This window comes from Rhizobium sp. TAL182 (assembly GCF_002117725.1).
GTDB classification, from domain to species: domain Bacteria; phylum Pseudomonadota; class Alphaproteobacteria; order Rhizobiales; family Rhizobiaceae; genus Rhizobium; species Rhizobium esperanzae.
In genome coordinates, this window is the sequence record NZ_CP021024.1 from 3,812,844 (window position 1) to 3,868,966 (window position 56,123).

Annotated in this window: 56 protein-coding genes and 1 pseudogene (2 of these 57 cut by a window edge); 33 read left to right on the forward strand and 24 right to left on the reverse strand. The window is 62.1% G+C overall.

The genetic code is table 11. The features are described 5' to 3' along the window. Nucleotides 1-270, forward strand: the 3' portion of a protein-coding gene (locus tag Tal182_RS19110) for a DUF1465 family protein (protein WP_004679442.1). Its footprint begins 246 nt before the window's first position; only the last 270 of its 516 coding nucleotides appear in the window; its start codon lies off the left edge, out of view; the stop codon is at nt 268-270. Nucleotides 271-401: 131 nt separating this feature from the next. On the opposite strand, the gene rpmE is transcribed toward Tal182_RS19110, so the two are convergent. Further along, nucleotides 402-623 carry a 50S ribosomal protein L31 gene (rpmE, locus tag Tal182_RS19115; protein WP_009990270.1) on the reverse strand — a complete coding sequence of 74 codons (222 nt, stop codon included), beginning with the start codon at nt 621-623 and terminating at the stop codon, nt 402-404. Between the two features lie 192 nt (nt 624-815). Between rpmE and Tal182_RS19120 the strand changes: the two genes are divergently transcribed. From Tal182_RS19120 to Tal182_RS19140, 5 genes are all read left to right on the forward strand, one after another. After that, the gene (locus tag Tal182_RS19120; RefSeq protein ID WP_085860414.1) at nt 816-2,615 is read left to right on the forward strand and encodes an ABC transporter transmembrane domain-containing protein; all 1,800 of its coding nucleotides are present in this window, start codon (nt 816-818) and stop codon (nt 2,613-2,615) included. 138 nt (nt 2,616-2,753) lie between these two features. Next, complete coding sequence (locus Tal182_RS19125; protein WP_085860415.1) at nt 2,754-3,746, forward strand: tripartite tricarboxylate transporter substrate binding protein; 993 nt, start codon at nt 2,754-2,756, stop codon at nt 3,744-3,746. A gap of 151 nt (nt 3,747-3,897) precedes the next feature. Beyond that, a complete protein-coding gene (locus Tal182_RS19130; protein ID WP_064804840.1) occupies nt 3,898-4,086 on the forward strand; it encodes a YegP family protein in 189 nt (62 codons plus the stop codon). 270 nt (nt 4,087-4,356) lie between these two features. Next, nucleotides 4,357-4,695, forward strand: a complete 339-nt coding sequence (locus tag Tal182_RS19135) for a YciI family protein (protein WP_085860416.1) — start codon at nt 4,357-4,359, stop codon at nt 4,693-4,695. Between the two features lie 7 nt (nt 4,696-4,702). Beyond that, nucleotides 4,703-5,974, forward strand: coding sequence for a DUF6596 domain-containing protein (locus tag Tal182_RS19140; protein ID WP_085860417.1), 1,272 nt, complete (start codon nt 4,703-4,705; stop codon nt 5,972-5,974). A gap of 80 nt (nt 5,975-6,054) precedes the next feature. Here Tal182_RS19140 and Tal182_RS19145 read toward each other — a convergent pair whose 3' ends face one another. The 13 genes from Tal182_RS19145 to Tal182_RS19200 all read right to left on the reverse strand — a co-directional run bounded on the left by Tal182_RS19145 (nt 6,055) and on the right by Tal182_RS19200 (nt 19,211). Then, nucleotides 6,055-7,086 (reverse strand): peptidoglycan -binding protein, encoded by a 1,032-nt coding sequence (locus Tal182_RS19145; RefSeq protein WP_064811295.1) that lies wholly within the window; start codon nt 7,084-7,086, stop codon nt 6,055-6,057. 3 nt (nt 7,087-7,089) lie between these two features. Beyond that, complete coding sequence (locus Tal182_RS19150; RefSeq protein WP_064804846.1) at nt 7,090-8,193, reverse strand: MotA/TolQ/ExbB proton channel family protein; 1,104 nt, start codon at nt 8,191-8,193, stop codon at nt 7,090-7,092. Nucleotides 8,194-8,305: 112 nt separating this feature from the next. Next, nucleotides 8,306-9,106: an inositol monophosphatase family protein gene (locus Tal182_RS19155; protein WP_085860418.1), complete on the reverse strand. Its 801-nt coding sequence runs from the start codon at nt 9,104-9,106 to the stop codon at nt 8,306-8,308. 198 nt (nt 9,107-9,304) lie between these two features. Beyond that, entirely contained in the window at nt 9,305-10,402 is a 1,098-nt protein-coding gene (locus Tal182_RS19160) for a chemotaxis response regulator protein-glutamate methylesterase (protein WP_085860419.1), read from the reverse strand. An 8-nt stretch (nt 10,403-10,410) separates the two neighbouring features. Then, nucleotides 10,411-11,268 carry a CheR family methyltransferase gene (locus Tal182_RS19165; RefSeq protein ID WP_085860420.1) on the reverse strand — a complete coding sequence of 286 codons (858 nt, stop codon included), beginning with the start codon at nt 11,266-11,268 and terminating at the stop codon, nt 10,411-10,413. 27 nt (nt 11,269-11,295) lie between these two features. Then, complete coding sequence (locus Tal182_RS19170; RefSeq protein ID WP_064804854.1) at nt 11,296-11,772, reverse strand: chemotaxis protein CheW; 477 nt, start codon at nt 11,770-11,772, stop codon at nt 11,296-11,298. A gap of 2 nt (nt 11,773-11,774) precedes the next feature. Beyond that, the gene (locus Tal182_RS19175; protein WP_085860421.1) at nt 11,775-13,583 is read right to left on the reverse strand and encodes a methyl-accepting chemotaxis protein; all 1,809 of its coding nucleotides are present in this window, start codon (nt 13,581-13,583) and stop codon (nt 11,775-11,777) included. Between the two features lie 219 nt (nt 13,584-13,802). Continuing rightward, complete coding sequence (locus tag Tal182_RS32340; RefSeq protein ID WP_164517748.1) at nt 13,803-13,961, reverse strand: hypothetical protein; 159 nt, start codon at nt 13,959-13,961, stop codon at nt 13,803-13,805. Nucleotides 13,962-14,227: 266 nt separating this feature from the next. Next, nucleotides 14,228-15,931, reverse strand: coding sequence for a methyl-accepting chemotaxis protein (locus Tal182_RS19180; protein ID WP_085860422.1), 1,704 nt, complete (start codon nt 15,929-15,931; stop codon nt 14,228-14,230). A 31-nt stretch (nt 15,932-15,962) separates the two neighbouring features. Further along, the gene (locus tag Tal182_RS19185) at nt 15,963-16,472 is read right to left on the reverse strand and encodes a chemotaxis protein CheW (protein ID WP_085860423.1); all 510 of its coding nucleotides are present in this window, start codon (nt 16,470-16,472) and stop codon (nt 15,963-15,965) included. Next, nucleotides 16,469-18,520, reverse strand: a complete 2,052-nt coding sequence (locus Tal182_RS19190) for a chemotaxis protein CheA (RefSeq protein WP_085860424.1) — start codon at nt 18,518-18,520, stop codon at nt 16,469-16,471. The genes Tal182_RS19185 and Tal182_RS19190 overlap by 4 nt, the downstream gene beginning before the upstream one ends. Further along, a complete protein-coding gene (locus Tal182_RS19195; protein WP_064804861.1) occupies nt 18,517-18,885 on the reverse strand; it encodes a response regulator in 369 nt (122 codons plus the stop codon). Before Tal182_RS19195 ends, Tal182_RS19190 begins: the two co-directional genes overlap by 4 nt. Then, entirely contained in the window at nt 18,882-19,211 is a 330-nt protein-coding gene (locus tag Tal182_RS19200) for an STAS domain-containing protein (protein WP_085860425.1), read from the reverse strand. Before Tal182_RS19200 ends, Tal182_RS19195 begins: the two co-directional genes overlap by 4 nt. A gap of 337 nt (nt 19,212-19,548) precedes the next feature. On the opposite strand from Tal182_RS19200, the gene Tal182_RS19205 reads away from it, so the two are divergent. Continuing rightward, entirely contained in the window at nt 19,549-21,291 is a 1,743-nt protein-coding gene (locus tag Tal182_RS19205; RefSeq protein ID WP_085860426.1) for a chemotaxis protein, read from the forward strand. A gap of 126 nt (nt 21,292-21,417) precedes the next feature. Here Tal182_RS19205 and Tal182_RS19210 read toward each other — a convergent pair whose 3' ends face one another. Then, complete coding sequence (locus Tal182_RS19210; protein ID WP_085860427.1) at nt 21,418-22,500, reverse strand: tetratricopeptide repeat protein; 1,083 nt, start codon at nt 22,498-22,500, stop codon at nt 21,418-21,420. Nucleotides 22,501-22,510: 10 nt separating this feature from the next. Further along, nucleotides 22,511-23,164 (reverse strand): thiamine phosphate synthase, encoded by a 654-nt coding sequence (locus tag Tal182_RS19215; RefSeq protein ID WP_085860428.1) that lies wholly within the window; start codon nt 23,162-23,164, stop codon nt 22,511-22,513. A 108-nt stretch (nt 23,165-23,272) separates the two neighbouring features. On the opposite strand from Tal182_RS19215, the gene Tal182_RS19220 reads away from it, so the two are divergent. Further along, nucleotides 23,273-24,034: a sulfite exporter TauE/SafE family protein gene (locus Tal182_RS19220; protein ID WP_085860991.1), complete on the forward strand. Its 762-nt coding sequence runs from the start codon at nt 23,273-23,275 to the stop codon at nt 24,032-24,034. 70 nt (nt 24,035-24,104) lie between these two features. Continuing rightward, nucleotides 24,105-24,365: a metalloregulator ArsR/SmtB family transcription factor gene (locus Tal182_RS19225; protein ID WP_003552646.1), complete on the forward strand. Its 261-nt coding sequence runs from the start codon at nt 24,105-24,107 to the stop codon at nt 24,363-24,365. Nucleotides 24,366-24,561: 196 nt separating this feature from the next. Here Tal182_RS19225 and Tal182_RS19230 read toward each other — a convergent pair whose 3' ends face one another. Further along, on the reverse strand, nt 24,562-24,735 hold the full coding sequence (locus Tal182_RS19230; protein ID WP_064804872.1) for a DUF465 domain-containing protein: 174 nt from the start codon (nt 24,733-24,735) through the stop codon (nt 24,562-24,564). 228 nt (nt 24,736-24,963) lie between these two features. Between Tal182_RS19230 and Tal182_RS19235 the strand changes: the two genes are divergently transcribed. The 8 genes from Tal182_RS19235 (at nt 24,964) to Tal182_RS19270 (ending at nt 31,887) form a co-directional block, all read left to right on the forward strand. Beyond that, nucleotides 24,964-25,167, forward strand: a complete 204-nt coding sequence (locus tag Tal182_RS19235) for a DUF465 domain-containing protein (protein ID WP_010028538.1) — start codon at nt 24,964-24,966, stop codon at nt 25,165-25,167. 16 nt (nt 25,168-25,183) lie between these two features. Continuing rightward, nucleotides 25,184-25,678, forward strand: coding sequence for a 5-(carboxyamino)imidazole ribonucleotide mutase (purE, locus tag Tal182_RS19240; protein ID WP_064811306.1), 495 nt, complete (start codon nt 25,184-25,186; stop codon nt 25,676-25,678). After that, nucleotides 25,675-26,751: a 5-(carboxyamino)imidazole ribonucleotide synthase gene (locus Tal182_RS19245; protein ID WP_085860429.1), complete on the forward strand. Its 1,077-nt coding sequence runs from the start codon at nt 25,675-25,677 to the stop codon at nt 26,749-26,751. Before purE ends, Tal182_RS19245 begins: the two co-directional genes overlap by 4 nt. A gap of 165 nt (nt 26,752-26,916) precedes the next feature. Beyond that, nucleotides 26,917-27,042, forward strand: coding sequence for a type B 50S ribosomal protein L36 (gene ykgO, locus Tal182_RS19250; RefSeq protein ID WP_003582204.1), 126 nt, complete (start codon nt 26,917-26,919; stop codon nt 27,040-27,042). A gap of 105 nt (nt 27,043-27,147) precedes the next feature. Further along, complete coding sequence (locus tag Tal182_RS19255) at nt 27,148-27,762, forward strand: hypothetical protein (RefSeq protein WP_085860430.1); 615 nt, start codon at nt 27,148-27,150, stop codon at nt 27,760-27,762. Nucleotides 27,763-27,873: 111 nt separating this feature from the next. Next, nucleotides 27,874-28,929 carry an alpha/beta hydrolase gene (locus Tal182_RS19260; protein WP_085860431.1) on the forward strand — a complete coding sequence of 352 codons (1,056 nt, stop codon included), beginning with the start codon at nt 27,874-27,876 and terminating at the stop codon, nt 28,927-28,929. A gap of 124 nt (nt 28,930-29,053) precedes the next feature. After that, nucleotides 29,054-30,790, forward strand: a complete 1,737-nt coding sequence (gene ggt / locus Tal182_RS19265; RefSeq protein WP_085860432.1) for a gamma-glutamyltransferase — start codon at nt 29,054-29,056, stop codon at nt 30,788-30,790. Nucleotides 30,791-30,912: 122 nt separating this feature from the next. Next, complete coding sequence (locus Tal182_RS19270; RefSeq protein WP_085860433.1) at nt 30,913-31,887, forward strand: threonine/serine dehydratase; 975 nt, start codon at nt 30,913-30,915, stop codon at nt 31,885-31,887. Between the two features lie 55 nt (nt 31,888-31,942). Here the strand turns inward: Tal182_RS19270 and Tal182_RS19275 are convergent, their stop codons facing one another. Continuing rightward, nucleotides 31,943-32,839 (reverse strand): LysR substrate-binding domain-containing protein, encoded by an 897-nt coding sequence (locus tag Tal182_RS19275; RefSeq protein ID WP_085860434.1) that lies wholly within the window; start codon nt 32,837-32,839, stop codon nt 31,943-31,945. Nucleotides 32,840-32,952: 113 nt separating this feature from the next. Here Tal182_RS19275 and Tal182_RS19280 point away from each other — a divergent pair, with 113 nt between their 5' ends. Further along, a complete protein-coding gene (locus tag Tal182_RS19280) occupies nt 32,953-33,372 on the forward strand; it encodes a tautomerase family protein (RefSeq protein ID WP_085860435.1) in 420 nt (139 codons plus the stop codon). After that, nucleotides 33,369-33,923 (forward strand): DUF4865 family protein, encoded by a 555-nt coding sequence (locus Tal182_RS19285; RefSeq protein ID WP_085860436.1) that lies wholly within the window; start codon nt 33,369-33,371, stop codon nt 33,921-33,923. The genes Tal182_RS19280 and Tal182_RS19285 overlap by 4 nt, the downstream gene beginning before the upstream one ends. Before the next feature lies 1 nt (nt 33,924). Here Tal182_RS19285 and Tal182_RS19290 read toward each other — a convergent pair whose 3' ends face one another. From Tal182_RS19290 to Tal182_RS19300, 3 genes are all read right to left on the reverse strand, one after another. Then, nucleotides 33,925-34,557, reverse strand: a complete 633-nt coding sequence (locus tag Tal182_RS19290; RefSeq protein ID WP_064804891.1) for a LysE family translocator — start codon at nt 34,555-34,557, stop codon at nt 33,925-33,927. Between the two features lie 127 nt (nt 34,558-34,684). After that, the gene (gene pyk / locus Tal182_RS19295) at nt 34,685-36,124 is read right to left on the reverse strand and encodes a pyruvate kinase (protein ID WP_085860437.1); all 1,440 of its coding nucleotides are present in this window, start codon (nt 36,122-36,124) and stop codon (nt 34,685-34,687) included. Then, complete coding sequence (locus tag Tal182_RS19300) at nt 36,124-36,609, reverse strand: DUF1036 domain-containing protein (protein ID WP_011426762.1); 486 nt, start codon at nt 36,607-36,609, stop codon at nt 36,124-36,126. The genes pyk and Tal182_RS19300 overlap by 1 nt, the downstream gene beginning before the upstream one ends. Before the next feature lie 200 nt (nt 36,610-36,809). Between Tal182_RS19300 and Tal182_RS19305 the strand changes: the two genes are divergently transcribed. The 3 genes from Tal182_RS19305 to Tal182_RS19315 all read left to right on the forward strand — a co-directional run bounded on the left by Tal182_RS19305 (nt 36,810) and on the right by Tal182_RS19315 (nt 38,285). Beyond that, a complete protein-coding gene (locus Tal182_RS19305; RefSeq protein ID WP_064804895.1) occupies nt 36,810-37,598 on the forward strand; it encodes an N-formylglutamate amidohydrolase in 789 nt (262 codons plus the stop codon). Nucleotides 37,599-37,624: 26 nt separating this feature from the next. Further along, nucleotides 37,625-37,930, forward strand: coding sequence for a DUF1244 domain-containing protein (locus Tal182_RS19310; protein ID WP_085860438.1), 306 nt, complete (start codon nt 37,625-37,627; stop codon nt 37,928-37,930). A gap of 91 nt (nt 37,931-38,021) precedes the next feature. Further along, nucleotides 38,022-38,285 carry a DUF2312 domain-containing protein gene (locus Tal182_RS19315; protein WP_008533181.1) on the forward strand — a complete coding sequence of 88 codons (264 nt, stop codon included), beginning with the start codon at nt 38,022-38,024 and terminating at the stop codon, nt 38,283-38,285. 163 nt (nt 38,286-38,448) lie between these two features. On the opposite strand, the gene Tal182_RS19320 is transcribed toward Tal182_RS19315, so the two are convergent. Both Tal182_RS19320 and Tal182_RS19325 read right to left on the reverse strand, forming a co-directional pair. Further along, nucleotides 38,449-40,305, reverse strand: coding sequence for a DUF882 domain-containing protein (locus Tal182_RS19320; protein WP_085860439.1), 1,857 nt, complete (start codon nt 40,303-40,305; stop codon nt 38,449-38,451). A gap of 178 nt (nt 40,306-40,483) precedes the next feature. Next, nucleotides 40,484-42,025 carry a sigma-54 dependent transcriptional regulator gene (locus Tal182_RS19325; RefSeq protein ID WP_064804901.1) on the reverse strand — a complete coding sequence of 514 codons (1,542 nt, stop codon included), beginning with the start codon at nt 42,023-42,025 and terminating at the stop codon, nt 40,484-40,486. 207 nt (nt 42,026-42,232) lie between these two features. Between Tal182_RS19325 and Tal182_RS19330 the strand changes: the two genes are divergently transcribed. The 10 genes and pseudogenes from Tal182_RS19330 to Tal182_RS19375 all read left to right on the forward strand — a co-directional run bounded on the left by Tal182_RS19330 (nt 42,233) and on the right by Tal182_RS19375 (nt 53,612). Continuing rightward, nucleotides 42,233-44,089 carry a M3 family oligoendopeptidase gene (locus Tal182_RS19330; RefSeq protein ID WP_085860440.1) on the forward strand — a complete coding sequence of 619 codons (1,857 nt, stop codon included), beginning with the start codon at nt 42,233-42,235 and terminating at the stop codon, nt 44,087-44,089. Between the two features lie 215 nt (nt 44,090-44,304). Continuing rightward, nucleotides 44,305-45,492, forward strand: coding sequence for an aminodeoxychorismate synthase component I (locus Tal182_RS19335; protein ID WP_085860441.1), 1,188 nt, complete (start codon nt 44,305-44,307; stop codon nt 45,490-45,492). Further along, a complete protein-coding gene (locus Tal182_RS19340) occupies nt 45,489-46,118 on the forward strand; it encodes an aminotransferase class IV family protein (RefSeq protein ID WP_085860992.1) in 630 nt (209 codons plus the stop codon). Before Tal182_RS19335 ends, Tal182_RS19340 begins: the two co-directional genes overlap by 4 nt. Nucleotides 46,119-46,120: 2 nt before the next feature. Beyond that, entirely contained in the window at nt 46,121-46,405 is a 285-nt protein-coding gene (locus tag Tal182_RS19345) for a YciI family protein (RefSeq protein ID WP_085860442.1), read from the forward strand. A gap of 189 nt (nt 46,406-46,594) precedes the next feature. Next, nucleotides 46,595-48,046, forward strand: a complete 1,452-nt coding sequence (locus Tal182_RS19350; protein ID WP_064804907.1) for a homospermidine synthase — start codon at nt 46,595-46,597, stop codon at nt 48,044-48,046. 174 nt (nt 48,047-48,220) lie between these two features. Then, nucleotides 48,221-48,595 (forward strand): hypothetical protein, encoded by a 375-nt coding sequence (locus tag Tal182_RS32790; protein ID WP_082240334.1) that lies wholly within the window; start codon nt 48,221-48,223, stop codon nt 48,593-48,595. 202 nt (nt 48,596-48,797) lie between these two features. Continuing rightward, nucleotides 48,798-50,803, forward strand: a pseudogene (locus Tal182_RS19360) (5'-nucleotidase C-terminal domain-containing protein). Nucleotides 50,804-50,925: 122 nt separating this feature from the next. Continuing rightward, nucleotides 50,926-51,960, forward strand: a complete 1,035-nt coding sequence (gene hemH, locus Tal182_RS19365) for a ferrochelatase (protein ID WP_085860443.1) — start codon at nt 50,926-50,928, stop codon at nt 51,958-51,960. Between the two features lie 161 nt (nt 51,961-52,121). Continuing rightward, the gene (locus tag Tal182_RS19370) at nt 52,122-53,153 is read left to right on the forward strand and encodes an SPFH domain-containing protein (protein ID WP_085860444.1); all 1,032 of its coding nucleotides are present in this window, start codon (nt 52,122-52,124) and stop codon (nt 53,151-53,153) included. Nucleotides 53,154-53,156: 3 nt separating this feature from the next. Beyond that, nucleotides 53,157-53,612, forward strand: a complete 456-nt coding sequence (locus tag Tal182_RS19375; RefSeq protein WP_064804913.1) for an NfeD family protein — start codon at nt 53,157-53,159, stop codon at nt 53,610-53,612. Here the strand turns inward: Tal182_RS19375 and Tal182_RS19380 are convergent, their stop codons facing one another. Further along, the gene (locus Tal182_RS19380) at nt 53,613-54,608 is read right to left on the reverse strand and encodes a KpsF/GutQ family sugar-phosphate isomerase (protein WP_085860445.1); all 996 of its coding nucleotides are present in this window, start codon (nt 54,606-54,608) and stop codon (nt 53,613-53,615) included. 140 nt (nt 54,609-54,748) lie between these two features. On the opposite strand from Tal182_RS19380, the gene Tal182_RS19385 reads away from it, so the two are divergent. Beyond that, nucleotides 54,749-56,123: the 5' portion of an outer membrane beta-barrel protein gene (locus tag Tal182_RS19385; protein ID WP_085860446.1), read on the forward strand. Its footprint extends 164 nt past the window's final position; 1,375 of the gene's 1,539 nt are visible here — the first part of the coding sequence; its start codon is at nt 54,749-54,751; the stop codon falls past the right edge of the window.

Consider the following 56,123-nt stretch of genomic DNA (forward strand, 5'->3'; position numbering starts at 1 on the left):
AACAATGGCGAGATGTCGCGCGACCAGGTGCTGGCCGAGAAGAACAAGGTCCGCCTCGACGGCTTCAACGTCGACCGTGCGGCACCCGGCTGGGGCGATCTGCCGGAATCCTTCCGTGACCTCGTCGAGCGCTCCCTGCGCCTGCAGAACCGCATCGCGCTGCTGGATCGCGAAATCTATCGTCCGGCCGAAGCCGTGATCGTTCATGACAATCAGAACAGCGTCCAGGCGCAGCTTTCCCTGCTGCAGACGGCCTTCGGCAACAACTGACCAGATCTGCTAAATCCATTTGGACCGGCTGCGCGGTGCGCGGCCGGTTTTTTGTTGCCGCTGCGCACCGTTCTGCCAACACAAAAAAGCCCGGCAGAACCGGGCTCCTTGCGAAATTTCGTCAAAAGCGATTAGAGACCGAGGCCGCCGAAACGCTTGTTGAACTTGGATACGCGGCCGCCGCGGTCCATGAGCTGCTGGTTGCCGCCCGTCCAGGCCGGATGCGACTTGGAATCGATTTCGAGGTTCATGACAGCACCTTCCGAACCCCAGGTCGAGCGGGTTTCGTATTCGGTGCCATCGGTCATGACTACCTTGATCGTGTGATAGTCGGGATGGATGCCTGCCTTCATAACAATCTTCCTGCGATACCGGAGTTCAATTTGCCGCATGCAGTTGCGACCAACGAACCGATTGAATAAATGAAGCCGCAGTCGCGATGGCTACGGCTTCCCATTAGGATGCGGTGCCTATACATGAAGGACGCCGGGATAACAAGAGCCAACAGGCCGCATTAGCGGGTCCTGCAGGCGATCGGAGACGATTTGGCAGAACAGGCACGGGCTGAGGAAAACAAGAGACGGTCGCTGCGGCCGCTTGGCAGGCTGGCGCCTTATGTCATGCGCTATCGCGGGCTGGTGGCTGGCGCGCTGATTTCACTGGCGCTTGCCGCCATCACCTCACTGGCCCTGCCGCTTGCCGTGCGCCGCATGATCGATCATGGCTTCACCCAGTCCGACGGCAGCTTCATCAACAGCTACTTCGCCATGCTGATGGTCATGGCCCTCGTGCTCGCGATCGCCAGCGCGCTGCGCTATTATTTCGTTATCACCATCGGCGAACGCATCGTCGCCGATCTTCGCCGCGACGTCTTTGCCCATGTGACGCGGCTGTCGCCCTCCTTCTTCGACGTCAACCAGTCCGGCGAAATTGTCTCGCGGCTGACCGCCGACACGACGCAGATCAAGTCCGCCGTCGGCGCCACCGCCTCGGTGGCGCTCAGGAACCTCATCCTCTGTCTCGGCGCCATGGGCATGATGGTCGTCACCTCGCCGAAGCTTTCGAGCCTCGTCATCGGGGCGATCCCGCTGATCGTCTTCCCGCTCGTCGCCTTCGGCCGCTCGGTGCGCAGGCGTTCCCGCGCCGCCCAGGATACGCTTGCCGAGGCGTCCGCCTTCGCCAACGAGACGATCGCCGCGACCCGCACAGTGCAGGCCTTCAATGGCGAGGATGCTGCAGCGGCGCGCTACGGTGGCGCCGTCGAATCTGCCTATGACGCCGCCCGCGCCGCCATCCGCTCGCGTGCCCTGCTGACTGGCATCGCTATCACCCTGATCTTCGGCAGCGTCGTCGCCGTGCTCTGGGTCGGCGCCCACAGCGTGCTGGCCGGCACGCTGTCTGCCGGCACGCTCGGTCAGTTCCTGCTCTACGCCGTGATCTCCGCGGGGTCGCTCGGCGCGCTGTCGGAGGTCTGGGGCGAACTTTCGCAGGCGGCCGGCGCCGCCGACCGGTTGACCGAACTTCTTGACGAGGTGTCGCCGATATCAGCCCCCGCCAACCCCGAGGCTCTCCCTTCGCCCAGCCGCGGCCGCGTCGAGTTTTCCGACGTGCATTTCGCCTATCCCTCGCGCCCCGGCAAATCGGCCTTGCATGGCTTGAGCTTCGCCGTTGCCCCGGGCGAAACGGTCGCCATTGTCGGCCCCTCCGGCGCCGGCAAGAGCACAGTCTTTTCGCTGCTCTTGCGCTTCTACGATCCGCAGCAGGGCAGCGTGGCGATCGACGGTGTCGATGCCCGACTGACCACACCTGACGAGTTGCGCCAGCGCATCGCCATCGTGCCGCAGGACGTCACCATCTTTGCCGCATCGATCCATGACAACATCGCGTTCGGCCGCCCCGGCGCCTCGCGTGACGAGGTCCGCGCCGCAGCCCTTGCCGCCCAGGCCGACGAGTTCATCGCCCGGCTGGAGAGGGGCTATGAGACCGAGGTCGGCGAACGCGGCGTCACCCTCTCCGGCGGCCAGCGCCAGCGCATCGCCATTGCTCGCGCCATCCTGAAGAACGCGTCCGTGCTGCTGCTCGACGAGGCGACCTCCGCGCTCGACGCCGAAAGCGAGACGCTGGTGCAGAAGGCGCTCGACGGCCTGGTGGACGGCCGTACGACGCTCGTCATCGCCCATCGGCTGGCAACCGTACTGAAGGCCGACCGCATCCTCGTCATGGATCAGGGCCGCGTCGTCGAGGAGGGCACGCATCAGAGCCTCATCCGCCACGGCGGCATCTATGCCCGCCTCGCCCGGCTGCAGTTCGATGCCGCCAACGAGGATGTGCTCGCAGCCAAATAGAAGGCAGGCGCCTCTGGTCGCCCGAGACTAAAGTCTGGTTCCGCTGCACCTCGCCGCGGTTGTCTTTCCCGCCTCCTGCCCTACCCTCTTCATGCCCCTGGGTGGGGATTGCCGTTGAAATCGTGGGAGGAGATAGGAATGGCGCTTTCCAACATGACGCGACGCACGAGCCTCGCGCTCGCTCTTGGTCTGACTGCAATGGTGGTGTTCGGCAGCTCTGCTGTGGCCGAGGATTTTCCCGATCGCGCGATCACCTTGGTCGTGCCCTTCGCGGCCGGCGGCTCGACCGATGTCGTCGCCCGCATCGTCGCGCAGAAGATGTCGGAATATCTCGGCCAGCAGGTGATCGTCCAGAACGTTGCCGGCGCTGGCGGCAATCTCGGCGCCGGCAACGTCGCGCGTGCCGAACCCGATGGCTACACCATTCTGATGGGCACCGTCGCGACCCACGCGCTCAATCCGCTGATCCTCAAATCGACTCCCTACGACCCGGAGAAGGATTTCGCGCCGGTCTCGCTGCTCGTGGTCGTGCCGAACGTGCTGGTCGTCAATCCGGAATTGCCGGCAAAAACCGTGCAGGAACTGGTCGCGCTGCTGAAAGCCGAGCCCGACAAATACAGTTACGCCTCGTCGGGCAACGGCACGCCGCTGCATCTCTCCGGCGAACTCTTCAAGTCCATGGCCGGCGTCAGCATGCAGCATATCCCCTATAAGGGCGCCGGTCCGGCACTGAACGATGTCATCGGCAACCAGGTGCCGATCATGTTCGACAACCTGCCCTCCTCCTCCAGCCACATCAAGGCGGGCACGCTGCGGGCGCTGGCGGTCACGACCGCCGAGCGCGCGCCCTCCTTCCCCGATGTGCCCACGATCGCCGAGTCGGGCATACCGGGCTACGAGACCTATACCTGGAACGCGCTTTTTGCCCCGGCCAACACGCCGAGCGAGGTGGTGACGCGCCTCAACGCCTCGGCGAACAAGGCACTCAAAGACCCGGCCGTTGCCGAACGCATGAAGGAATTTAGCGCCACCATCGTCGGCTCGACGCCGGAGGAACTCGCCGCCCATGTGAAAGCCGAGCTCGCCAAATGGGGACCGGTCGTCAAGGACGCAAACATCCAGATGGAGTGACGCCGGGTCTATGTAGCCGCTCGCCTCGCTTGCATCGATGGAAGCGGCGGCAAGTGTAATTCACTTCTAATTAAGGTGGTGGAAAAGCTCACCATTTTGGTCTAGCCTCCGCCATGCTGATGGTTGGAATTCAGCATTTTGGGAGACATCAATGTATAAATTCGAAGTCTACAAGGATAAATCAGGCGAGTTCCGTTTCCGATTCAAGGCATCGAACGGCGAAACCATGTTCAGTTCGGAAGGCTACAAGGCGAAGGCGTCCGCCCTGAACGCCATCGAATCCATCAAGAAGAACTCGCCCGGCGCCGACATCGTAGACCAGACCAAGGCCGAAGCCTGATCAAGGCGGCAGCAGCGGCTTGAACGCCGCTCTGCCTTTCCGCATTCGCGAGCAAAGCCGGCGCCTTCGAGCCCGGCCTGTTTGCTTGTGAGCTCATGCGCCGTTTCACTTTTTCGCATATTTTTTAAAACCCGTGTCGAAATGACCGTTGGCCGCGCCTCATTGTCTCGGAACGGCTGAGCCGCTCCGCCGGCGTCACGACTTTCGGGATATCCTTCTCCGACATCCGGACGCCTGGATTAACGCCAACAATGAGATCAGGAGTTTGCCATGCAATATGCCCTCATCATTCGCGAAGCCCCAGAAGATTTCGCCCGGCGCGGTGATCCCGTCTATCGTGACGGCTGGATGGCTTACATCAAGGCGATCGCCCAGGCAGGAATCGTGATCGCCGGCGCCGGGTTGACGAGCCCAGAGACCGGCACGATCGTGCGGCGCAAGGGCGAGGATCACGACGTTCAAGACGGCCCCTATCCGGAGGTCAAGGAACAGCTCGGCGGTTTTTACCTGATCGAGGTCCCCGATATCGACACCGCCCTCGAATGGGCGACGCGCGTCCCGATCTCCGACAAGGGTTCGGTCGAAGTGCGCCCGCGCCTGCAGATGTGAGGCTGCGATGCCGCTCGATACCGGACGCGCCGCCGAACAGGTGGCGCGTCAATCCTACGGCAAGCTGATCGCCTTTCTCGCCGCCCGCTCGCGCGACGTGCCGGCAGCGGAAGACGCGTTGTCGGAAGCGCTGGCTGCGGCCCTGCGCGTCTGGCCGGAACGCGGCGTCCCCAATAATCCTGAAGCCTGGCTGATGGTCGCCGCACGCCGCAACCTCATGCAGGCGGCCCGCCACCGCTCCGTCCAGGCCAACGCACAGGCGACGATATCGCTTGCCTTCGAGGAAGCGGAGGAACGCATGAACGAGGCCGGAAAATCCGTCTTTCCCGATGAGCGGCTGAAACTGCTTTTCGCCTGCACCCATCCCGCCATCGATAGGTCGGTGCATACTGCGCTGATGCTGCAGACGGTTCTCGGCATCGAGGCAAAAACCATCGCCCGGGCCTTCGTCGTGTCACCGGAAACGATGAGCCAGCGGCTGGTGCGGGCCAAGGTGAAGATCCGCGAAGCCGGCATTCCCTTCGCCATTCCCCCCGGCCCCGCTCTATCGGGACGCCTCGCCGCCGTTCTCTCAGCGATCTACGCCGCCTACGGCCTCGGCTGGGACGGCCTCGACGGTGAGGAGGAGCGCCATTCGCTCGCCGGCGAGGCCATCTGGCTCGGCCGCGCGCTTCTCACGGTATTGCCCGACGAGCCGGAAGCGATTGGTCTCCTTTCCCTCATGCTTCATTGCGAAGCCCGCCGCAGCGCGCGGCGCGACCGCAATGGCCGATACGTGCCGCTGGACGAGCAGGATACGGCGGTCTGGAATGCGACCATGACTGCGGAAGCGGATGCGCTGCTGCGCAGGGCCGGAGGTTTCGACCGTTTCGGTCCCTTCCAGTGCCAGGCAGCGATCCAATCCGTGCATGCAGCGCGGCGGTTTTCGGGAGCGACTGACTGGCAGGCGCTGACGACGCTCTACGCCGCACTCGTGACGATGAAGCCGATCCTCGGCGCACGCGTCGGCCAGGCCGCGGTGATCGCCAGGGCGGTCAGCGCGGCCGCCGGCCTGGAGCGGCTCGACACACTCGATCCCCGCGACGTCGCGGCCTATCAGCCCTACTGGGCCGTTCGCGCCTTTCTTCTGGCGCGCGCCGGCGACAATATCGCGGCGGCCGATGCCTATATGACGGCGATTGGTCTCAGCGACAGTCCCGCCGTGCGCGACTTCCTCGCCAGCCGGCTGGAAGCAATTCCAGGAAAAGTGCGAAGCGGTTTTCCGTCCGGAATTGCGTAAACAAAAGCTTAGAGCGGTTCAGCGCTTCCGTGAAAACCTGAACCGCTCTGGAGCAGGTGCGCCAAGCCTCGCCAGGTTGATCATTTCTCGGTCAGCTTCAGCTCGATGCGCCGGTTGGTGGCGCGCGCATCCGGCGTATCGCCCGGCGCGATCGGCTGGAACTCTCCGAAGCCGGCGGCAACCAGCCGGTCGGCCGGCACGCCCTGGCCGATCAGGAACTTGACGACCGAAATCGCGCGCTCTGAGGAGAGTTCCCAGTTGTCGCGATAGCGGCCGGTCCCGGCGAGCGGCACATTGTCGGTATGGCCGTCGACACGCAGCACCCAGTTGATCTCTGGGGGAATTTCCTTGGCGAGATCGAGAAGAGCGGCGGCGAGCTTCGCCATCTCCGTCTGCCCGTCCGGGTTGAGATCGGCGCCGCCCGAGGGAAACAGCACTTCCGACTGGAAGACGAACCGATCGCCGACGATGCGGATATTCTCGCGATCCGACAGGATTTCACGCAACCGGCCGAAGAAGTCGGACCGATAACGGTTCAGTTCCTGCACGCGAGCGGCCAGCGCCACGTTGAGGCGACTGCCGAGATCGGCGATCTTGGTCTGCGAGACCCGGTCCTTCTCCTCGGATGCCTGCAGCGCCGCCTCGACCGCGGCGATCTGGCTGCGGAGTGCGGCGATCTGCTGGTTCAAGAGTTCGACCTGGCTCAGCGCCCGTTCGCTCACCTGCTTCTGCTCGTCGAGCTCCTGCGTCATCGCACCGATCCGCTTCTGGGCCGCATCCTGGCCGCCCGAACCGGCGTTCAGCAGCGCCTGAAGCCGCGAGCGGTCGCCTTCGGCCGTCGCGAGCGAAGCCTGCAGATTGGCGACGGAATCCTGGAGATCCTGATTGCTGCCCTTTTCGAGCGCCAGAAGCTGCGTCAGCTCGTTGATCTGGCTATTGAGGCGATTGAGCACCTCGTCGCGTCCGGTGATTTCGCGGCTGAGGATAAACTGCCCGACGACGAAGACCGTCAGCAGGAACATGATCGAAATGAGCAGCGTCGACAACGCATCGACGAAGCCCGGCCAGTAATCCACCGTGCGTTCGCGGCGGCGGTTGCGGGCAAGTGCCATGGCTTACTTGCCCTCACTCTTTTCTGCATGGCTCGTGCGCTCGCGCAGGCGCTCGGCCCGCTCGCCGCCCCGCTCCTGCAGGCCGATGCGCTCGGCCAGCCGGTCGAGCGTGCGGCGCATGGCTTTCGCCTCGTCCTGCTGTGCCTCGATCCAGTCACGCAGCATCTGCTGCTCGTTGCGCATATTCTTGACCAGACCCTGAATACCTTCGGCAAGGCTTGCCATGGCGGCGACAGAGCGCTGGTTGCCGACACCGCCTTCTTCGGAGACTTTGCGCAGATACTCGGAGAGTGCGCGCATGTCGTCCGAAGAAGACCCGGCAACGGCGTCGAGCGCCGGCGCAAGATCGGAGCCGACGTCGGTAACCGAGGAGAGCCAGTTTTCCAGCTCCGTATAGAAGCGATTCTGCGCGCGACCGGCCTGCAGGTCGAGGAAGCCGAGAATGAGCGAACCGGAGAGGCCGAGCAGCGACGACGAGAAGGCCTGCCCCATGCCGGAAAGCGGCATGGAAAGTCCCTCCTTCAACGCCGAGAGCACGTCTCCCGTGCCGTTCGAGCCGGGATCGAGCGACTGGATGACGGCGCTGATCGAACCGATCGTGCCGATGAGACCCCAGAACGTGCCGAGCAGGCCGAGGAAGACCAGGAGGCCGATCAGGTAGCGCGAAACGTCACGCGATTCGTCGAGGCGGGTGGCGATCGAATCGAGAATCGAACGCAGCGCCGTCGTCGACAGCGCCACCGACGCCTTGCGGCTGCCGATCAGCGCCCGCATCGGCGCAAGCAGTCGCGGGTTACGGTTGACCTTATCCGCGCTGCCGGCAGCGCGGAAGGAATTGAACCAGCGCACTTCGGGGCGAAGCGCCAGCACGTGATTGAAAACAAGGACGATTCCGACTGCGAGAACGCCGAGGATCAGGCCGTTGAGGCCCGGGTTGTGCATGAAGGCGGTCTGCGTCTGCCGAAAGAGGATTGCGGCAATGAACCCGACAATGACGAGGAAAAGCAGCATCGTCCAGAGGAAGGGCATGGGGCTCGAGAGCCTGTAGGTATAACCGCCGGCCGTCTTTTCGGTGGAGCCGATCTCCGCCACATTCACATTTTCCATAGGTTCAGCAGCCTCCGAACTCATTGCTGGCGGAGACTAGAGCAACATTGTGCCGAATTGAAGTATGCCGGGGCGAAAACCGTGACTTTACAACAGCCGGTTTTTCATGCGCTCACTTGGCGGGGATCGGCCGCTTGATGACCTCGATCAGCGCCTTATGGATGTGTTCGTTGCCGGCGACGATCGCGCCGCCCTCCAGAATGGCCGTTCCGCCATCCCAATCGGTGGCGAAGCCGCCGGCTTCGCGGATGAGCAGGATACCGGCTGCCATGTCCCCGGGTGCAAGCTCCGCCTCCCAGAAGCCGTCGAAACGTCCGGCGGCGACATGGGCGAGATCGAGGGTCGGCGCACCCATGCGGCGGATGCCGGCCACTTCGCCCATCACGTGGCGCAGCTCGACCAGGAACTTGCCGTGATTGCGCTTGCCGAGCGCGGGCACACCGCAGCCGACGACGCAATCCGACAGCACGCGGCGCGCAGCGACGCGCAGGCGCCGGTCATTGAGGAAGGCGCCGCCGCCGCGCTCGGCAGTATAAAGTTCGTCGGTCGCCGGATTGAAGACCACGGCGGCAACGATCTCGCCATTGCGTTCGAGCGCGATCGAGACGGCGAAGGCCGGGATGCCGTGCAGGAAGTTCGTCGTGCCGTCGAGCGGGTCGACGATCCAGCGATGCGCGCCGTCCGTGCCCTTGATCTCTTCACTTTCCTCGCCGAGGAAGCCATAGGTCGGACGCGCCTTCATCAGCTCTTCCCGGACGATCTTCTCGGCCTTGCGGTCGGCGGCGGAAACGAAATCGCCCGGTCCCTTCACCGAAACCTGCAGGTTTTGCACTTCGCCGAAATCACGCCCCAGCGATTTCCCTGCCTTGAGAGCAGCCTGAACCATGACATTGAGAAGAGCTGAACGGGCCATCGGCGCATTTCCTTGGGACTGATACGGGACGCGCGCTGCCAGGGGCGGGAAATGTCCCTGAACATGCATGACAGGCAGCGCTGCAAAGATTGGCGGCCTCAAGACCACAAAATCGCGGAAATTTCAAGGGGAGGCACGCATGGCTGCCAGCAGGCTTGAAAAGCGCGGTCTTATTTGCCATCGGAACCGGAACCGGCCTCAGAACTTCTGCTGCGTTATCAGGACTTCGCGGGCGATCTGATCGAGCGGCAGAATGCGGCCGACCCCGCCTCTGGCAATCGCCTCCTTCGGCATGCCGAAGACAACGGAGCTCGCCTCGTCCTGCGCCACCGTGTAGGCGCCGGCTTCATGCATCTCCAGCATGCCGCGCGCACCGTCGTCGCCCATGCCCGTCATGATGATCCCCATGGCGTTCGAGCCGGCCGAACGCGCCGCCGAACGGAAGAGCACATCGACGGAAGGCCGGTGGCGGGAGACCAGCGGCCCGGTCTTCACACTGACATGATAGCGCGCACCCTGGCGTTCGAGCAGCATGTGCTTATCACCAGGCGCGATCAGCACATGGCCGCGCAGCACCGGATCGCCGTCGACGGCTTCCTTAACTTCGACCTCGCAGAGCCCGTTCAGGCGTTTGGCGAAGGCGGCAGTGAATTTCTCCGGCATATGCTGGACGATCACCATGCCGGGCGCATTGGCCGGCAGTTCCTCCAGGAATTCGCGCAGCGCCTCGGTGCCGCCGGTAGAGGCGCCGACGCAGACGACCATCTCCGTCGTCTTCGCCATCGCCTGCCCGGTCGGCGGCGGCAGCATGGCATCCGCCGTCAGCTTCCTGGCCGGCCCTTCGGCGGAAGCGGAACGAATGGTTCCCGCGGCGCGGCGCACGGTCGAAAGCCGCGCCTGCGAGGCGCTCTTGACGACTTCGCGAATGCGCATGGCGTCATCGGCAAGGCTGTCGGCGGCGCCGATCTTCGATTTCAGGATGACGTCGACGGCGCCCGCCTCCAACGCCTGAATCAGCGTTTCCGAACCCGCCTCCGTCAGCGACGAGCACATCACGACCGGGATTGGCCGCTGCGCCATCAGCTTGCGCAGGAAGGTGATGCCGTCCATGCGCGGCATCTCCACGTCGAGCGTGATGACGTCGGGGACCTCGTCCAGCAGCCTGCGCGCCGCCACGAAAGGATCGGACGCCACCGCCATGATCTCGATATCGGGATCCTGCTCCAGCACATGGGCCAGCGTCTGCCGGACGCTGGCAGAATCATCGATAATGAGAACGCGGATTTTCTTGCGCATAAACGCCTCTAGATACGCTGAAACACCGTGTTCGAAACCTGTTTCAGCGGCAGGTCGAAACCGGTGATGGACTCGGAGTGGCCGATGAACATGTAGCCGCCCTTCGCCAGGCAATTGCAGAGCCGGTTGAGCACGCCCGCCTGAGTCTGCTTGTCGAAGTAGATCAGCACGTTGCGGCAGAAGATGACGTTCATCAAGTCGCCAACCTGATATTTGTCGTCCATCAGGTTCATCCGTGCAAATCCCACCCTGCTGCGCAGCTTCGGGCTTATGCGCACCTCCTTGCGGCCCGGCTGCTTGGCGACCAGCACATATTTGCGCTGCAGGTCGCGCGGCACGGGCGCAATCAGGTCTTCCGGATAGATGCCGCGGCGCGCCGTCTGCAGCACGTCGGTGGAAAGATCGGTGGCCAGCACGCTATAGGAAAGATCATTGCGGCCTTCCGCGAATTCCGCCAGGACCATCGCCATCGTATAGGGTTCGGCCCCCGTAGAACAGGCCGAGCTCCAGGTGCGGATGGTGCGCACGCCGCTATTGGCGATCGCCGGCAACGCCACGGTCTGCATGTATTCGAAGTGCTTGGCTTCCCGGAAGAAGTCGGTCTTGTTGGTCGTCACCACGTCGATCAGGTAAACGGTTTCCTGGGCAAGCCCGTCGTGATCGAACAGGAACTCGCAATAATCGTCGAAGGTCGAATGATTGGTCGCACGAAGGCGGCGTCGCAGCCGCCCTTCGAGCATCGTCAGCTTGGTCGGCGGCATCTTGATGCCGCTATAGTCGTAGATGAACCGGGCAAGCTTGTCGAAATTGCGCTTGCTGATCCGGTCGCCCGGCAATTGGGTTTCCGCCATTGCTGCCACACTCATGGAACGCAGTACTCCGTTAATGCAGGGTCAGGCGGCCGATTGCAGAGCCGAGGCGTCCTCGCGCGACAAAAGCCGCGCGAGATCGATGATGACGACGAAGCCGTTTTCCCGGCGAACGACACCTGCAATATAGTCCGAGCGCCAGCGCACGCCGATATCGGGCGCCGCCTCGATCTGGTCACGCCGGAACGGCGTGACCTCGAAGACGCGATCGGCGACGAGGCCGAGAGTGAGCAGCCGGTTTTCCATCGGCACGTCGAGGACGAGCACCCTCGTATGCGGTGTCGGCTCGGTCTTCGTCATGCCGAGTTTCAATCGAAGATCGATCGTCGGCACGCCCTGCCCGCGCACATCGCGCAGGCCGAGCAGATAGTCGGGACCATTCGGAATTTTGAAAGCTTCCGCATAATCGAGGATTTCCCGCACGACCTCGACCGGCACGGCGAAAATTTCGTCGCCGAGGCTGAAGGTCACGAATTGCGCTTCCAGAGATGTCGGAGCCATGATCAGGCGCTTTCCTTGAATTCGGCGTCCCCATCATCGGGACCGCCCATGGAGAGATCGAGAGCGAAACCCTTCGCCCGCGCTTGCTGGCCGGCGACGCTGTTGGCTGCCAGTTTTCTGACACCGAGCTTGCGGCCGGTGATGGGAGCCGAGCTGCGGACAGTCATTTTCGCAGTCGGCATGCGGGGTTGGTGGTCGCTTGTGTTATCGACCTTGAAGAAGGCGATCGAGGCCTGCAGTTCTTCGGCCTGGCTCGCGAGCTCTTCCGAGGTGGCGGACATCTGCTCGGAGGCGCCGGCATTCTGCTGCGTCACCCTGTCGAGCTGCTGGATCGCCTCGTTGATCTGGCCAGCACCGATATCCTGTTCGCGGCAGGCCGCGCTGATTTCGGCAACGAGTTCAGCCGTCTTGCGGATATCGGGCACCAGGCGACCGAGCATGTCGCCGGCATCCTGAGCGGCCTGGACCGTATCGCCGGACATCGAGCTGATTTCGGCTGCAGCCGACTGGCTACGTTCGGCAAGCTTGCGCACTTCCGAGGCGACGACCGCAAAACCCTTGCCGTGTTCGCCGGCGCGTGCCGCTTCCACGGCAGCGTTGAGTGCGAGTAGATCGGTCTGCCGGGCAATTTCCTGGACTATGCCGATCTTCTCGGCAATCGTCCGCATCGCTTGCACGGCGCGCGATACCGCTTCACCACTCATCTCGGCGTCCTTCGCCGACTGGCGAGCGATCTTTTCCGTCTGGGCGGCGTTGTCGGCGTTCTGCTTGATATTGGCGGCCATCTCCTCCATCGAGGCGGAGGCCTCTTCGGCGGAGGCTGCCTGTTCGCTGGCACCCTGCGACACCTGCTCGGAGCTTGCAGACAATTCCTGACTGCCGGCCGAAACGTTTTCCGCCGCCGAGATCGCGTCGCCGACGACGCCGCGCAGGCGCTCAACCATCTGCTCCAGCGCAATACCGAGCGTATCCTTCTCCGAAAGCGGTTTCGGGGACACCGTCAAATCGCCGTCGGCGATCCGCGCCGCAATATCGGCAGTGACGCGAAGGTTGTCCGTCATGGTGTTGATCATGTTGACCAGATCCTTGATCTCGTCGTTGGTCCTGATCTCGACCTTCTGGTTCAGGTCACCGATGGCGACGGCGCTGGCAACGCTCATGATTTTGCGCAGGCCGCTGTTGACGCCAAGCGCGATCCACAACGCAGCCGCAAAAGCGATAAAGGAAGCGCCGATTGCGAGACCGATCAGCATATTTTTCGTCGAACTATAGAGATCGTCGGTGTCGCTATCGGCCTGCTTCATCGCTTTCTGCTGCAGCGTGACGAGGTTCTCAAAAACCTCTTCCAGCTCCGCTACGAGAGCGCGAACCTCTCCCAGCGAGAATGCGGTGGCCCCCGCCCGGTCGCCGCTTTCCTGAATGGAGGCGACTTTGCTGGACTCGTCGCCGAAGCGTTTGGCCAGTTCGATCAGCCTGTCCCAGGTGGGCTTTGCTTCGGCGGTTGCGAGCTGTTGGCCGCTTGTCGCCAGGGCGAGCATTTCATCCACGCTTTTTGCCGAATTCAGATAGTACTTCTTGACCGCTTCGGGATCCATTTCCAGAAGCGCATTCTTCTGCCAGCGGACAGCATCGAGCTCGGCAGTCTTGGCTTCCAGAGCCAGTTCCAGCCTTTTTGCGGGACCGGAAATAAGATCGCTGACAGCGTCGTTCAGTGAGCTGAGGCTCAAAATTCCATAGGCCGCGCTGCCCACCAGCAAGAGTATGACAAAGCCGAAAGCGGCTGCGAGTTTAAGTTTGATCGTAATACGCATCTCAATATTCCTCTCTGAGAGCGAGGCAATAAATATGGTCCAGGTGGCGCGGCATCATGCAGCAAAGAAATTCCGTCAGGCGATAACCTGTCACGGAGATTAGAATAGACTTCCACGCCCATCCCCTTGAGCGGCGGAAGCGTGCGTCGCGGGCCATGTTTTGGTCCGCGACGGTTGCGAACGGAGATAGCGCTCAAGCGCTTTTCTCCAGAGGGGCGCCTAGGCGCTCTCCCGGAACTCGTCATCGATCGTATCGGGTCCGCCCACTGACATGTCGAGGGCAAATCCCTTCACGCGGGCCTGCTGGCCGGCGACGGTGGGTTTTGCCGTCGGCACCCGATCACGGCGCGCGCCCTCATTGTCGACCTTGAAACGCATGTGATACCCCGTTCTATGCGCCAAAACGATCGGATTGAGAGACGTTCCGGTCCAGGGAACGCCGAACTTCGGAGTGATGTGTCTGAAAGAGGGAAGCGACTACATTCACTTCCCGGCAGCCGGACATCTATCGGTCGCAGCGCCAACGCCTACACGCGTTGGGGATATTTCCGCCTCGGGCCACCGGAGCGGCCCGAGATATCCGATGAGGGCAAAGGCGTTCAGAGGCCTCGCCGGGAAACGCTGTGCGCGTCCCCCGGAAGCGCCTACGCGCTTTCCCGAAAATCGTCGTCGCTGGCGTCCGGACCGCCCATCGACATATCGAGAGCAAAGCCCTTGAGACGCTGCTGCTGAGCCGATACCGTCTGACCGCGGCCCTGGCTTTGGGTCTGCGGCGCAGGCTTGCGGGCCGGGGCCTTGACCACCTTGGCCGAGCCGTTCACCGGTATCTTCTGGGCGCCGGGCCGCGTGCTGCCCGTCGTATCGACCTTGAAGAAGGCGATCGAGGTCTGCAGTTCTTCCGCCTGGGAGGCGAGCTCCTCGGAAGTTGCCGACATCTGCTCCGAGGCGCCGGCGTTCTGTTGCGTCACCTTGTCGAGCTGCTGGATCGCTTCGTTGATCTGCGAGGCACCGATATCCTGCTCGCGGCAGGCGGCGCTGATTTCGGAAACGAGTTCCGCCGTCTTGCGAATGTCGGGCACCAGGCGACCGAGCATCTCACCGGCATCGGCGGCGGCCTTGACGGTATCGCTCGACATCGAGCTGATTTCGGCTGCGGCCGACTGGCTGCGTTCGGCAAGCTTGCGCACTTCCGAGGCGACCACCGCAAAACCCTTGCCGTGTTCGCCGGCGCGTGCCGCTTCAACGGCGGCATTAAGGGCAAGCAGATCGGTCTGACGGGCGATTTCCTGCACGATACCGATCTTCTGGGCGATCGTGCGCATGGCATCGACAGCCCGCGTTACCGCTTCGCCGCTGGCTTCCGCATCCTTGGCGGATTGACGGGCGATCTTCTCCGTCTGGGCGGCGTTGTCGGCATTCTGCTTGATGTTGGCGGCCATCTGTTCCATCGAGGCGGACGCCTCTTCGGCCGAAGCCGCCTGCTCGGTGGCGCCCTGCGACACCTGTTCGGAACTTGCCGAAAGCTCCTGGCTGCCGGATGAAACATTTTCGGCGGCCGAGATCGCATCGGCGACGACGCCCCGCAGGCGTTCGATCATGATGTTGACATTGCCGAGAAGCTCGCCGATTTCGTCATGGCTGGTGATTTCGGCCATTTTCGTCAGGTCGCCTTCAGACACTTCGCGAACCACGGTGTTGGCGCGGCTGAGGCCTTTGCTGATCGTGCTGGCGATCCAGAAGGCGGTTATCGCGGCAATCAGCAGTGCAACGGCAGCGACAGCGATCATCGTCGTGCGTGTCGTCCCATACTGCGCGTCGGCATCGGCGTCGGCGGCCTTCATGCGCTGCTTTTCAAGCGACAGAATCTCGGCGAGTGTCGAGTCGATATCGTTGGCAGCGGCCCGCGCCGTCGTGATGGAGACGTTGTTTGCACCTTCCGTGTTGCCGGTCTTCATGTAGTCACGGATTTGGTCGTCGGCTGCGTTGAATGACTTCGAAAATTCGGCAATACGAGCCCAGCGCGCCTTGCCTTCTTCCGTGGCAAGCGTCAGCACTTGATTGAAGGCGTCACTGAAGTCCTTGCGGGCCTGGTTGCCCTTGTCGATCGCCGCGGCCGCTTCATCGGCGCTACGGGCAGTGAGCAGGTTCTTCTGCTGGCGGATGGCTTCGAGCTGCGCGATGTTGATCTGCTGCGCAAGATCGAGGCGGGCTGCCGGGCCGGCAAGAAGATTGCCGATCGTATCGTTCAGTGATCCAAGGCTGAAAATGCCATAAGCGGCAGTGCCCAATAACATGAGAATAATAAAGGCGAACGTCGTCACCAGTTTCGTCTTGATTGTCAGTCTCATCGTCCCAAACCCCTCTTGGATTTATCCGCCGTCAATTGACGGCCCCCGCCGCGTCATGTCGCGATGAAAAAATCGCCTGCAGATTCGGGAGAATGATGAACTCTCCACCCCTCTTCACCAGGCAGTTGATGTAGTCGGCGCGCCAGCGCATGCCGACGCTCGGTGGCGCCTCGCTCGCGGTTTTTGCGAGCGTCGTCACCTCGTTCACCTTGTCGGTTCTGAGGCCGACGAGTGTCGGCTCACCTTGCAGATCGATCTCGATGACTATGAAGCGGCTGTCGATCGTCGCCTCCGCCGCCTCCATCCCGAAGGCGAGACGCAGGTCGGCGAGCGGAATGACCTTGCCGCGGAAGTTGATGACGCTGGCGACGAACGGCTGGCTGCCAGGCACCGCCGTCTCCGGAAGCAAGTCCAGGATTTCCTGGACGATTGCCGCTTCCAGCGCGAAAGTTTCGCCGTTGAGATCGAAAGTCAGGACCTCGACTTCCTCGGCATAGCTCCAATGATTGTCGAAGCGTTCGAGTGCTGCTGTTGCATTCATCCTGCTACCCGCAATTGCGCCTCCTGTTGCTGACCCGCGGCAACCAGGTGCCCGACGTCGAGAATGAGGGCGACGCTGCCGTCGCCGAGAATGGTGGCGCCGGAGAAGGTCGCCACGTCGTTGTGCAATTTCGACATCGACTTGATGACCGTCTGGTGATCGCCGATGATCTGGTCGACGACGAGGCCGACGCGCTCCGTGCCGGTCGAGATGACGACGACCTTCTGGTGCACGTCGGGTTTCGTGCCGGTGCGGAAAAGGTCGCGCAAGCGCAGGAACGGCACCAGGCTGTCACGCAGCGAGATGAAGCTGCGGCCGCGCGAGCGCAGATCCTCCTCGAGCGACAGTTCGAGGCATTCCTCGACGGCGGAAAGCGGGATGACGTAACGGCCCGCGCCGACACGCACCAGCAGTCCGTCGATAATGGCAAGTGTCAGCGGAATGCGCAGCGACACTTCCGAACCCTGCCCGGGCACGCTGACGATATCGATTGCGCCGCGAAGCTCTTCGACCGTCTTCTTGACCACGTCCATGCCGACGCCGCGGCCGGACAGATTGGTGATCGCGGCGGCCGTCGAAAAGCCGGGAGCAAAGATCAGTTGCAAGAGCTCGGGGTCCGAAAGCGGCTGGCCCGGATGGATAAGGCCGGAGGATTCCGCCTTGGCGCGGACCCGTTCACGGTTGATGCCGCGGCCGTCGTCCTTGATCGAGATAATCACCTCGCCACCGGCCTGACGGGCCGAAAGCGTTATCGTGCCGGCCTTAGCCTTGCCGGCGGCAAGGCGGTCGGCGGGCACTTCGAGGCCGTGATCGATCGAGTTGCGCACCAGGTGCACCAGCGGATCGGCCAGCCGCTCGATCACCGTTTTGTCGACCTCGGTGCTCTCGCCCTCCATCACCAGCTCGATCACCTTGCCGGTCTCGCGGGCAAGATCGTGGACAAGACGGCGAAAGCGGGAGAAGAGGGTTGCGACCGGCACCATCCGCAGCACCATCATCGTGTCGCGCAATTCGCCGGACAGACGTTCGATTTCTTCCGAGACGGAACGCAGCGCGATATCGGTGCTGGCGCTGGCGAGCTGGCTGAGGCGCGATTGCGCGATGACGAGCTCCCCGACGCGGTCCATCAGTTCGTCCAAGCGCTCTGCCGGGACGCGCACGTTTTCGGCAGCCTTCGCCTGGCTGGCGGCGGGCGCCTCACGCTTGACGGGGACCGCTTCGACGGGGCGAAATTCCTGCACGGCGACCGCCGGGACAGGCGGTGACGATACTGAGACGGCAGCGGCAGGCACCGGCTTTGCCTCGACCGGAGCAGCCATTGCCGCTGCCGCGCCGTCGATCTCCTCGACGCTGAGTTCCATGTCGTCGAGCACGAAGATGAAGACGTCGTCGATCGCCGAACGGTCCTGCTCGCTCATCAGCGTCACATCCCAGGAAACATAGAGTTCCGTCGGAGTGAGCTCGTCGAGGGGCGGAATGGCCGAAGTGTCGGCTCGCACGGTGCATTCGCCGAGATCGCGCAGTTCGTCCAGCAGACCGAGCGGATTGGTGCCGTTGGCCATCGAATTGGCCGGCAGGCTGAAGCGGATGCGCCAGCTGTTCTTCGTCTTCTTCGCCGACGCCTCTTGCACGGGCGCTGCGACGGCGGCCGTCGCTGTGGCGGGCGCCGCAGCCTTGGCGCCGACCGCGGCCTGCAGCTGTGCCAGAAGCTTGTGCCCGGTGTCGCCGTGATCGGCGTCGGGCTGTTCGACCAGGGCACGCATATGGTCCTGGGCGGCGAGAACGGCGGCGACGAGTTCCCTGGTCGCCGCGACCTCGCCCTTTCGGACGCGGTCGAAGGCCGTTTCGCAATGGTGGGTGAAGGCGGCGAGCGCCTCGAAACCGAACATCGCGCCCGATCCCTTGAGCGTGTGAAGCCCGCGAAATACCGCGTCGACGAGATCCTTATTGTCGAGTTGGTGAGTGAGGTCGAGAAGACCGGCCTCGATCGCTTCGAGGCATTCGGCAGCCTCCATGCGGAATACGGCGACGGGGTCGAGCGTACTCATCTTCCGAGGACCTTCTTCACGATCTTCACGAGACTTTCCGGGTCGAACGGCTTGGTCAGCCAGCCAGTCGCGCCGGCAGCCTTGGCACGTGCCTTGAGATCGGCGTCGGATTCCGTCGTTAGAAAGATAATCGGAACACCGGCCTGCGCCGGCAGCTTGCGCAATTCCTCGATCATCGTTAGCCCGTCCATGACAGGCATGTTGAGATCGGTCACGATCAGATCGAAGCTGCTGCCCTTGGCCGCCATGAGGCCTTCCGCCCCGTTGACCGCTTCGGTGACGCTGTAGCCGGCATTGGTCAGCGTGACCTTTGTAGTCAGGCGGATGCTGGCGGAATCGTCTACGGTCAGGATGTTGGCACTCATAATGTCACCTCTTTATGCAACCAGAACTTTAAGTCTTCATGATCGAAGGATTCGATGAAACCGGCGCGCTCAAGTACCTTCAGCACTGAGCCGCTGGCGGGAGAAGAAAGACTGACCGTCTTCCCCTCAGATTTTGCTTGACGACGCGCTGATTCCATAAGCTGGATGAAACTCAAATCAACTTCAGCGTCAGCTGGAATGCTAACTACAATGCCATTTCTAACGCGAAGTTCTTCACTGAGCTTGGAATGTATTTCGGCCGCATGGCGAATGTTTAGCGCCTCCGCCAGACTTATAGGTTCACAATATTGGCTTTGAGTATCCAATGCAGCCTCCTGGCCCCGAGAAATACTTACTACCCTAAGAGGACTCTCACGACAGCGTTAATACAGAGTAAACAGCGGTTGTAGAAAACTGTCGTGTACGCGGACCGCGACTCCTAATTCTCATCCTGGATAAGTTGTATCCGTCTAGAAACTTAGAGAAATAAACAAAGTGAAAACAGACTATTAAATAATCTCTTTTGGCTGGGAACTGTATCGAGCCCCTCATTCAGACCTCATTAATCACAACGCAGGCGAGTCTGTTGCGTTTACCTGACATTTCCATTCTGCCCGTAAAAATAGAGTCAAATGGCCTGCGTTTTTAAGAAAAGGTATAAAAGTGGCACACGCTCTGGTATCATCCGACGCTGCAGCCTACAGATCGGGGCGGGGGATCACTCAGACCCTGGAATCTGCCCGCTGCCAAGTCGAGGAGCGTTTTCTCGAGGGCGGCTCGGTGCTGCTGTCGGTGATGGATGTCCTCAACCGCCTGCTGAATTCGCTCGAAAGTGTCGCCAAGGCACTCGATGACAACGAGGCGAGCGATACCAGCGCCGATCTCCGCGCCACGGTGGAAAGCCTGACTGCATTGCCGGTCACCGAAGAAAATCGCCAGCAGGCGCTCATCTCGTTGGCGCAAACCGGCAGGGAACTGCGCAAGCATGTCGCCGACATGCAGGAGACGATGCGTTATCTCAGAACCTTTGCCGTGACCGTCAAGATCACCGGCGCCGGCCTTGCGGAATTCGCCGGCTTTGCTCAAGAGATCCTGGAACGAATCTATTCGGGCACCGACGAGGTCAATCGCTTCGCCGCCCATCTCGACAGCCTCGAGAAAGAGGTCAAACTCGCCGCCTCCTTCGGTGTCAGCGTTTCCAAAGGCTACGCCGATACCGTTCCCGCCGTCGCCCGAGCCCTGCGCGATGATGCCGCCAAGATCGCCGAACATCGCAAGAACCTCGGCGTCATCGCCCGTGAGGTCGGCGCGATTGCACGCGGCGTCCAGAGCAAGGTCAGCTCGACTCTGTCGGCCCTGCAGATCGGCGATATCACCCGTCAGCGCATCGAGCATGTACAAGCAACCTTTTCGCTGCTTGAAGATTTCCTCGCCGGCGAAGATGGCGCAAGGCTCGACGCCGGTGCGCGCCAGCGTCTCCAGAATGTCGTTCACCATCTGACCGCGGCGCAGATGAGCGACATGTGCGTCAATTTCCAGCGGGATTCGGAGAACGTCGTCAAGACGATTGCGAGTTTCGACCACGACATGCGGGAAATCCTCAAGCTGCGCGATCAAATGGGCACCGAAAGCGGCGAAACCGGCGGCAATTTCATGCGCGCACTGGAATCCAGCGTTTCCGCCGCCCACGAGATCGTCAAGCAGGTCGACGCGGCAAGCCGGCAGGCCGACCAGCTAAGCCATTCGACAATCGGCACGGCCGCCAAGCTTTCCGAAGCCATCACCAACATCCGCGTTGTCAGGACCGACATCCATTACATGGCTTTGAACACCAATCTGCGCTGCAGCCGGCTTGGAGAGGAAGGCAAATCGATCAATGTCGTCACCGCCGAGCTGCGTATCTTCGCCGGCAAGCTCGATGAATCCGCCGACGCCATCGTCAACGGCCTGCCCGCGCTCGAAGCCGCCGCCGGGCGCGTGGCTCCCGCCACGGACGCCGCGGCCGGCGGACTGGGCGAGAGCCTGACCTCGGCCGTCGGCAACATCCGCTCCGCGGCTAATGTCATGGAAAATGAGCTGAAGGTGCTCGCCGAGAACGGCCGCGAGGTCGCCACCAAGATCGGCCAGCTGATCGGCAAGCTCGACTTTCAGCACGAACTCGGCGATGTCCTTGCCCGCTGCGCCAATGTGCTCGAAGACGTCGCCGGCACCGATGTCGCCGATATCTCCGATTTCGCGGAGGCCATCGCACCGCTCGACCGTAAGATCTTCAAGCTCTACACGATGATCCAGGAGCGCAACATTCATCGCGACATCATCCCGGCGAGCGAGGAAAGCATTCCAGCGCCCGCCGAGACCGCCAAAGCCGAAAGCGACGAGGATCTTTTCGCCGACGCGCTGTTCTAGAGCATGTCTCGCAAAGCTGTGCAGCGGTTGTTTTGCGATAAAGACATGCAGAAAAACAAGGACCGAAAGCACGATACGCGAATCTGAAAGATCGCGACATGCTTTAGAAAATGAAACGCGCGGTGGCTATCGCCGCCGGAATTTGTTGGCGGCATCGATCGCCGCCTTCTGCTGATCGTCCTCGATCCCGAGATAGAAATCCTCGAGCGCCGGATCGGCAAGCCCGGCACGGCGTGACAGCACATACCACTTCGCCGCCTCGATCGGATTCGGCGGCGTGCCGATGGCGTTGATGTAGAGATGGGCGAGTTTGTTCTGCGCAACGACATTGCCGCCATTGGCGGCAAGTTTCAGCCATTCGAAACCCTTGACGTAATCCTTGGGGCCACCGACGCCGTTGACGAGCCAGATGCCGAGATCGAGCTCGGCCGTGTCGAAACCGGCGCGCGCGGCGCGCGCCATCCACTCGCGGGCGAGCTGCTTCTTTTCCTCCGGCAGGTCCTTCAGCGTCGCATAGATCTGCGCCACGGCATATTGCGAATCCGCAATGCCCTGTTCGGCCGATTTCTCGTAGAACGGTAGCGCGAGCTTCAGCCCCTTTTCGCCGGGATTGTCGGCGACCACAATCTGCGCCCAGTTGAATTCGGCCGAAGGATTGCCGGCCTCGGCCGCCTTGCGCATATAGTCGTCGGCTTTGACCTTATCGCGCGGCACACCCTGGCCTTCCATCAGCATCAGCGCATATTTGAACATCGCCGCAGGATCGCCGCCTTCGGCCGCCTTGCCGTACCAGAAGGCAGCGCCTTTCACATCCTTCTTGACGCCGAGGCCTTGCGAGAGGATTTCGCCGATCAGCGTCTGCGCCGCCGGATCGCCGAGCTGGGCGCGCGGCAGCGCCTTATCCATTGCCGTCAGATAATATCCGCGCTGATAGGCGCCATACGCCTCGTCGATCGGCCCTTTGTAATCCTTCTCGGGCGGGAGGTCGGGCAGCTTCGCGCCCATGCGATCGAAAACGCCGACACCGTCCGAGGGCTTCACATCCCCGTTGGTGAGCCGGTCGGTGCGAAAGCTTGACGCCGGCGCAGTACCCGGCTGGCTGATGACGCTGTCCGGTGCCTGCGCCACAGCGATATCAGACCCGCCCGCAGTGAGGGCGACTATGCTGGCAAGCAGATATTTCAAAGGGCGGGCGGGCAGGATCGGCATGAGCGGGATTTCAATCCTCAAACCGTGGCGCTTTTTCGTCAAGCAGAGCATTGATCTTGGCAACGATGGACGGCGCTCGGCCGGGCTCCCCGAAGACCGCCAGCCGCAGCGCCACGAACTCTGCTCCGGTCTCGGCGACGGCAAGAGCAGACGCCGGATCGGTGCCGCCCATGACGATGCAGGGGATTTCGATCATCGAGGCCCACCATTCGCCGAGCGCAAGGTTCTTGGGATGCGCCTCCGGCTTGATATCCCCATCGAGCTTGCCAAAGAAGATATAATCCGGCCTGGCTTCGCCGATCTCCAGCGCATTGTGCCGGTCGCTGGCATTGCCGCCGCCGACGATCAGCTTCGGAGCGTGTTTGTCGATCGCCTCCGACAGTGCCTGCGCGTTGCCGGTAAGATGCAGGCCATCGGCCTTCGCCCGACCCGCCACGCGGCTGTCGCCTGCAATCAGCGCGGCGGCCCCCGCATCCTGGATCACCGGCACCAGCTTTTCGGCATGTTTCTGGAAGGCGCCATCGTCGAGCCCGTATTGCGGCACGATGACGGAGGCGACATCGCCGCCCTTCAGTGCATCGGCGACGATCCTTGCCTGTTCATCGGCGTCGGCGATATCAGGGACGATGAGCACCAGGCGGCAGCGGTTTTCGGCTTCGGTCATGAGGTCTTTCCGTTTCCTGCGAATTCCCTTCTCGAAAGGACGGATCCGCACTCGTTTTGTGTGAGTAGTTCCGTTAGAGGAGGCTTGCAAGAGGAGGACGTCGAAAGCATGCCGCAGGACTTGTCATTCTACTACGCCGCCGTGCCCGCAGTTCTGCTCGTCGGCCTCGCAAAAGGCGGCATGGGCGACGCTTTGTCGCTGATCGGCCTGCCCTTTCTCGCTCTGGTCGTCTCGCCGCTCGAAGCGGCGGCGATCCTGCTGCCGATCCTGGTCTTCATGGACATGATCTCGCTCGGCATCTGGCGCAGGCATGGCGATTGGGCGACACTGAAGATCATGCTGCCGGGCGCAATTCTCGGTATTGCCCTCGGCTGGGCGACCTCGGCGCTCGTTCCCGGCAACGTCCTGCGCGTCGTCATCGGCGCGGTGACGATCCTCTTCTGCCTGCGCTATTTCTGGAACAATTTCGGCCCCGGCGCCAGCAAGACGATCCCGCCGCGCGGACAGCGGCCGGTCGCCGCCGGTCTCTGGGGGACGTTTTCGGGATATGGCAGCTTCGTTGCCCATGCCGGCGGGGCGCCGTTTCAGATCTATGCCCTACCGCTCAAACTGGAGCCGCGCGAATATACCGGCACCAGCGTGCGCTTCTTCGCAATCCTCAACGCCATCAAGCTCATTCCCTACTTTGCCCTCGGCCAGCTCGACACACAGAACCTTGCGACCTCCGCCACGCTCTTGCCTTTCGCGCCGCTCGCCACTCTTGCCGGCGCCTGGTGCGTGCGCCGCATGAAGCCGCAGATCTTTTATCCCTTCATGTATACGATGGCGCTGATCGCGGCCCTTCTGATCATGCGCGAGGGCCTCGGCTAGTAAGCGCGGCGGCACGCTGCAATGCACAATTTCCTTGCTGCAACGGCCGGTTTGACGTAGCGTTCCCGCCATGTCGAACACGGACCCTTTCTCTGCGATTGCCGACCCGAACCGGCGCTTTCTGCTGGAGGAATTGCGGCGCGCGCCGCGCACCGTCAACGAGCTTGCCGAGGGCCTGCCGATCAGTCGTCCCGCTGTCTCGCAGCATCTGAAGGCACTGCTCGACAGCAATCTTGTCTCCGTGACCTCGGAAGGTACGAAACGCATCTATGCGGTCAACAACCGCGGCTTTGACAAGCTCAATCTGTGGCTAGATCAGTTCTGGGCCTGACCGCACCTCCCATAACACCCCGGACGCAATCATTATAACGTCATTTGCTGCAAGCAGACGCAAACGCGCCAGCCGCAACGTCACAAAGCATCGGGCTGGCGCAATTCTGGTGTAATCACCGGTTCTTGCAAATTTTAGGCGGAATGGATGGATTTACCTCTTGCGCAAGATGATCGACCGGCGACCCTTGGGAAGATTAATGGACGGATGACTTGAGACGCTGAATCTCGTCCTTGATGCGCAGCTTGCGGCGCTTGCATTCGGCAATTTCTGTATCGGAGATAGAGGGAGCTGTTCTGAGTGCATGCAACTCCTCCTCAAGAGCGACATGCTTTTTGTGGAGTGATTCAAGATGAGCTTCAACTGTCATTTGACCCTTCCTTCCTCTTACCCTCCCCGACCATCGTCGTCGGGGATCAAGGTGTCAACGGGGCGGACTGTGACATATTTTTGACGGCTTGTCGAAGGCGAAAAGATGAAGAAGAGATGGCAAATTCATGATCAAGACTAACTAGCCGTTACCCGTATTTGGTGATAGGAGCTTGCGGAAATCATCGGCAGATCGGACAAGGTCCGAGGACGATAACGGGGAATGCATATGGCCGATCAGGAACAGGCGGAAATCAGGCTCATGGTGGCGCGTCTGCGCCAGGAGCACGAGGATTTCGACGCTGCAATCAACGCCATGATCGAGACCGGATGCGACGCTCTGCGAATCCAGCGCATGAAGAAGAAGAAGCTCGTCATCAAGGACAAGCTCTCCAAGCTGGAAGACCAGATCGTTCCCGATATCATTGCCTGAAAGGAACGGTCGCAGGATGACAGATAGACCACTCGTCGCCATCATCATGGGCAGCCAATCCGATTGGGAGACCATGAAGAACGCGGCTGACACGCTGGAAGCGCTGGAAATCGCTTATGATGCGCGCATCATCTCAGCGCACCGTACGCCCGAGCGCATGATGAATTTCGCCAAGGGCGCGCGTGCGGAAGGCTTCAAGGTCATCATCGCCGGCGCCGGCGGCGCAGCACACCTGCCGGGCATGACCGCATCGATGACGCCGCTGCCGGTCTTCGGCGTGCCGGTCCAGTCGAAGACCATGTCCGGCCAGGACAGCCTTCTTTCCATCGTGCAGATGCCGGCCGGCATTCCGGTTGGGACCCTCGCCATAGGCAAGGCGGGTGCGGTCAACGCCGCTCTTCTCGCCGCCGCCGTGCTGGCCCTTTCCGACGAAGAGATTGCCGACCGGCTCGACGAATGGCGCGAGCGCCAGAGTGCTGCCGTCGCCGAATATCCAATGGACGACCAATGACCATAGGAACGATCGGCATTGTCGGCGGCGGCCAGCTCGGCCGCATGCTGGCCATCGCAGCCGCCAGATTGAATTTCCGCACTGTCATCCTCGAGCCGCAGCTCGACTGCCCCGCCGCCCAACTGGCGAACCGGCAGATCGTCGCCGCCTATGACGATCCGGCGGCACTGGCCGAACTGGCAGACGCCTGCGATGTCGTCACCTACGAATTCGAGAACGTGCCCGTCGCGGCCGCCGAAGCGCTCTCGGCAAGCATCGCCGTCTATCCACCTGCCAAGGCGCTCGAGGCCGCCCAGGACCGGCTCGTCGAAAAACGCTTCCTCAACAGCTGCGGCATATCAACCGCTCGCTTTCATGCGGTCGACAGCCAGGCCGATCTCGAAACCGCGCTGAAAGATTTCGGCGGCCAGGGCGTGCTGAAGACCCGCCGTCTCGGTTATGACGGCAAGGGGCAGAAGGTTTTCCGCTCGCCCGCCGACAATCCTGACGGCGCCTATGCCGCGCTCGGGGCCGTACCGCTCATCCTCGAAAGCTTCGTCGCCTTCGAGCGCGAGGTCTCGATCATCGCCGCGCGTGCCGCGGATGGAACGGTCGTCTGCTTCGATCCCGCCGAGAATGTCCACCGCAACGGCATCCTCCACACCTCGACCGTTCCGGCCGCAATCTCGGCGACGACAGCGGAGGCCGCGCGTCGATCGGCCGAAAAGATTCTCGCCGCGTTGAACTATGTCGGCGTGATCGGCATCGAATTCTTCGTGCTCGCCGACGGCGGCCTGATCGCCAACGAGATGGCGCCGCGCGTCCACAATTCCGGTCACTGGACGGAAGCCGCCTGCGTCGTCAGCCAGTTCGAGCAGCATATCCGCGCTGTCGCCGGCCTGCCGCTCGGCAATGGCGAGCGGCACTCCGACTGCGTCATGCAGAATCTGGTCGGCGACGATATCCTTGCCGTTCGCGACTGGCTGCAGCGTCCCGACACGCTGGTTCACCTCTATGGCAAGAACGAGTGGCGCCCCGGCCGTAAAATGGGTCACGTCACGACATTGGGCCCGAAATTGCCGGTTTCGCGGTGAGAAAACGGCCGTGCGGCTTGGGAAAAACACCGTCACGTGGTTGACACGCTGGAGGTGACGGGGTATCTGCACCCCCACCTAAAGAGCGCGCTCCGACGGCGCGCTTTTGATTGTTAAAGTTACGGGCGAATGTGAATTCCCCCATAGAGATCGCGGATCAGAAAAATGAAGATCAAGAATTCGCTCAAGTCGCTCAAGGCTCGTCACCGTGACAACCGTCTGGTTCGTCGCAAGGGCCGCATCTACATCATCAACAAGCTGAACCCGCGCTACAAGGCTCGTCAGGGCTGATTGCGCATCCGGATCGTGCGCCGCGCAGATTGCGCCGACGGACATCCGGTGGTCGCTGCGGTGATCACGTCTAATTTGTTTGATCTTCGGCGCTGGCGGACTAATATGTCCGCCATGCGCTTTTTTGCTTTGACGTCAGCGGTGCTGCCGCTCGCCTTCATCCTTTCCACCCCCCCGTTTCCGGCCGCCGCGGCCGAAAAGAACGTCATTGTCGAGCGGAGGGATGCCAGTAGTACGCCGAAGCAGCGTCTCGACCAGCTCTTCAGTCAGCTGAAGCGCGAGCGTGATCCTGACAAGGCCAGCAGCATCGCCAATGAAATTCGTCTGGAATGGAATGACTCCGGCAGTGCGACCGTGAACCTGCTGATGCAATGGGCCGACAAGGCGATCGAGGAAAAGCGCAATCCCGCCGCTCTCGATTTCCTCGACGAGGCGATTGCCCTCAAACCCGATTATGCCGAGAGCTGGAATCGCCGCGCCACGCTGAATTTCGTCATGGGCAATTACCGCAAGTCGATGTCCGACATCGAGCATGTGCTGGATATCGAGCCGCGCCATTTCGGCGCGCTCTCCGGCATGGCCGCGATCCTCAGCAATTCCGGCAATGACCAATTGACGCTGAAGGCCTGGGAACGGTTCCTCGATATCTATCCCGCCGATCGCACCGCGCAGGAGCAGGTCAACATGCTTGCGGAAAAACTGGCCGGCAATCGAACCTGAAGCAGGCTCACCGAGCTTGACCTGCGGCCAGAGCGCACAATTTTAGAAACTGTCGAGGGAATTTGACACGACCATCCCCCGCAAAATCCATCGATCATCGCCGTTAAGATCATGCTTGCCGAAGTTTCCGCTCTTCTCGCCCCGCTCGCCGCCGCTATGGGCTACTCCTCTTACAAGGCCCGGCAATTCGAACAGACCTATCCGAATATCGGCGAATTGACGGATGTCGGCGGCTATCGCATGAACGCCGTCCATGTCGAGCGTCCCCAAAATGCGGATCTGCCGGCCCTCGTCTTCATTCACGGCGCCAGCGGCAATCTGCTCGATCAGCTCGTCGCCTTTCGCGCCCCGCTCGATGGCCGGGCGGAAATGCTGTTCGTCGATCGTCCCGGTCACGGTTATTCCGAACGCGGCGGCCCTGAGAACGCCGTCCCCTCCGGCCAGGCCGACGCAATCGCCCGACTGATGGAAAAGTGCAGCATCGAGAAGGCGATCATCGTCGGCCATTCCTTCGGCGGTGCGATCACCGCCGCCTTCGGACTACGCCATCCGGATAAGACCGCCGGTCTGCTCTTCCTCGCACCCGCCACCCATCCGTGGCCCGGCGGCATCGACTGGTATTATCATGTGGCAACCGTGCCGGTCATCGGTTGGCTCTTCAACCACGCCATCGTCGTTCCGCTTGGACTGAGCCGGCTGGAGCGCGGCACGCTGAATGTCTTCCGTCCCAATCCACGCCCTGCCGACTACATCGAAAAAACCGGCCCATCGCTGGTGCTGCGGCCGCGCACCTTCCACAACAATGCCGCCGATTTCAAAAGACTGCTCGCCTATGTGAAGGAGCAGTCGCCGCTCTATTCGCAGATCACCGCGCCGACCGTCATCATCACAGGCGACCGCGACGAGATCGTCTGGGAACACCTGCATTCGCGCGGCCTCGCCCGCGATATAGCAGGCTCCGAACTCGTGACTGTCGGCGGCGTGGGCCATAAGCCGGATTATCTCGCCACCGACGTCGCTATCGCCGCCATGGAAAAGATCGCCGGCGAGCCGCGCGACCTCCAGGCGGCCGCCCGCCGCGCCGAAGAGCGGCTCGCCGCCTCTCTCCGCGATCAGGCGATCCAAATCCAGCCGTCGCTCATGCCCGGCGCTCTCCACGGCGGTTGATCTCTGCGGCGGTGTCCCTGTTGGACATTCGGCCGGCTTCCTCGCACAAAGCCTGTTCCCCGCATTGCCGCGGGCCGCAGCAGCCCCATATGTCTTTCCGTTGTTGTCCATAGGAGGGGAAATCATGGGCCGCCTGCATATCGGGACGATCTCCATCATATCGGCATTGTCGCTGAGCCTGACTGCGACTTTCGCGGCATCGCCCGCGCCAGTCGAAGCCGAACACGGGATGGTCGTCACCGCCCAGCATCTGGCGACCGATGTCGGCGTCGAGGTGCTGAAGAGCGGCGGCAACGCCGTCGATGCGGCGGTCGCCGTCGGTTATGCACTGGCGGTCGTCTATCCCTCGGCCGGCAATCTCGGCGGCGGCGGCTTCATGACCATCCGCCTGAAAGACGGCACCAAGACCTTCCTCGATTTCCGCGAGCGCGCGCCGATCGCCGCGACGAAGACCATGTATCTCGATGCAAAGGGCGATATCGTGCCGCGGGCCAGCCTTGACGGCTATCTCGCCGTCGGCGTCCCCGGCTCCGTCATGGGTTTCGAGACGGCGCGCGAGAAATACGGCACCCGCTCACGCCAGGACCTGATCGGGCCTGCGCTCCGTTTCGCCAAGGAGGGCTTCATGCTGGAACAGGGTGACGCGGCGATCCTTGCCGGCAGCGCCAAGCGCCTTGCCAAGGACGAGACGGCGGCGAAGATTTTCCTGAAACCGGACGGCAAGCCCTATGGCTCCGGCGAAAAGCTTGCGCAGCCGGATCTCGCTGCGGTCCTTGCGGCCATCTCGGAAAAAGGACCCGAGGCCTTCTATAAGGCCGCCCCCGCCGAAGCGATCGTAAATGCGAGCCAGGCCAAGGGCGGCATCCTCGCCAAGGAGGATTTCGAGCAATACACCGTCCGCGAGCTGAAGCCGATCGAGTGCAATTACCGCGGCTACGACATCATCTCCTCGCCACCACCCTCCTCCGGCGGCGTCATCATCTGCGAGATCCTCAACGTCCTCGAAGGTTATCCGCTCTCCTATCTCGGCTACGCCTCGGCTGAAACCGTGCATGTGATGGTCGAGGCGATGCGCTACGCCTATGTCGACCGCAACGCCGCGCTCGGCGATCCCGATTTCGTCGAGAACCCGGTCGAGAAAATGCTCGACAAGAGCTACGCCAAGGAGATCGCAGCAAAGATCGATCCCTACAAGGCCGGGACTTCGGCCAACCTGAAACCGCTCGGCGGCAAGGAAAGCAACGAGACGACCCATTATTCGATCATTGACGACGAGGGCAATGCGGTTGCCGTCACTTATACGCTGAACGGCTCCTTCGGCGCGGCGGTCGTGGCACCCGGCACCGGCGTTCTGCTCAACAACGAGATGGACGATTTCACTTCCAAACCGGGTGTGCCGAACCTTTATGGCCTCGTTCAGGGCGAAGCCAACGCCATCGCTCCGAAGAAGACGCCGCTCTCCTCGATGAGCCCGACGATCGTCACCCGCGACGGCAAGCCCTTCATGGTGATCGGCAGCCCCGGCGGCTCGCGCATTATCACCATCACGCTGGAGGCGATTTTGAATGTCGTCGACTTCGGCATGGATATCAGCCAGGCCGTCAACGCGCCGCGGTTTCATCACCAATGGCAGCCAGACAAGGTCTATCTCGAGCCCTATGCGCTTTCGCCGGATACGGAAAAGATGCTTGCGGCGATGGGCTATAGCTTCGACGGCGGCAACGATGCGCCGCTCTGGGGTCAGGCCGCCGGCATCCTCGTCGGCGGCAAAAGGCTTGCCACCATCGAAAAGGGCGGCGGCGCACGTTACAACGGCGCTATGGACGCCCGCGCGACGGAAGGCTCGGCGCGCGGCTATTGACGGTCGGCGAGCCGCCGGGCATAGGCGCAAAGGTCATTCATGTCACGGTGACAAAGTCACCGTTCACAAACCGTTTGCCCCGTCCTATGCAGGAGCGACGCCGCAAGCAGGACGATTCTCGAATGGTCAGCATTGAAATGATTGTTGCCGCCCGCGCTCGACTGCGCGGTCGCGCACGCCGAACGCCGCTTCTCTCCTCCCCCTTCCTGAACGAGATCGCCGGCCGGCGCCTGTTCGTGAAGGCGGAATGCCTGCAGCATTCGGGTTCCTTCAAGTTTCGCGGCGGCTGGTCTGCCGTCTCCGGCCTCGACCCGGCCGTACGCACGCGCGGCGTCATCGCCTTCTCCTCGGGCAATCATGCGCAGGGCGTCGCCCTTGCCGCCAAGCTGCACGGCGTGCCCGCCGTCATCATCATGCCGAGCGATGCGCCGAAGCTGAAGATCGCCAACACCCGCGCCTTCGGCGCCGAAGTCGTGCTCTACGACCGCGCCAATGAGGATCGCGACGAAATCGGCGCCCGGCTCTCCGCCGAGCGCGGCCTGACGCTGATCAAGCCTTTCGACGAACCGCTTGTCATTGCCGGCCAAGGCACGACTGGCCTCGAAATCTCCGAACAGGCGGAAGAAGAAGGTGTAACGGAAGCCGAGGTGCTTGTTCCCTGCGGCGGCGGCGGATTGACGTCCGGCATCGCGCTCGCCCTCGAAGCCAGCGCCCCCGGCTTTCGCGTCCGTCCCTGCGAGCCCAGGGACTTCGACGATACCACCCGCTCGCTCGCCTCCGGCAGGATCGAGCGCAACGCCTCGATGTCGGGTTCGATCTGCGATGCGATCATCACGCCGCAGCCCGGCAACATCACCTTTCCGATCTTGAAGCGCCTCGCCGGCGCCGGCATCGTCGTCACCGACGACGAGGCGCTGCGCGCCATGGCGCTCGCCTTCGTCAGGCTGAAGATCGTCGTCGAGCCGGGCGGCGCCGTGGCGCTGGCTGCCGCTCTTTTCCATGGCGAGGCGCTGGAAAGCGATACCGTCGTCGCCGTCACCTCCGGCGGCAATGTCGATACCGACATCTTCGCCATGGCGTTGGAACGCTTCGGCTGAGTATCAGAGCGGCTTCATGGTGATCGGGCCCTGCGCTCGCGGGATAATCGAGATATCAGCCTGCCGTCCCGTGCAGCACGCCATGCACGGACTGTAGAACCAGCGCGCCAAGCCGCGCCGCAGCCGGTTGCAGCTCGGCTTCGGCTCTGTGCAGCACCAGACCGAGCTTCGGCAGCTCAGGCAGGCCGATTGCCTCTGGTGCGAGCGCCCGGACCTTCGCCGGCAGGCCGATCGGTGTGCGGATAGTCAAGCCGAGGCCGGCCGCCGTCGCTGCCCAGAGGCCGCCGAGACTGGGGCTGACGAAGGCGAGCCGCCAGGAGATTCCCGCCGCGTCGAGCGCCTTGGTCGCCGCACTGCGCAACAGGCATGGCGCCTCCAGCGAGGCAAGCGGCATCGGTTCGCCGCTTGCCACATGCCAGCCGAGCTGTCCCTCGGCAGGCCCGATCCAGCACATCGGCACCTCGCCGATGCGCTCGCAATGCGCCGAAAGCGTCCCGTCGCTCCAGGCAAGCGCCAGATCGAGCTTGCCTGAGGTGACCCGCTCGAGCAGTTCGGCATTGCGCACCACCCGCGCCTCGATGCGGACCTTCGGGTGGGCGCGCGCGAAACGGCCGAGCACCTCAGGCAACAAGGTCTCGCCGAAATCCTCCTGCAGACCGAGCCGCACCCAGCCTTCCAGCTCGCCGCTGTGCACGGCCGCCGCCGCCTCGTCATTGAGATCCAGCAACCGTCTGGCATAACCGAGCATCGTTTCGCCGGCGTCGGTCAGCGCCAGCCCGCGGCCCGCCTTGCGGAAGATAGGCGTGCCCGCCTGCTCCTCCAGCTTCTTCAGCTGCGCGCTGACCGCTGACGTCGAACGCCCCAGTTTTTCCGCCGCCTTGGCGAAATTGCCGAGCTCCATGCCGGTCGAAAAGGTCCGAAGCACATCGAGATCGAAAATCGTTCGCCGCATCGTATCATTCCATTTTTTAGGACAGTTGATCCATAAAATTCTGATTTTCAGCATCATCGTGTGCTGCGATGATGCTGCTGTCAAGGCCGACGGCCCGAACCATGGAGATCCCAATGCCCTTCGTCCGCATCTCTCTTCGCAAAGGCAAGTCGCAAGAATATCTCCGAGCGCTTGCCGACAACGTCCAGCGCGCACTGGTCGAGACCTTCGATGTGCCCGAGAACGACCGCTTCCAGGCCATCCATCAGCATGACGAGAATGAGCTGATCTTCGACCGCAGCTATCTCGCCGGCCCGCGCTCGGACGATTTCGTCTATATCTCGATCACCATAGGCCGGCCGCGAACGGCGGAAATGAAGGCAGCGCTGTATCGGCGGCTCGCCGAGCTGCTGGCCCAATCGCCGGGCCTGCGGTCAGAAGACTTGATGATCGTCGTCAGCACCAGCGCGTCTGAGGACTGGTCCTTCGGTGCCGGCATCGCCCAGATGACCGATCCGGACTGGCGACTGCGTGCAGTGGAGAAACGCTCATGATGGCCATGCAATACGGCTTCACCCTGCCAGCCGATTACGACATGTCGATCATCGAGCGCCGCATCTGCGAAAAAGGACCGCTGCTCGACGGCTTTCCCAATCTCGGCTTCAAGGCCTATCTCAGCGCCCGCAAGAACGAGATCGGCAGCCACGACAATCTTTACGCGCCTTTCTATCTCTGGCAGAGACCGGAGGGAGCAAGCGACTTCCTCTGCGGCCCGGGCTTCGAGGCAGTCACCGGCGCCTTCGGCTGGCCCGAGGTGAGTACCTGGATTGTGTGGCAGGCGGAAGTCTCGCCCGACATTGCGGCGTCCCGGTTTGCCACGCGCGATATCCTTCGGACGCAAGCCTATGCGTCGCTTGCCGATCTCCGCCGGGCCGAAAGCGCTGCAACCGAAGCCGATCTGGCGAGAGGCGCACTTGCCTCCATCTCCGGCTTCGAGCCGACGACATGGACGCGCGTCCGCTTCAGGCTATGGCGGGAGATTTCCGAGATCGGCAGGCATACGCAGGCCTATCGAGTCGGCCATCTATCCCTGCCTCGGCCTTGAATCAGGCCGTTGCCCGGCGGTAGAAGGCAAGCGACCCGGCAAGGGCGAGCAGCGCGCCGCCGCAGGCCCGTTCCAGCCACAAGGCGCCTGACGTTTTCAGGAAACGGACCGCCTGCGAGCCGAAGAAGGCGTAGCCGAACATGATGATGAAATCGAGCGCAGCGAAGACGAGGGCGAGCAGCATATACTGCGCCGTCTGCGGCTGGGCGGGATCGATGAACTGCGGCAGAAAGGCGGAGAAGAAGAGATAGCCCTTCGGGTTCGTCGCCGCGACCATGAAACTCTTCAGCCCGATCGAAAAGGACGATCTCATGGCCGCCTCATCGGATTTCAGTGCCGCATCGATCGCGCCCTTCGAACTCAAGAGCATGATGCCGAGAAAGGCGAGATAGGCAGCCCCCGCCCATTTCAGCATCGAGAACCAGAATTCCGATGCCGCAAGCAGCGCGCCGAGTCCGACAGCCACAGCGCCGATCAGAACGAAATCCGAAAGTACCGCGCCGACCATGCCGGCGATCGCGCGGCGCAGCCCATGCCGAGAACCATTTGTCAACGCCAGCAGCACTGTCGGCCCCGGGGTCGCGATACCGACGAAGGAAACGGCCGCAAAAGCCAAAAGAGTGACGACATCCATGGTGATCCCTCCAAATCCGGAGATCGAGACTTGCATGCGCCGCAACCCTTGGCAATGCCTCGTCACATGAACGAAAAAAGCCCGCCGCCTTTCTCAGGCAGCGGGCTTCATCACGGATGCGATCGGATCAGATGCCGCTCTGGCCGTCCGAACCGATATAGGCGATGCGAAGCATGTTGGTGGCGCCGGGCGTGCCGAGCGGCACGCCGGCCGAGATGATGATGCGATCGCCCGGCTTGCCGAACCCTTCGTCGGCAACGATGCGGCAGGCGCGGTTGACCATGTCGTCGAGATCGGTCGCATCATGGGTGACGACGCAATGCAAGCCCCAGACGACGGCAAGCCGGCGCGCCGTCTTGATGATCGGCGACAATGCCAGGATCGGCACCTGCGGGCGCTCGCGCGACGCGCGAAGACCCGTCGTGCCGGAAGAGGTGTAGCAGACGATCGCCGACAGCTTCAGCGTCTCGGCGATCTGACGGGCGGCAAGCGAGATCGCATCGGCGCCGGTCGCTTCCGGCTGGGCGCGCTGGGCATAGATGATGCCGGGATAATGCGGCTCGCGCTCGATGGCCGTGGCAATCGAGGCCATGGTCGAGACGGCTTCGACCGGATAGTCGCCGGAGGCCGATTCGGCCGACAGCATGACGGCATCGGCCCCTTCGAAGACGGCGGTCGCGACGTCCGAGACTTCAGCGCGTGTCGGCACCGGCGCGGAGATCATCGATTCCAGCATCTGCGTGGCCACGACCACCGGCTTGCCCGAACGGCGGCAGGCGCGGATCAGCTGCTTCTGGATACCGGGAACCGATTCGAGCGGCATTTCGACGCCGAGATCGCCGCGGGCGACCATCAAGGCGTCGGAAAGCTCGATGATCTCCTCGATACGCTCGAGAGCCTGCGGTTTCTCGATCTTCGACATCAGGCCGACGCGGCCGCGGGCGATCTTGCGCACCTCGGCAAGGTCGTCTGGACGCTGGACGAAGGAAAGCGCCACCCAGTCGACATCGTCGGTGGCGAGCACGGCGTCGAGATCGGAACGGTCCTTGTCGGTCAGCGCACCGACGCCAAGCAGCGTGTCGGGAAGGCTGACACCCTTGCGATCGGAAATACGTGTGCCGGAGATCACCGTCGTGACGATGCTCTTGCCGTCGCACTTGTCGGCGCGCAGGCAGAGCTTGCCGTCGTCGATCAGCAGGCGGTGGCCGGGCTGCACCGATTCCAGGATCTCGGGATGCGGCAGATAGACGCGGTTCTGGTCGCCGAGCGCTTCATTGTTGTCGAGCGTGAAGGTCTGGCCGGGTTTCAGGTCGACCTTGCTGTCGGTAAACTTGCCGACGCGCAGCTTCGGTCCCTGCAGATCGGCGAGAATGCCAATCGGCCGGCCTGAGCGCGCCTCGACCGAGCGGATGCGCTGGATGAGCGTTCGCATCAGGTCGTGGCTCGCATGGCTCATATTGATGCGGAAGACGTCGGCACCGGCTTGGTGCAGCTTCTCGATCATCGATTCCTCGGCGGAGGCGGGCCCGAGGGTGGCGAGGATTTTAATTTTGCGATTACGCTTCATCAATTCTGACTTTCTTGCGTCCCTGGGGTGTCGGAGAGTTGAACCATCCAGCTGCCTTGGCGGCCCGTGTCATATTCCTTGAATCCCATCTTCTGGTAACCCCGGGCATAACAATCCTGCACACCCGAGATCTTGAATTCGTTTTCCGCCACGCACATCTGCACGTCCCCCGTCCACCGTCCTCCCCGGGCGGCGTCCTCTGCGTAGAGGTAATAATAGCGCGACTGCAATTCTCCCTCGATCAGCGTGGCGCAGGTCGTTGCCGGCACCTGCCACCAGCCCTCCGTGATCCAGCCGTCCTTGGCCCTGTATCCGATTGCCACCCCAACCAGATTTTGCGTTCCGTTGCAGACGCGAAAATCGGCGCGTGCGGCATCTGCGATGAAGAACGGCATGGCGGCTGCAAGAGCAAACAGGGCGAGTCGGACCAGCGGTCCGGACCGCGTGAGGAAACTTGGCGCGGCTTGAATCAACACGGCTCCCAAATAGCTCCACGGTTATTCATGTCCGTGTCTTCTTGCGCCGCCCTCATCCGAAAGTCAACGCAATGCTAATCGATTATATTCCCTTTCATAACTGCCAGCGGAGGCTCATATCCGCTCTCTTCGCCTGTCGCGCTTGAACCGGTCGCGGGCGCATGCAATCACTGGGCGCGACTGCGCAACGGCCAACGGCAAATTCCTTCATGGACGACTTTCAATCCTTCGAAATCCTACCTGGAAAACATGACAAAGGCATGGTGATCCTCGCCGATCACGCGATGAACCGCCTTCCCGCCCGGTATGAAAGGCTCGGCCTGCCCGAGTCTGCCTTTGCCCGCCACATCGCCTACGATATCGGCATCGAAGGCCTGACGCGACAGCTTTCGGCGAGGCTCGGCATACCGGCAGTGCTCGGCGGTTTCTCGCGCCTGCTGATCGACCCGAACCGCGGGGAGGATGACCCGACGCTGATCATGAAGATCTCGGACGGCGCCGTCATATCAGGCAATCACCCGATCACGCCGCAGGAATGGAATTACCGGATCGAAGCCTTTCATCGCCCCTACCACGATGCCGTCGCAGGCACGATCGACACGGTGGCAAATAGCACCGGCAAGGCACCGCTGGTGCTGTCGCTGCATTCTTTCACGCCGGCGTGGAAGAGCATTCCCCGACCCTGGCACGCCGCCGTTCTTTGGGACAGCGACCGGCGCGCCGTCGGCCCGCTGATCGACAAGCTGCGCGCCGATCCCGATCTCGTCGTCGGCGACAACGAACCCTATGACGGCGCTCTGAAGGGCGATACCATGTACCGCCATTGCATGGTGACAGGCATCCCGCATGCCCTGCTCGAAGTGCGTCAGGATTTGATCGCGGATGAAGCCGGCATATCGGCATGGGCGGAGCGCCTGGCGCCGATTTTTACAGCGATGAATGCCGATCCGGGCCTGCACGAATACGACGTCCATCCGTCGCGCACCGGCCCCTACTGACGCCCACGGAATGAAAGGAGAGCGAGATGACCGCGCTCAGCAAGGAACAACAGACCGAATTCGAAGCCGCCGCCTTCCGTCGTCTGGTCGCGCATCTTCGTAACCGCAGTGACGTCCAGAACATCGATCTGATGAACCTGGCCGGCTTCTGCCGCAACTGCCTGTCGAACTGGTACCGCGAGGCCGCCGAGGCGGAGGGCGTTCCGGTCAGCCGGGACGAATCGCGCGAGATCATCTACGGCATGCCCTATGAGGACTGGAAGAACCTCCACCAGAAGGAGGCCTCACCTGTGCAAAAGGCGGCATTTGAGCTGAACAAGCCACACAAATAGTCCGCTTGGCCTTTAACAGGCTTGACCGTGACGCCGCTTCGCGGCAGTCACGTGCATCCCGAATTGATCACCGAAAAATCAGGAGAACACGATGTCTGATGCTCATGGCGTCGCCCGCGATCAGCTTCGCGCTTTCATCGAGCGCATTGAACGGCTGGAAGAAGAAAAGAAGACCATCGCCGACGACATCAAGGACGTCTATGGCGAAGCCAAGGGAATGGGCTTCGATACCAAGATCCTGAAGAAGGTCGTGGCGCTGCGCAAGAAGGACGAGCAGGAGCGCATGGAGGAGGAAGCAATCCTCGACACCTATCTGCACGCACTCGGCATGATCGAGGCGCCGCCGGAAGGCTGATTCGGCAACATCGCTGCTTTCGAAAAGCCGTCGGATCTTCCGGCGGCTTTTCTTTTACGCCGGATCCTGCTGGCCGTCCAACTGACTGTCCAACCGCTCAAACAGTCAGAAGAAAAACTGCCGGATCACTCCGGCGGTTTTCGGTCTGACGAGATCGGCAGGCTCAGTTCGTGTTGAACTTGCGCACTTCCATGAAGTTAACGGCCGTGCCGCTGAAGCGGGCCGGGTCAACCGAGGCGGTCTTGACGTTGAAGCCCTCGGCATAGACAGCGGTCGGTTGGGCGCGCATCGTCTGGCTGACGAAGCGCGGCGCCTTGACCTGCTTGGACGCCATTTCGAGACGGGCATTGGTCAGCGCCCACTGCGAGATCATCTTCTGCGTCAGCTTCGGCTCGGTACGCACTGTCGTGCGGCTGGCATCGGCTGCTGCGGCTTCCTTCTGCGTCGGGCGCCCGCCCTTGACCGGAAGGGGCTGCGGCGCGGGGCTCTCGGCAGCCGGGGCGTCGAAAGCGTCACCGAAGCTCGCCGATTTCGTCGCCGGCGTCAAGGCAGCGAGCTGCAATGACGGCTTTTCGGCGGCCGCCTTTTGCGGCATCGCGGCGGCGATTGCCTGCTCTACGCTCATTTGAGGCTCATGCGAGGCGACTTGGCTTTCCGTATCCTTGTTCTGCTGTTCGAGCGCGTCGGCGATGGCAGGAGACAGGCCGCCATCCTGATCGGCCTCGTCTGCCTCCGCTTCCGGATCGGCATCCGCCGCCGCAAGCAGATTTTCGGCAACGGCAGGGCGCTCGACCGGAGTGGGAACCGGCATTCCGTTCTGCATATTCGGATCGACCGACGCGACCTCGGCGTCACCCGGCGCGCGGCGCTGGCCGAGAAGCGAGGGAACGGGAATGCTGTAGGCGCTGAGATCGGCGAATTGCTGCGGCTGGGCCTGATCGGCCGGAAGCGCCGCGGCAAGGGCCTGCTGCGCGGCGTTACCCGAAGACGGCGCCACCAGTGCGCTGGCCATTTCGCTGCCGGCCGGCTGGTTGCTGAAGGCCGGGCGAACCTGCGGCACCGGCGCGTTCAGGGCTGCGACCTCGGCCTGCTGCGGTTCGGCCGGAGCAGGTTCGGCCGGAGCAGGCTCGGCCTTCGGCGGCGTTGCCTTGGCGACGGCGATCGGGGCCGAATCGTCGGTATCGTCTTCCTGCTCGTCCGCGCCGCCGCCGAAGAGCGCCGCAAACAGCGTCTTGTGCTTCGGCGCCGATTCGGAAGCGCTGGCGATCTCGATCTGCGTGCCACTGACGCGGCGCTTGTAGTCGGCCATCGCCTGCTGATAGCCCGGCAGCGGCTTACCGTCGGCGGGGATATGGATGGTATTGCCGTTCGGGAAAAGTCGGACGAGCTCGTCGCGGCTCATGCGCGGCCAGGCGCGAACGCCGCCGACATCCATGTGCACGAAGGGCGAACCTGATTTCGGATAGAAGCCGACGCCGCCGATCTGCATCTTCATGCCGATGGCCCTGAGCGTCGCAAGCTTGACGTCGGGAATGAAGAAGTCCATCGCCTTGCCGAGCATGTGCTGGCTCTTTTCGGCGACGCCTGAATTGCGCGAGCGCCCGCGCAGCATCTCGTTGGTCGCCGGCGAGCGGAAGCCGCAGACGACATTGATGTAGTCCCGTGAACCGCTCTGGCGATAGACTTCCCAGATGAGGTCGAACAGGCGTGGATCCATCTTCGTCGGCTGGTTCTTGCGCCAGTCACGGAGGAAGCGGTTCAGCTGCTCCAGCCCCTTGGGGTCGAACTTGCCGTTACGCTTATAGGTGATGACGGCCTTTTCGCCGGTATGGATGAAATAGAGCTTGAGGCTGCGGGTTTCCCCCGCGGCCTCGGAAGGCGTACTAACGAATACCGGCGAGGAAACCGCAAGCGCAAGAAGGGCGGCCGCCGCCGTCCTCACTGCCTTTCCGCAGATGTCGGCGCACAAAGAACGCCAGCTCAAGCGCGAAGGCTTGGAAATCCCATTCAGATTCGGCAACTCGATCCCCGTCAGACAGACAATGTCCCGTACTGTCTCAGATGACTGTCAAATGCGGTCACACGATGGCAAAAATGCCACACATGATCAACCTTTTCTTTACATAGTGAACGAGCCACTAACAAGTGGTTTATGATCAGTAACAAATCGTGGTTGCCTGAGTCTTAATAAATAGGGCTTAAGCCGCATCTTTCTGGGGATTATCGGGGTCTATGCCGTAATCTTTGAGTTTGCGATAAAGTGTGGATCGTCCGATGCCAAGCTTGCGTGCCACTTGACTCATCTGTCCACGATAGAATTTGAGCGCGAATCGGATGAGCTCCTCCTCGACATCGGCAAGCTTGCGCACGTCGCCTGAGGGGTTGACGCTGGCGATTGCATTATCGGAGGCCTCGGACAGGCGGTGATGGTGAACCTCCGGCGGCGTGCGGTATTCTTCGCTATATGCCTCGTCCGGGTCGAGGCCGGTATTGTCGGCCACGAGCGCCAGGTGATCCACCACTTCATATTCCGGAAGCTGGGCGGCGATCTGCGGGAAATCCGCCTCCGTCAGCTCCGGCCCTTCGGCGAGAACGACCGCACGGAAGATCGCGTTTTCGAGCTGGCGGATGTTGCCCGGCCAGTCATAGGCGGTCAGCAGCGCCAGCGTGCCTGAATTCACCGTCATGCGGCGGCCGTTCTTCTGTTCGCTGGAGAAGCGGTCGGTGAAGACGCGCACCAGATGCGGGATGTCTTCCTTGCGCTTGCGCAGCGCCGGAATGGTAATCGGGAAGACGTTGAGGCGATAATAGAGATCCTCGCGGAAATGGCCGTTCTTGACCTCTTCGATCAGATCCTTGTTGGTCGCCGAGATCAGCCGGACATTGACCTTATGCGCGGTGCGCGCGCCGACCGTCTCGATCTCGCCCTGCTGCACGGCGCGCAGCAGCTTCACCTGCACTTCGAGCGGCAGGTCGCCGATCTCATCCAGGAAGATGGTGCCGCCGTCGGCTTCCATGAATTTGCCGATGTGACGTTCGGTCGCGCCAGTGAAGGCGCCCTTCTCATGGCCGAAGAGAATGCTTTCGACGAGGTTATGCGGGATCGCCCCGCAATTGACGGTGACGAACGGCTTGTTGGAGCGGTCGCCGCCGGACTGGATGGCGCGCGCCACCAACTCCTTGCCGACGCCGGATTCGCCTTCGAGCACGACAGGGATGTTGGATTGCGCCGCCCGCTGGGCGAGGTCGATGACACGGATCATCGCCGGGCTGGCCGAAACGATGTCGTCGAAACCGACGGAGCCCGAGCGCGACCGGCGTCCGGCCCGCGCCTTCACCTCACGCTGATCGAGCTTCATGGCGTTCGAGATCGAGGTAGCGATGCGTTCGGGCGAAACCGGCTTGACGACGAAATCGAAGGCGCCGGCGCGCATCGCCTGCACGACGGTCTCGATGCCGCCTTGACCCGTCTGCACGATAACGGGGATCTGCGTGCCGAATTCGTGCAGTGCATCGAGGAATTCGAGGCCGGTCATCTCCGGCATCATCAGGTCGAGCACGATGACGTTGAAAAGGGTGCTGTCGCGCTTGACCATTTCCAGGCCGATCCGGCCGTTTTCCGCCTGGTGCACGACATGGCCGTGACGCTCGATTGCGTTCTTGAGCAGACGGCGCTGCACCGGGTCGTCCTCGACCACGAGGATTTGCCCTGCTCCTTTGAGCTCATTGTAACCGGTCATTGTCGCTCCACTTCATGCGAAACCATGAAGCGCACTCTGGCAGAAAGGCTTGAACATCCAGTTTTGAGAAATAATTGCATTTTAACGATTACGATGGGCCGATTTCGTGCCGAAGCGAGGCCTTTTATGCGCCGAAAGCCCCTTGATGCGGGGCCTTCTCGCGCTTATTCAAACAGACCTGAGATAAAGTGGAGAGGAATTGTGCCCATGAAAATCGAGCCCCTGCACGCCGGCTTTTTTTTCTCGCCAGCAGCGCCAGCCGGGGCGGCGGCCGATCCGGCGCTCGGCGACCTGCCGGTCTGGAAGCTGCAGGATCTTTATCCCTCCGCCACGTCGACCGCCTTCGTCGCCGACATGGAAAAGGCAGGCAAGGCCGCGATCGCTTTCGAAGAAAAGTGGAAGGGCAAACTCGCCGAAGCGGCAGCGAAGACCGGCACCGAAGGCATCGGCGCGGCGCTGAAGGAATATGAGGCGCTTGACGATATCATGGGCCGCCTCGCCTCCTTTGCCGGCCTCACTTATTTCTCCGACACCACCAATCCGGCAAACGGCAAGCTCTACGGCGACGTCCAGGCCAAGATCACCGAATTCTCCGGCCATCTCCTGTTCTTCGCGCTCGAGCTGAACCGGATCGACGACGCCGTCATCGACGCTTGCATGGCCAAGGATCCCGATGCCGGCCATTATCGCCCCTGGCTGATCGACCTCAGGAAAGATAAGCCCTATCAGCTCGATGACAGGCTGGAGCAGCTCTTCCTCGAGAAGTCGATGACATCGGCCTCCGCCTTCAATCGCCTCTTCGACGAAACCATGGCGGAACTTCGCTATGAGATCGATGGCGAGAAAGTGCCGCTCGAGGTGGCGCTGAACATGCTGCAGGAGAAGGATCCCGACGTGCGCCGCAAGGCGGCCATGGCGCTTGCCGAAACCTTCAGGGCGAATATCCGCATCTTCACGCTGATCACCAATACGCTTGCCAAGGACAAGGATATCTCCGACCGCTGGCGCGGCTTCGAGGATATCGCCGATTCCAGGCATCTGGCAAACCGTGTCGAGCGAGAGGTTGTCGACGCCTTGGCCGCCGCCGTCCGGGAAGCCTATCCGCGCCTTTCGCACCGCTATTATAAAATGAAGGCGAAATGGCTCGGCATGGAGCAGATGAATTTCTGGGACCGCAACGCGCCCCTTCCGGAAACGTCGAGCACCGTGATCTCCTGGTCGGACGCGAAGGACACGGTGCTCTCGGCTTACGGCAATTTCGCCCCCGAGATGGCCGATATCGCCAGCCGCTTCTTCGACGAGCAATGGATCGATGCCCCGGTTCGCCCAGGCAAGGCGCCTGGCGCCTTCGCACATCCGACGGTTCCCTCGGCTCACCCCTACGTGCTCGTCAATTATATGGGCAAGCCGCGCGATGTCATGACGCTTGCCCACGAACTCGGCCACGGCGTCCATCAGGTTCTCGCCGGCGCGCAGGGCGCGCTGATGTGCCAGACGCCGCTGACACTTGCCGAAACCGCATCAGTCTTCGGCGAGATGCTGACCTTCCGCGCGCTCCTGGAAAAGACCACCGACAGACGCGAGCGCAAGGCGATGCTTGCCCAGAAGGTCGAGGACATGATCAACACGGTCGTGCGCCAGATCGCCTTCTACGAATTCGAGCGCAAGCTGCACACCGCCCGCAAGGCTGGCGAACTCACCGCCGACGACATCGGCGAGCTCTGGCTCTCCGTCCAGTCGGAAAGCCTCGGGCCGGCGATCAATATCTCAGAAGGCTACGAGACCTATTGGGCCTATATCCCCCACTTCATCCATTCGCCCTTCTATGTCTACGCCTATGCCTTCGGCGATTGCCTGGTCAATTCGCTCTATGCCGTCTACCAGAAGGCCCGGAAGGGCTTCCAGGAGAAGTATTTCGAACTGCTGAAGGCCGGCGGCACCAAGCATCACTCCGAACTCTTGAAGCCTTTCGGCCTCGACGCCACCAATCCGTCGTTCTGGAGCCAGGGCCTGTCGATGATCGAGGGCCTGATCGATGAGCTGGAAGCGTTAGATAAAGCGTGAATTCTCGTCGCCAGGAGCGGAGAGGCGGCAACGAGTCCCTTCTCCCCACAGGGGAGAAGGTGCCGGCAGGCGGATGAGGGGACGACATAGCAGAACCCGTCCTTCGCATATGCTCAGGACGTCGCTTCGCTCCTCCCCCTCATCTGCCTTTCGGGCATCTTCTCCCCCGTGGGGAGAAGAGAAAATACCTCGCCCTACCAATCGCATCTTGAGTGATGAGAAGCAGAACAAACCGAAAGCGTTGCGTGGCCGATCAACCCTATATCCTCTTCCGCGACGACGCGACCGGCCAAGTGATGCTTTTCGCCGAGCCGGCTGAGATCATCATTGCCCGGACGCGCAGCGAATTCTTCGCCGGCCTCGCCCGTATGGAAGAGGCCAGGGCCGACGGAAAATGGCTTGCCGGTTACATGGCCTACGAGGCCGGATATCTCTTCGAGGAAAAACTCGCGTCCTTTGCCGCAGAAGGTCGGGAAACGCCGCTCCTCTGTTTCGGCGTCTTCGACGCACCGCAGCCGGACACGCATCCACTTGCGCAGCCGAAACAGCGTCTCGAAAACGAGGAATTCCTCACCGCCCCGAAGGCGGCCTGGGATTTCCCTATATATAAAGAGCGTTTCGACCGCCTTTACCAGCACCTGCGGCTCGGCGACGCCTATCAGGCGAACCTCACCATGCCGATCGAAGCCCGCTGGAGCGGCGATCCCCGTGCCGCCTTCTGGTCGCTGATCGAACGCCAGCCGGTGAAATATGGCGCACTGGTCGATCTCGGCGGTCCGGTCATCCTGTCGCGTTCACCCGAACTCTTCTTCCGCACAGATGAACAGGGCTGGATCGAAACCCATCCGATGAAAGGCACGGCAAAGCGCGGCGCTACTGCCGCCGAGGATGCCGAAATCATCGCGGCCATGCGGGCTGATATCAAGACGCAGGCGGAAAACCGCATGATCGTCGATCTCCTGCGCAACGATATCTCCCGCATCACCGAGGTCGGCACGCTCGATGTCCCGAAGCTCTTCGACGTCGAGACCTATCCGACCGTCCACCAGATGGTGAGCCATGTGCAGGCCAGACTTCGATCCGACCTATCGATCCGCGACATATTTGCCGCCCTCTTCCCCTGCGGGTCGATCACCGGCGCCCCGAAGATACGGGCGATGGAAATCCTGCACGCCCTCGAGGATGACCCACGCGACGCCTATTGTGGGGCGATCGGCATGATCTCGCCGACCGGCGCCATGCGTTTTTCCGTCGCCATCCGCACCGTCACGCTTTTCGGCGGTGGCAGGGCGGTCTTCAATGTCGGCGGCGGCATCGTCTTCGATTCCACCGCCGAAGCCGAATATGAGGAATGCCTGCTCAAGGCCCGCTTTGCCGTGGGCGACCAATGGATCGCGCGATGACCGATTTCTCGCTGATCGAGACGTTGCGCTGGCAGCCCGGCGAAGGCTTCATCCGTCTGCGCCTGCATCTGGCCCGGCTTTCCCGCTCCGCCCGTCGCCTCGGTTTTCCGCAGCCGGTCGAAGCGGCTGCCAAGCTCGAGGACGGCGTTGCACGCTCTACCGGTCCGCTGCGCATCCGACTGACCTTCGACGCGCAGGGCCGCATCGAGGTAACGAGCGCGGCTTTCGTGCCGCTGGCGCCGGAGACTGTCTGGACGGTCCGCATCGCCGAGACCCGCCTCGTTTCCACCGACAGGCTGCTGCGCCACAAGACCACGCGCCGCGCCGTCTACGAGACGGCGCGCGCCGAATATGGGCCCGACGAGGCCGATGAAGTCATCCTGTTGAACGAGCGCGGCGAAGTCTGCGAGGGCACCATCACCTCCGTCTTCCTGGATGACGGGACGGGTATGCTGCGCACTCCGCCGATCTCCTGCGGCCTGCTTGCTGGCGTGCTGCGCACCGAGCTCATTTGCGCGCGCAAGGCTCGCGTCGGCCATGTGACACTTGCCGATCTCGATGCCGGCACGCTTTATGTCGGCAACTCGCTACGCGGACTGATCCGCGCAAACCTCCTCAGGAATTGATCATGTTCATTCTCTCCCTCACCTATCGCAAATCCAATGACGAAGCCGACAGGCACATGGAGCCGCATATGGCCTGGGTGAAGGAGGGCTACGCCAAGGGCTGGTTCCTCGCCTCCGGCCGCAAGGTGCCGCGCACCGGCGGCGCGATCCTCGCCATCGGCGACCGCGCCGAAATCGAGGCGTATGTCGCCGCCGATCCCTTCACCCTCCATGGCGTCGCCGAATACGACATCACCGAGCTTGCGGTGACGACGACGGTCGAAGGGCTGGAAATCCTGAAACGCTGATTTTGGCAGAGGCGGGTGGATGATCCGTCGCCTGCCGGCCTCACCCGCCCGATATTTGACCTTTCCCGGTCAACACTCTTTATTGTGACGCCGTTTTGTGGTTAGAGCCGGTCACCTCGCAATTTCTGCGGCAATTTCAAAAGAATTCTTCAGGCTGATCGCCTTCGTCCCCTTCCACAGGAGAAAAGAATGACGGACAAGAACCACCCGGTATATGCCGAAATTACCGGTCCGATCGTAATGATCGGCTTTGGCTCCATCGGCCGCGGCACCCTGCCGCTGATCGAGCGCCACTTCAAATTCGACAAAAGCCGGATGGTCGTCATCGACCCGCGTGAAGAACCCTCCGACATGGAGATCCTGAAGAAACACGGCGTTCGCCACATTCAGGAATATGTCACCAAGGACAATTACAAGGAGCTGCTGAAGCCCCTGCTGACGAAAGGCGAAGGCCAGGGTTTCTGCGTCAACCTCTCGGTCGACACCTCCTCGCTCGACATCATCAAGCTCTGCCGCAAGCTCGACGTTCTCTATATCGATACGGTCGTCGAGCCCTGGCTCGGCTTCTATTTCGACAAGGGCATGAGCAATGCCGACCGCACCAACTATGCGCTGCGCGAGACGGTGCGCAAGGAAAAGGCGAAAAACCCCGGCGGCGCCACCGCCGTCTCGACCTGCGGCGCCAACCCGGGCATGGTCTCCTGGTTCGTGAAGCAGGCGCTCGTCAACCTCGCCCATGATACCGGCGTTAAATTCGACGAACCGGACCAGCACGATCGCGAAGGCTGGGCCAAGCTGATGAAGAAGGTCGGCGTCAAGGGCGTCCACATCGCCGAGCGCGACACCCAGCGCACCAAGCATCCGAAGCCGCTCAACGTCTTCTGGAACACCTGGTCCGTCGAAGGCTTCATCTCCGAAGGCATGCAGCCGGCCGAACTCGGCTGGGGCACGCACGAGCAGTGGATGCCGAAGAACGCCAAGAAGCACAAGAAGGGCAACAAGGCGGCGATCTACCTGGAGCAGCCGGGCGCCAACACCCGCGTGCGCACCTGGTGCCCGACCCCCGGCCCGCAATATGGCTTCCTCGTCACCCACAACGAGTCGATCTCGATCGCCGATTATTTCACGGTCCGCGACAAGGAGGGCGAAGTCACCTTCCGTCCGACCTGCCACTATGCCTACCATCCGGCCAACGACGCCGTGCTCTCGCTGCATGAGATGTTCGGCAACGGCGGCACCCCGCAGCCGGTCCACCACGTACTTGACGAGGACGAGCTCGAGGACGGCATCGACGAACTCGGCGTCCTGCTCTACGGTCATGAGAAGAATGCCTACTGGTATGGTTCGCGCCTGTCGCTGGAAGAAACCCGCCGCATCGCGCCCTACCAGAACGCCACCGGCTTGCAGGTGACCTCCGCCGTTCTCGCCGGCATGGTCTGGGCGCTGGAAAATCCGAAGGCCGGCATCGTCGAGGCCGACGAGATCGATTACAAGCGCTGCCTCGAAGTGCAGATGCCCTATCTCGGCCCGGTCGAAGGCCACTACACCGACTGGACGCCGCTCGACGGACGTCCTGGCCTCTTCCCCGAGGATATCGACACCAAGGATCCCTGGCAGTTCAGGAACGTCCTCGTTCGCTGAAAATCGTCCTCACAGGATTTTGACAATGCCCGCCGCAAGGCGGGCATTTTTGTAACGCTGGCTGTATAAATGCCGCCCCCCGCTGCTCCAAGCCTTGCCATCATGGCGGACGCACGCCATGTTTTGCGCGAACTTGGCGGGTGACCGCCACGCCGATTCGCCGGGAGAAGCCTTATGAAAATCAGAACTGGTCTCGTTCTTGTCGGTGCAGCGGCCACTCTTGCCGCCTGCGTTTCATCAGGACCGCAACAGCGACCGATCGCAGTCGCGCCGCCTGCAACAAATTCTGTTGAAGGCGAATGGACGGATGCCAATGGCTTGACCTCCGCCTTCACGAATGGACAATTCGTAACCCGCACCAGCGACGGAACGAACACGCAGATGGCGTCGGGAACATATACAACCACCCCCGACGGAATCATTCAGATAAACCTTTACTCGAATGTTAAGCGGACGACTTCCCTTGTTAATTGCGCCTTGAGCGGCACGAGTCAGCTGAATTGTACGACTGCAACGAATTCGCAGTTCACGCTTACACGTCGTTTGTAATGCTTCAATATGGCCCTGCGAAAGCTCCCACTCGGGAGCTTTTTTGTTTTGCGGCCTCTTGGAAAGCGCCGCTGCAAACCCAGCTTCCCTCTTGCGGCCATGCGTCGTTTGTTGAAACATCGGCTCGCGGGAAACCGCCTGACACCACTATAGGGATCGGCGAGGATCAGGGGGATCTCTCGCCTCAATCAGGAGAACAGGGATGACGAAGTCTTTCAGCTTCGGTCTTTTGACCGCGTCCATGCTGGCGCTGAGCGCGGGCGCCGCCTTTGCCGATTACGAACTCAATATTCTTCACATCAACGATTTCCATTCACGCATCGAATCGATCAACAAATTCGATTCCACCTGCTCGGCCGAGGAGGAAGGCAAGAAGGAATGCTTCGGCGGCGCCGCCCGCCTGAAGACCGCGATCGACCAGCGCCGCCAGGCGCTATCGGGCAAGAATGTCCTTCTCCTGAATGCCGGCGACAATTTCCAGGGCTCGCTGTTCTACACCACCTATAAGGGCGCGGCTGAAGCAGAATTTTTGAACCTGATGAAGTTCGACGCCATGACCGTCGGCAACCATGAATTCGACGACAGCGAAGACGGGCTTGCGACTTTCCTCGACAAGGTGCAATTCCCCGTCGTGACGGCGAACGTCAAAGCGAGCGCCGTCTCCAAGCTCGGCGACCGCATCAAGCCTTCGCTGGTGCTCGATGTCGGAGGCCAGAAGATCGGCATCGTCGGCGCCGTCACCAACGATACGCCAGAGCTCTCCTCCCCCGGCCCGAATGTCACGATCGAAGATGACGTTCAGACGATCACATCAGCCGTCCAGGACCTGAAGGGCCAGGGCGTCAACAAGATCATTGCGCTGACCCATGTCGGCTATCCCCGTGATCTCGCTTTCATCGCCAAGATTCCGGATGTCGACGTCGTCGTCGGCGGCCACTCCCATAGTCTGCTCTCCAATACCGATCCGAAGGCTGAAGGCCCGTATCCGACGATGGTCGACAACCCCGGCGGCTATAAGGTGCCGGTCGTCCAGGCCGCCTCTTACAGCAAGTACCTCGGCGACATCGTCGTCAATTTCGACGATAATGGCGTCGTCAAGGATGCCAAGGGCGACCCGATCCTGATCGACTCGTCCTTTACACCGGATCCGGCCGTCGTCGCTCGCGTCGCCGAACTGGCAAAACCGATCGAGGAACTGCGGAAAAAGGTGATCGGCTCCTCCGAAAGTCCTATCGAGGGCGACCGCAAGGTCTGCCGCGTCAAGGAGTGCTCGATGGGCAATCTGGTGGCCGACGCCATGCTTGACCGCACGAGGAACCAGGGTGTCACCATCGCCATTCAGAACGGCGGCGGCCTGCGCGCGTCTATCGACGGCGGCGATGTCACCCAGGGCGAAGTCATCACCGTGCTGCCTTTCCAGAACACCCTCGCCACTTTTGAAGCAACCGGCGCGGACGTCGTCAAGGCGCTCGAAAACGGCGTCAGCCAGATCGATCAGGGCGCCGGCCGCTTCCCGCAGGTCGCCGGCCTGAAGTTCTCGTTCGACCAGTCGAAGCCTGTCGGCAGCCGCATCAGCGATGTTCAGGTGAAGGAGGGCGACAATTTCGCGCCGATCGATCCGGCCAAGACCTACAAGATCGCCACCAACAACTTCATGCGATCAGGCGGCGATGGCTATTCGATCTTCAAGGAAGGCAAGAATGCTTACGATTACGGCCCGGATCTTGCCGACGTGACCGCCGACTACGTCGCCGCGCATTCGCCTTATAAGCCCTATACCGATGGCCGCGTCACCGAAATCGGCGCGACCGTGGCACAGGCGCCCGCTGCCGAACCGGCGGCTCCCGCGCCGGCGGCACCTGCACCGGCCCCTGAGCCCGCTCCTGCCCCGGCCGATTCTAGCGGCACTGGCCGCCGCCAGTGCTCTCATCGCCGCCTTTGCGATCTGCCACCGAGCCTGCCCCGGCCGCGCCAGCCCCGGCAACACCGGCAGCTCCCGCGCCCGCGACGGAACCGGCTCCGGCGGCCTCCGCACCCGCCGCAACAACACCTTCCACTCACGTCATCGCGGCCGGCGACACTTTCTGGGATCTGGCTGTGACCTTCTATGGTGACGGCACGCTGTGGCGGAAGCTTTCGGAGGCCAACGGCAAGCCGAACCCGCGCCACCTGACGGTTGGCCAAGAGATCCAGGTTCCTGCAAAGTAAGACGATTTGTCTCGACACCATCGGCCGGCTCGGGGTTTCCCGGGCCGGCTTTTCTTTCTATAGGGTAACCATGTTCTCGAGGCTGCGTATCAGCCGACGAGACAACGACCGTTGGGGCCAGAATGACAGCAGATATTTCACTCCGTCCGGCAGATCATCCAGCCATCAAATCAGGCAAGATCGGCGTCCTGCTGGTCAATCTCGGCACGCCCGACGGCACCGACTACACCTCGATGCGCCGCTATCTCAAGGAGTTCCTGACCGATCGCCGCGTCATCGAATGGTCGCCCTGGAAATGGTATCCGATCCTCTTTGGCATCGTGCTCAACACCCGTCCGCAGAAGGTCGGCAAGGCCTACGAACTGATCTGGAACAAGGAGAAGAACGAAAGTTATCTCCGCACCTACACGCGCAACCAGTCGGAACTGATGGCCAAGCGCCTGCACGATCTTGCCAACGTCAAGGTCGACTGGGCGATGCGTTATGGCACGCCGTCGATCGCTTCACGCATCGAGACGCTGAAGGAGGAAGGCTGTGACCGCATCGTGCTCTTTCCGCTCTATCCGCAATATGCGGCAGCGACGACCGCGACCGTGAACGACAAGGCCTTCCAGAAGCTGCTCTCGATGCGCTGGCAGCCGGCGCTGCGTACCGTGCCGGACTATCATGACGACGAGACCTATATCGAGGCGCTCGCCCAGTCCGTCGAAAGGCATCTTGCGACGCTCGACTGGAAGCCGGACATGCTGCTCGCCTCCTTCCACGGCATCCCGATGTCCTATTTCAAGCAGGGGGACCCCTATTACTGTCAATGCCAAAAGACCGGCCGGCTCCTGCGCGAACGGCTCGGACTGACCCAGGAAAACTTCATGGTCACCTTCCAGTCCCGCTTCGGGCCGGAAGAATGGCTGCAACCCTACACCGACAAGACAGTGGAAAAGCTCGCTCAGGACGGCGTCAAGCGCATCGCCGTCATCAATCCCGGCTTCGTTTCCGACTGTCTGGAGACGCTGGAGGAAATCGCCGAACAGGCTGCCCATTCCTTCCACGAGAACGGCGGCGAGAAGTTTACGCATATCCCCTGCCTCAATGACGGCGAGGACGGCATGAAGGTACTGGAAAAGGTCGTCCGCCGCGAATTGCAGGGCTGGGTCTGACAGACCTTCCCGCCCGCCGGTTCGCCCGAAGAATCTTGCCGAGACGCCACCTGCCTTTTCCCTCGGAGGTGGTGCATCCGTGGGTCATTTCTTCCGCGCGAAGAACATGCTAACTCACCACATCAGTGTATGGGCGCATGCGCCGATGGGAGGAATTCTTCATGCTGTTGGGCGGTTTCGATATCGTCGTGATCGTGCTGGTCATCTTCGTCATCCTGGTACTCTTTGCCGGGATCAAAACCGTGCCGCAGGGCTATCGCTACACCATCGAGCGCTTCGGGCGTTATACCCGCACGCTGGAGCCCGGCCTCAATCTCATCACCCCCTTTATCGAGCGTGTCGGCGCCCGCATGAACGTGATGGAGCAGGTGCTGAACGTGCCGACCCAGGAGGTGATCACCAAGGACAATGCCTCGGTTTCGGCCGATGCCGTCGCCTTCTTTCAGGTGCTGAATGCCGCCCAGGCCGCCTATCAGGTCTCCCACCTCGAAAACGCCATCCTCAACCTCACCATGACCAACATCCGCTCGGTCATGGGCTCCATGGATCTCGATGAACTGCTCTCCAACCGCGATGCGATCAACGACCGGCTGCTGCGCGTCGTCGACGAGGCGGTACAGCCCTGGGGCATCAAGGTCACCCGCGTCGAAATCAAGGACATCCAGCCGCCACGCGACCTCGTCGATGCGATGGCTCGCCAGATGAAGGCCGAGCGCGAAAAGCGCGCCCAGGTTCTCGAGGCCGAAGGCGCGCGCAATGCGCAGATCCTCAGGGCCGAAGGAGCCAAGCAATCCGCGATCCTCCAGGCAGAAGGCCAGCGCGAAGCCGCCTTCCGCAATGCCGAAGCCCGCGAGCGACTGGCCGAGGCCGAAGCCAAGGCGACGAAGATGGTCTCCGAAGCGATTGCCGCCGGTGACGTTCAGGCGATCAACTATTTCGTCGCCCAGAAATACACCGAAGCGCTCGCCTCGGTCGGCTCGGCGCCCAATTCCAAGATCGTGCTGATGCCGATGGAAGCCTCTTCCATCCTGAGCTCGCTCGGCGGCATCGGCGCCATCGCCCGCGAAGTCTTCGGTGACGCGGGCAATCCGCCACCGCCTCCCCCGCCGCGTCCGCGTCCCGCGCCGATCCGCTCTACGCCGCCAATCAATCCGCCGACCCCCAATCCTTTCAATCCGGATCAGGAGCGATAAGCCATGCTGGCGAAGATCATCGCGGAACTCGGTCCATGGAACTGGTGGGTTGCAGGCCTCGTGCTGCTCGCCGCCGAAATGATCGTGCCCGGTTTCTTCCTGGTCTGGATCGGCCTCGCGGCCTTGATCGTCGGCGCACTGTCGCTGCTCTTCTGGGACAGCGCCTTCTGGATCTGGGAAATCCAGGCGATCCTTTTTGCGCTTCTGGCCGTGGCCACGACCTTTGCCGGCCGCCGACTGACGCTGCGCAACGCCGAGACCGACGAGCCCTTCCTCAATCAGCGCGGCGCAAGTCTTGTCGGACGCACCGCCACGCTGCAGGAGCCGATCCGCGAGGGCCGCGGCCGCATCCGCCTCGACGATACGCTATGGCAGGTAATGGGGCCTGATTTGCCCGTTGGAACACAGGTGAAGGTGATCTCGTGTCACGGCCGCGACCTGCGGGTCGAACCGGTCTGATCAGGCGACGCCGATCCGCAGCAGGTCATGGAAGTGCACCAGCCCGATCGGCCGGCTGTCCTCGTCGATGACGATCAGGGCGCCAATGTGGTGCTGGTTGAGCAGCGCCAGGGCCGCCGTCGCCAGCATCGTCGGTTTCACCGTCTTCGGCGTCTTCGTCATGATGTCGTCGACGGCAAGATTGGCAAGATTGCGCGTCAGGTTGCGCGCCATGTCACCTTCGGTGACGATGCCGCAGAGCCGTCCGTCCTCGTCGAGCACACCGACGCAGCCGAAATGCTTGCGCGACAGCACCGTGATCGCCTCCGGCATCGGCGTGCCCTTGGCAACGAGCGGCAGCTTCTCGCCGATATGCATGATATCGGCGACATGCATCAGGCTCGCACCCAGCTTGCCGCCGGGATGGAAGACGTGGAAATCGGTGGCGGTAAAGCCCCGCGCCTCCAGAAGCGCCACCGCCAGGGCATCGCCGAGCGCAAGCTGCATCAGCGTCGACGTCGTCGGCGCCAAGCCGTTGGGGCAGGCCTCCTGCTCGTTCGGCACCAGAAGGACGATATCGGCGGCCGTAGCAAGCGAAGAACGTTCGCTGCAGGTGATTGCGATCAGCGGAATGGAGAAGCGCCGCGTGTAGGAGATGATGCTCTTGAGCTCGGCGCTCTCGCCGCCCTTGGAAATCGCCAAGACGACGTCATCGCGCGCGATCATGCCGAGATCGCCATGATTGGCTTCGGCCGCATGCACGAAAAAGGCGGGGGTGCCGGTCGAGGCGAATGTCGCCGCGAGCTTGGTACCGATATGGCCGCTCTTGCCGACGCCGGTAACGATGACCCGCCCGGAGATGTCGCCGATGATCTCGACGGCGCGGGTGAAAGGACCGGCCAGTCCGTTGTCAAAGGCCTGTTCGAGCGCTTCAAGACCGCGTTTCTCGGTCTCTATCGTGCGTTTTGCCGATTCGAGCACGCTGTTTTCAACGAGTTTGATCGCTCTTCTGTTCATGGAGATGCGTTAGACCTTTTCACTTTCCAAGTCCACCCCGCACCATTTCCGAATTGTGAACAGCGCCCGCCGCGAGCAACGAATGATTAACCACAAGGCTTTACCTTTGAGTAAGAACCGAAAGCATGTCAGGCGAGTGAATGGGCCAGCCAAAACAGACGAGCAGTGTGACGCCGCTCCGCGCGATCAGGCGTGTCGTCTGCTTTACTGCGTTCGGCACACTGCTGTTCGGCCAGACTGCGGCACCCGCACAGTCCGCCACGTTGCAGTCGGCGACCAGCCGCGCGGTGTCCTCCGAGAACAATCGCGCGACGACCGGCGCGGCATCCGAAACCGGCCTCGATGACGAGAGTGACGGTTCGGCCACGCCAGCGGCAAACAGTGCGGCCGCAAACGCGGACGATGCCCAGAGGCCCGCCATACCGGACGCGCAATCCGGCGACGACATTACCGGCTCCATCCTCGATGAGGACATGCGCCGACTGAACACCCGTGAAGCGCGGATCGACGAGACGCCGCCGGTCCGCAGGGCTGGCGAAAGTGCCTCGACGGCAGAAACACCCGGCATTCCGATCGGCACCTTCGTGCTCCGTCCGAGCGTGACCCAAAGCATCAACACCGAGACCACCAAGGACGGCAATACCAGGCAGCGGCGCGCTTTCCTCGAAACGGACGCAGCCGCGACGCTCACCTCCGACTGGGGACGACACCAGCTGACCGTGACCTCGGAAGGCGCCTGGCAGAGGAATATCAGCGGCGAAGGCGAGGAGCAGCCGTCTTTCAAGGTCAACGGCGATCTCCGGCTGGACCTTCCCGACGACACGGTGGCGCACCTCACGGCCGGCTACAATTTCTACCGCGAGGATACGGACGATCCCGACGCCATCGCCGATGCCGCACAGCAGTCCGATGTGCAGGAGTTCACCGCCGGCGCCTCCGTCCAGCGCGATTTCGGCATCCTGCGCGGCACGACGGCGCTGGCACTGAACCGTTCGATCTATTCCGACGCCACGCTTGCGAACGGCACGACCGTGGCGTTGAGCGATCGCAATCAGACGACCGGTACGTTGCGCGGTCGTGTCGGCTACGAGCTGTCGCCCGCGCTCATCCCCTTCATTGAGGCCACGATCGGCCGTACGATCTATGACGAGACGCGCGATTCCGCCGGTTACGAGCGCTCAGGCCATAGCTATGGCGCCAAGGCCGGCGTCGAGGTCGACCTCGGCGAAAAGCTGAAGGGTGAAGCCGGCGTCGGCTACGAAAGGGCGGATTTCGAGGACAGCCGGCTCGCCTCGATCGATACGGCCACGCTCGATGCGAGCCTGCTTTGGTCGCCGATCCGCGGCACCGACGTCAATCTCGACCTGCAGACGAGCATCCAGCCCTCGACCACCGCCGGCGAGAGCGGCTACGTCTCGCATGCGCTGACGACGACGGTCACCCACCAGCTGCGCGACAATCTGGTCGGAACCATGATCGGCGGCGTCATATGGCGCGATTATCCGACCGACAGCA

Excerpts from the sequence above, each read along its gene's own strand:
- Tal182_RS19160 (WP_085860419.1), bottom strand. The coding sequence starts at position 10,402 with ATGCGCAAGAAAATCCGCGTTCTCATTATCGATGATTCTGCCAGCGTC.
- Tal182_RS19155 (WP_085860418.1), bottom strand. The coding sequence starts at position 9,106 with ATGGCCCGTTCAGCTCTTCTCAATGTCATGGTTCAGGCTGCTCTCAAG.
- Tal182_RS19230 (WP_064804872.1), bottom strand. The coding sequence starts at position 24,735 with ATGACAGTTGAAGCTCATCTTGAATCACTCCACAAAAAGCATGTCGCT.
- Tal182_RS19350 (WP_064804907.1), top strand. The coding sequence starts at position 46,595 with ATGACGGACAAGAACCACCCGGTATATGCCGAAATTACCGGTCCGATC.
- Tal182_RS19330 (WP_085860440.1), top strand. The coding sequence starts at position 42,233 with ATGAAAATCGAGCCCCTGCACGCCGGCTTTTTTTTCTCGCCAGCAGCG.
- Tal182_RS19290 (WP_064804891.1), bottom strand. The coding sequence starts at position 34,557 with ATGGATGTCGTCACTCTTTTGGCTTTTGCGGCCGTTTCCTTCGTCGGT.
- Tal182_RS19305 (WP_064804895.1), top strand. The coding sequence starts at position 36,810 with ATGGACGACTTTCAATCCTTCGAAATCCTACCTGGAAAACATGACAAA.
- Tal182_RS19190 (WP_085860424.1), bottom strand. The coding sequence starts at position 18,520 with ATGAGTACGCTCGACCCCGTCGCCGTATTCCGCATGGAGGCTGCCGAA.
- Tal182_RS19245 (WP_085860429.1), top strand. The coding sequence starts at position 25,675 with ATGACCATAGGAACGATCGGCATTGTCGGCGGCGGCCAGCTCGGCCGC.
- Tal182_RS19135 (WP_085860416.1), top strand. The coding sequence starts at position 4,357 with ATGCAATATGCCCTCATCATTCGCGAAGCCCCAGAAGATTTCGCCCGG.
- ggt (WP_085860432.1), top strand. The coding sequence starts at position 29,054 with ATGGGCCGCCTGCATATCGGGACGATCTCCATCATATCGGCATTGTCG.
- Tal182_RS19380 (WP_085860445.1), bottom strand. The coding sequence starts at position 54,608 with ATGAACAGAAGAGCGATCAAACTCGTTGAAAACAGCGTGCTCGAATCG.
- purE (WP_064811306.1), top strand. The coding sequence starts at position 25,184 with ATGACAGATAGACCACTCGTCGCCATCATCATGGGCAGCCAATCCGAT.
- Tal182_RS19315 (WP_008533181.1), top strand. The coding sequence starts at position 38,022 with ATGTCTGATGCTCATGGCGTCGCCCGCGATCAGCTTCGCGCTTTCATC.
- Tal182_RS19260 (WP_085860431.1), top strand. The coding sequence starts at position 27,874 with ATGCTTGCCGAAGTTTCCGCTCTTCTCGCCCCGCTCGCCGCCGCTATG.
- Tal182_RS19285 (WP_085860436.1), top strand. The coding sequence starts at position 33,369 with ATGATGGCCATGCAATACGGCTTCACCCTGCCAGCCGATTACGACATG.
- Tal182_RS19165 (WP_085860420.1), bottom strand. The coding sequence starts at position 11,268 with ATGAGTGTGGCAGCAATGGCGGAAACCCAATTGCCGGGCGACCGGATC.
- Tal182_RS19150 (WP_064804846.1), bottom strand. The coding sequence starts at position 8,193 with ATGGAAAATGTGAATGTGGCGGAGATCGGCTCCACCGAAAAGACGGCC.
- Tal182_RS19195 (WP_064804861.1), bottom strand. The coding sequence starts at position 18,885 with ATGAGTGCCAACATCCTGACCGTAGACGATTCCGCCAGCATCCGCCTG.
- Tal182_RS19280 (WP_085860435.1), top strand. The coding sequence starts at position 32,953 with ATGCCCTTCGTCCGCATCTCTCTTCGCAAAGGCAAGTCGCAAGAATAT.
- Tal182_RS19255 (WP_085860430.1), top strand. The coding sequence starts at position 27,148 with ATGTCCGCCATGCGCTTTTTTGCTTTGACGTCAGCGGTGCTGCCGCTC.
- Tal182_RS32790 (WP_082240334.1), top strand. The coding sequence starts at position 48,221 with ATGAAAATCAGAACTGGTCTCGTTCTTGTCGGTGCAGCGGCCACTCTT.
- Tal182_RS19225 (WP_003552646.1), top strand. The coding sequence starts at position 24,105 with ATGTCGAACACGGACCCTTTCTCTGCGATTGCCGACCCGAACCGGCGC.
- Tal182_RS19215 (WP_085860428.1), bottom strand. The coding sequence starts at position 23,164 with ATGACCGAAGCCGAAAACCGCTGCCGCCTGGTGCTCATCGTCCCTGAT.
- Tal182_RS19335 (WP_085860441.1), top strand. The coding sequence starts at position 44,305 with ATGAGAAGCAGAACAAACCGAAAGCGTTGCGTGGCCGATCAACCCTAT.
- Tal182_RS19170 (WP_064804854.1), bottom strand. The coding sequence starts at position 11,772 with ATGGCTCCGACATCTCTGGAAGCGCAATTCGTGACCTTCAGCCTCGGC.
- Tal182_RS19185 (WP_085860423.1), bottom strand. The coding sequence starts at position 16,472 with ATGAATGCAACAGCAGCACTCGAACGCTTCGACAATCATTGGAGCTAT.
- Tal182_RS19345 (WP_085860442.1), top strand. The coding sequence starts at position 46,121 with ATGTTCATTCTCTCCCTCACCTATCGCAAATCCAATGACGAAGCCGAC.
- Tal182_RS19340 (WP_085860992.1), top strand. The coding sequence starts at position 45,489 with ATGACCGATTTCTCGCTGATCGAGACGTTGCGCTGGCAGCCCGGCGAA.
- Tal182_RS19175 (WP_085860421.1), bottom strand. The coding sequence starts at position 13,583 with ATGCGTATTACGATCAAACTTAAACTCGCAGCCGCTTTCGGCTTTGTC.
- Tal182_RS19310 (WP_085860438.1), top strand. The coding sequence starts at position 37,625 with ATGACCGCGCTCAGCAAGGAACAACAGACCGAATTCGAAGCCGCCGCC.
- Tal182_RS19125 (WP_085860415.1), top strand. The coding sequence starts at position 2,754 with ATGGCGCTTTCCAACATGACGCGACGCACGAGCCTCGCGCTCGCTCTT.
- Tal182_RS19275 (WP_085860434.1), bottom strand. The coding sequence starts at position 32,839 with ATGCGGCGAACGATTTTCGATCTCGATGTGCTTCGGACCTTTTCGACC.
- Tal182_RS19235 (WP_010028538.1), top strand. The coding sequence starts at position 24,964 with ATGGCCGATCAGGAACAGGCGGAAATCAGGCTCATGGTGGCGCGTCTG.
- Tal182_RS19370 (WP_085860444.1), top strand. The coding sequence starts at position 52,122 with ATGCTGTTGGGCGGTTTCGATATCGTCGTGATCGTGCTGGTCATCTTC.
- Tal182_RS19210 (WP_085860427.1), bottom strand. The coding sequence starts at position 22,500 with ATGCCGATCCTGCCCGCCCGCCCTTTGAAATATCTGCTTGCCAGCATA.
- Tal182_RS32340 (WP_164517748.1), bottom strand. The coding sequence starts at position 13,961 with ATGCGTTTCAAGGTCGACAATGAGGGCGCGCGCCGTGATCGGGTGCCG.
- Tal182_RS19325 (WP_064804901.1), bottom strand. The coding sequence starts at position 42,025 with ATGACCGGTTACAATGAGCTCAAAGGAGCAGGGCAAATCCTCGTGGTC.
- hemH (WP_085860443.1), top strand. The coding sequence starts at position 50,926 with ATGACAGCAGATATTTCACTCCGTCCGGCAGATCATCCAGCCATCAAA.
- Tal182_RS19220 (WP_085860991.1), top strand. The coding sequence starts at position 23,273 with ATGCCGCAGGACTTGTCATTCTACTACGCCGCCGTGCCCGCAGTTCTG.
- ykgO (WP_003582204.1), top strand. The coding sequence starts at position 26,917 with ATGAAGATCAAGAATTCGCTCAAGTCGCTCAAGGCTCGTCACCGTGAC.
- pyk (WP_085860437.1), bottom strand. The coding sequence starts at position 36,124 with ATGAAGCGTAATCGCAAAATTAAAATCCTCGCCACCCTCGGGCCCGCC.
- Tal182_RS19130 (WP_064804840.1), top strand. The coding sequence starts at position 3,898 with ATGTATAAATTCGAAGTCTACAAGGATAAATCAGGCGAGTTCCGTTTC.
- Tal182_RS19145 (WP_064811295.1), bottom strand. The coding sequence starts at position 7,086 with ATGGCACTTGCCCGCAACCGCCGCCGCGAACGCACGGTGGATTACTGG.
- Tal182_RS19140 (WP_085860417.1), top strand. The coding sequence starts at position 4,703 with ATGCCGCTCGATACCGGACGCGCCGCCGAACAGGTGGCGCGTCAATCC.
- Tal182_RS19270 (WP_085860433.1), top strand. The coding sequence starts at position 30,913 with ATGGTCAGCATTGAAATGATTGTTGCCGCCCGCGCTCGACTGCGCGGT.
- Tal182_RS19375 (WP_064804913.1), top strand. The coding sequence starts at position 53,157 with ATGCTGGCGAAGATCATCGCGGAACTCGGTCCATGGAACTGGTGGGTT.
- Tal182_RS19180 (WP_085860422.1), bottom strand. The coding sequence starts at position 15,931 with ATGAGACTGACAATCAAGACGAAACTGGTGACGACGTTCGCCTTTATT.
- rpmE (WP_009990270.1), bottom strand. The coding sequence starts at position 623 with ATGAAGGCAGGCATCCATCCCGACTATCACACGATCAAGGTAGTCATG.